Annotated in this window: 43 protein-coding genes; 16 read left to right on the top strand and 27 right to left on the bottom strand. The window is 73.4% G+C overall.

From position 1 onward, the window contains the following. On the bottom strand, positions 1-747 hold a 747-nt coding region (locus ABD419_RS19500), incomplete at its 3' end, for a 1-phosphofructokinase family hexose kinase (RefSeq protein WP_344489855.1). 87 nt (positions 748-834) lie between these two features. On the opposite strand from ABD419_RS19500, the gene ABD419_RS19495 reads away from it, so the two are divergent. After that, positions 835-1,341 carry an O-acetyl-ADP-ribose deacetylase gene (locus tag ABD419_RS19495; RefSeq protein ID WP_344489852.1) on the top strand — a complete coding sequence of 169 codons (507 nt, stop codon included), beginning with the start codon at positions 835-837 and terminating at the stop codon, positions 1,339-1,341. 66 nt (positions 1,342-1,407) lie between these two features. Next, positions 1,408-2,286, top strand: a complete 879-nt coding sequence (locus tag ABD419_RS19490; protein WP_344489849.1) for a hypothetical protein — start codon at positions 1,408-1,410, stop codon at positions 2,284-2,286. Positions 2,287-2,325: 39 nt separating this feature from the next. Here ABD419_RS19490 and ABD419_RS19485 read toward each other — a convergent pair whose 3' ends face one another. The 4 genes from ABD419_RS19485 to ABD419_RS19470 form a co-directional block, all read right to left on the bottom strand. Further along, positions 2,326-2,964 (bottom strand): class I SAM-dependent methyltransferase, encoded by a 639-nt coding sequence (locus tag ABD419_RS19485; RefSeq protein WP_344489846.1) that lies wholly within the window; start codon positions 2,962-2,964, stop codon positions 2,326-2,328. Between the two features lie 2 nt (positions 2,965-2,966). After that, complete coding sequence (locus ABD419_RS19480) at positions 2,967-3,155, bottom strand: hypothetical protein (RefSeq protein ID WP_344489843.1); 189 nt, start codon at positions 3,153-3,155, stop codon at positions 2,967-2,969. A 70-nt stretch (positions 3,156-3,225) separates the two neighbouring features. After that, positions 3,226-5,223 (bottom strand): hypothetical protein, encoded by a 1,998-nt coding sequence (locus ABD419_RS19475; RefSeq protein ID WP_344489840.1) that lies wholly within the window; start codon positions 5,221-5,223, stop codon positions 3,226-3,228. Between the two features lie 170 nt (positions 5,224-5,393). Then, a complete protein-coding gene (locus ABD419_RS19470) occupies positions 5,394-6,335 on the bottom strand; it encodes a sulfite exporter TauE/SafE family protein (protein WP_344489837.1) in 942 nt (313 codons plus the stop codon). 255 nt (positions 6,336-6,590) lie between these two features. Between ABD419_RS19470 and ABD419_RS19465 the strand changes: the two genes are divergently transcribed. Further along, positions 6,591-7,094, top strand: coding sequence for a DUF1269 domain-containing protein (locus ABD419_RS19465; RefSeq protein WP_344489834.1), 504 nt, complete (start codon positions 6,591-6,593; stop codon positions 7,092-7,094). Positions 7,095-7,191: 97 nt separating this feature from the next. After that, positions 7,192-8,361: a PP2C family protein-serine/threonine phosphatase gene (locus ABD419_RS19460; protein WP_344489831.1), complete on the top strand. Its 1,170-nt coding sequence runs from the start codon at positions 7,192-7,194 to the stop codon at positions 8,359-8,361. 56 nt (positions 8,362-8,417) lie between these two features. Here the strand turns inward: ABD419_RS19460 and ABD419_RS19455 are convergent, their stop codons facing one another. Together ABD419_RS19455 and ABD419_RS19450 are read right to left on the bottom strand one after the other, a co-directional pair. Beyond that, positions 8,418-9,149: a copper chaperone PCu(A)C domain-containing protein gene (locus tag ABD419_RS19455; protein ID WP_344489829.1), complete on the bottom strand. Its 732-nt coding sequence runs from the start codon at positions 9,147-9,149 to the stop codon at positions 8,418-8,420. 143 nt (positions 9,150-9,292) lie between these two features. After that, on the bottom strand, positions 9,293-10,879 hold the full coding sequence (locus ABD419_RS19450; protein ID WP_344489826.1) for a cation:proton antiporter: 1,587 nt from the start codon (positions 10,877-10,879) through the stop codon (positions 9,293-9,295). A gap of 95 nt (positions 10,880-10,974) precedes the next feature. Between ABD419_RS19450 and ABD419_RS19445 the strand changes: the two genes are divergently transcribed. Continuing rightward, positions 10,975-13,056, top strand: coding sequence for an MDR family MFS transporter (locus tag ABD419_RS19445; protein WP_344489822.1), 2,082 nt, complete (start codon positions 10,975-10,977; stop codon positions 13,054-13,056). A gap of 150 nt (positions 13,057-13,206) precedes the next feature. On the opposite strand, the gene ABD419_RS19440 is transcribed toward ABD419_RS19445, so the two are convergent. Then, the gene (locus ABD419_RS19440) at positions 13,207-14,223 is read right to left on the bottom strand and encodes an erythromycin esterase family protein (protein ID WP_344489819.1); all 1,017 of its coding nucleotides are present in this window, start codon (positions 14,221-14,223) and stop codon (positions 13,207-13,209) included. A gap of 51 nt (positions 14,224-14,274) precedes the next feature. On the opposite strand from ABD419_RS19440, the gene ABD419_RS19435 reads away from it, so the two are divergent. Continuing rightward, the gene (locus ABD419_RS19435) at positions 14,275-15,009 is read left to right on the top strand and encodes a TioE family transcriptional regulator (RefSeq protein ID WP_344489816.1); all 735 of its coding nucleotides are present in this window, start codon (positions 14,275-14,277) and stop codon (positions 15,007-15,009) included. Positions 15,010-15,077: 68 nt separating this feature from the next. Next, positions 15,078-15,764 carry a GntR family transcriptional regulator gene (locus ABD419_RS19430; protein WP_344489813.1) on the top strand — a complete coding sequence of 229 codons (687 nt, stop codon included), beginning with the start codon at positions 15,078-15,080 and terminating at the stop codon, positions 15,762-15,764. Positions 15,765-16,000: 236 nt separating this feature from the next. Here the strand turns inward: ABD419_RS19430 and ABD419_RS19425 are convergent, their stop codons facing one another. The 6 genes from ABD419_RS19425 to ABD419_RS19400 form a co-directional block, all read right to left on the bottom strand. Beyond that, positions 16,001-16,165: a hypothetical protein gene (locus ABD419_RS19425; protein ID WP_344489861.1), complete on the bottom strand. Its 165-nt coding sequence runs from the start codon at positions 16,163-16,165 to the stop codon at positions 16,001-16,003. A 156-nt stretch (positions 16,166-16,321) separates the two neighbouring features. Beyond that, positions 16,322-16,966: an HAD family hydrolase gene (locus ABD419_RS19420; protein WP_344489810.1), complete on the bottom strand. Its 645-nt coding sequence runs from the start codon at positions 16,964-16,966 to the stop codon at positions 16,322-16,324. 39 nt (positions 16,967-17,005) lie between these two features. Further along, complete coding sequence (locus ABD419_RS19415; RefSeq protein ID WP_344489807.1) at positions 17,006-18,832, bottom strand: glycoside hydrolase family 15 protein; 1,827 nt, start codon at positions 18,830-18,832, stop codon at positions 17,006-17,008. Positions 18,833-19,224: 392 nt separating this feature from the next. Further along, entirely contained in the window at positions 19,225-20,313 is a 1,089-nt protein-coding gene (locus tag ABD419_RS19410) for an NADH:flavin oxidoreductase/NADH oxidase (RefSeq protein WP_344489804.1), read from the bottom strand. 74 nt (positions 20,314-20,387) lie between these two features. Then, positions 20,388-21,083 (bottom strand): type 1 glutamine amidotransferase domain-containing protein, encoded by a 696-nt coding sequence (locus ABD419_RS19405; protein WP_344489802.1) that lies wholly within the window; start codon positions 21,081-21,083, stop codon positions 20,388-20,390. A gap of 27 nt (positions 21,084-21,110) precedes the next feature. Continuing rightward, positions 21,111-21,986, bottom strand: coding sequence for an NAD(P)-dependent oxidoreductase (locus tag ABD419_RS19400; RefSeq protein WP_344489799.1), 876 nt, complete (start codon positions 21,984-21,986; stop codon positions 21,111-21,113). A gap of 153 nt (positions 21,987-22,139) precedes the next feature. Between ABD419_RS19400 and ABD419_RS19395 the strand changes: the two genes are divergently transcribed. Next, a complete protein-coding gene (locus tag ABD419_RS19395) occupies positions 22,140-22,592 on the top strand; it encodes a MarR family winged helix-turn-helix transcriptional regulator (protein WP_425556131.1) in 453 nt (150 codons plus the stop codon). A gap of 154 nt (positions 22,593-22,746) precedes the next feature. On the opposite strand, the gene ABD419_RS19390 is transcribed toward ABD419_RS19395, so the two are convergent. Together ABD419_RS19390 and ABD419_RS19385 are read right to left on the bottom strand one after the other, a co-directional pair. Further along, positions 22,747-23,256: a TetR/AcrR family transcriptional regulator gene (locus tag ABD419_RS19390; RefSeq protein ID WP_344489796.1), complete on the bottom strand. Its 510-nt coding sequence runs from the start codon at positions 23,254-23,256 to the stop codon at positions 22,747-22,749. 189 nt (positions 23,257-23,445) lie between these two features. Then, positions 23,446-23,745, bottom strand: a complete 300-nt coding sequence (locus ABD419_RS19385; protein WP_344489794.1) for a hypothetical protein — start codon at positions 23,743-23,745, stop codon at positions 23,446-23,448. 229 nt (positions 23,746-23,974) lie between these two features. On the opposite strand from ABD419_RS19385, the gene ABD419_RS19380 reads away from it, so the two are divergent. Beyond that, positions 23,975-24,229 (top strand): SCO4848 family membrane protein, encoded by a 255-nt coding sequence (locus ABD419_RS19380; protein WP_344489791.1) that lies wholly within the window; start codon positions 23,975-23,977, stop codon positions 24,227-24,229. Positions 24,230-24,358: 129 nt separating this feature from the next. Here the strand turns inward: ABD419_RS19380 and ABD419_RS19375 are convergent, their stop codons facing one another. Next, positions 24,359-25,273 (bottom strand): aminoglycoside phosphotransferase family protein, encoded by a 915-nt coding sequence (locus tag ABD419_RS19375; RefSeq protein WP_344489789.1) that lies wholly within the window; start codon positions 25,271-25,273, stop codon positions 24,359-24,361. 94 nt (positions 25,274-25,367) lie between these two features. Next, positions 25,368-26,048, bottom strand: a complete 681-nt coding sequence (locus ABD419_RS19370) for an NAD(P)H-binding protein (protein ID WP_344489787.1) — start codon at positions 26,046-26,048, stop codon at positions 25,368-25,370. A 141-nt stretch (positions 26,049-26,189) separates the two neighbouring features. On the opposite strand from ABD419_RS19370, the gene ABD419_RS19365 reads away from it, so the two are divergent. Both ABD419_RS19365 and ABD419_RS19360 read left to right on the top strand, forming a co-directional pair. Continuing rightward, positions 26,190-26,972, top strand: coding sequence for a class I SAM-dependent methyltransferase (locus ABD419_RS19365; RefSeq protein WP_344489784.1), 783 nt, complete (start codon positions 26,190-26,192; stop codon positions 26,970-26,972). Positions 26,973-27,061: 89 nt separating this feature from the next. Continuing rightward, positions 27,062-27,631 (top strand): AAA family ATPase, encoded by a 570-nt coding sequence (locus tag ABD419_RS19360; RefSeq protein WP_344489781.1) that lies wholly within the window; start codon positions 27,062-27,064, stop codon positions 27,629-27,631. 108 nt (positions 27,632-27,739) lie between these two features. Here ABD419_RS19360 and ABD419_RS19355 read toward each other — a convergent pair whose 3' ends face one another. The 5 genes from ABD419_RS19355 to ABD419_RS19335 all read right to left on the bottom strand — a co-directional run bounded on the left by ABD419_RS19355 (position 27,740) and on the right by ABD419_RS19335 (position 32,131). Further along, positions 27,740-28,549: an HAD family hydrolase gene (locus tag ABD419_RS19355; protein WP_344489778.1), complete on the bottom strand. Its 810-nt coding sequence runs from the start codon at positions 28,547-28,549 to the stop codon at positions 27,740-27,742. A 93-nt stretch (positions 28,550-28,642) separates the two neighbouring features. Beyond that, a complete protein-coding gene (locus tag ABD419_RS19350; RefSeq protein WP_344489775.1) occupies positions 28,643-29,224 on the bottom strand; it encodes a hypothetical protein in 582 nt (193 codons plus the stop codon). Positions 29,225-29,363: 139 nt separating this feature from the next. Continuing rightward, positions 29,364-29,603, bottom strand: a complete 240-nt coding sequence (locus ABD419_RS19345; RefSeq protein ID WP_344489773.1) for a LapA family protein — start codon at positions 29,601-29,603, stop codon at positions 29,364-29,366. Positions 29,604-29,809: 206 nt separating this feature from the next. Beyond that, the gene (locus ABD419_RS19340; protein ID WP_344489770.1) at positions 29,810-31,141 is read right to left on the bottom strand and encodes a M14 family zinc carboxypeptidase; all 1,332 of its coding nucleotides are present in this window, start codon (positions 31,139-31,141) and stop codon (positions 29,810-29,812) included. 171 nt (positions 31,142-31,312) lie between these two features. Beyond that, positions 31,313-32,131 carry an HAD family hydrolase gene (locus ABD419_RS19335; RefSeq protein WP_344489767.1) on the bottom strand — a complete coding sequence of 273 codons (819 nt, stop codon included), beginning with the start codon at positions 32,129-32,131 and terminating at the stop codon, positions 31,313-31,315. A gap of 170 nt (positions 32,132-32,301) precedes the next feature. On the opposite strand from ABD419_RS19335, the gene ABD419_RS19330 reads away from it, so the two are divergent. From ABD419_RS19330 to ABD419_RS19320, 3 genes are all read left to right on the top strand, one after another. Then, positions 32,302-32,877, top strand: coding sequence for a TetR/AcrR family transcriptional regulator (locus ABD419_RS19330; RefSeq protein ID WP_344489764.1), 576 nt, complete (start codon positions 32,302-32,304; stop codon positions 32,875-32,877). A 90-nt stretch (positions 32,878-32,967) separates the two neighbouring features. Further along, positions 32,968-33,756, top strand: coding sequence for an SDR family oxidoreductase (locus ABD419_RS19325; protein WP_344489762.1), 789 nt, complete (start codon positions 32,968-32,970; stop codon positions 33,754-33,756). 201 nt (positions 33,757-33,957) lie between these two features. Then, the gene (locus ABD419_RS19320) at positions 33,958-34,536 is read left to right on the top strand and encodes a hypothetical protein (RefSeq protein ID WP_344489760.1); all 579 of its coding nucleotides are present in this window, start codon (positions 33,958-33,960) and stop codon (positions 34,534-34,536) included. 60 nt (positions 34,537-34,596) lie between these two features. On the opposite strand, the gene ABD419_RS19315 is transcribed toward ABD419_RS19320, so the two are convergent. From ABD419_RS19315 to def, 3 genes are all read right to left on the bottom strand, one after another. Then, positions 34,597-35,763 carry an NUDIX hydrolase gene (locus ABD419_RS19315; RefSeq protein ID WP_344489757.1) on the bottom strand — a complete coding sequence of 389 codons (1,167 nt, stop codon included), beginning with the start codon at positions 35,761-35,763 and terminating at the stop codon, positions 34,597-34,599. A gap of 43 nt (positions 35,764-35,806) precedes the next feature. Beyond that, on the bottom strand, positions 35,807-36,343 hold the full coding sequence (locus tag ABD419_RS19310; protein ID WP_344489754.1) for a tetratricopeptide repeat protein: 537 nt from the start codon (positions 36,341-36,343) through the stop codon (positions 35,807-35,809). A gap of 144 nt (positions 36,344-36,487) precedes the next feature. Further along, on the bottom strand, positions 36,488-37,036 hold the full coding sequence (gene def / locus ABD419_RS19305; RefSeq protein WP_344489751.1) for a peptide deformylase: 549 nt from the start codon (positions 37,034-37,036) through the stop codon (positions 36,488-36,490). Between the two features lie 193 nt (positions 37,037-37,229). Between def and ABD419_RS19300 the strand changes: the two genes are divergently transcribed. Together ABD419_RS19300 and ABD419_RS19295 are read left to right on the top strand one after the other, a co-directional pair. Beyond that, entirely contained in the window at positions 37,230-38,183 is a 954-nt protein-coding gene (locus ABD419_RS19300) for a DUF4349 domain-containing protein (protein ID WP_344489749.1), read from the top strand. 155 nt (positions 38,184-38,338) lie between these two features. After that, the gene (locus tag ABD419_RS19295) at positions 38,339-39,541 is read left to right on the top strand and encodes a sulfotransferase family protein (RefSeq protein ID WP_344489746.1); all 1,203 of its coding nucleotides are present in this window, start codon (positions 38,339-38,341) and stop codon (positions 39,539-39,541) included. 12 nt (positions 39,542-39,553) lie between these two features. Here the strand turns inward: ABD419_RS19295 and ABD419_RS19290 are convergent. Beyond that, positions 39,554-40,379 (bottom strand): ROK family protein (locus tag ABD419_RS19290; RefSeq protein WP_344489743.1); only part of this gene is annotated, 826 nt, incomplete at its 5' end.

The raw sequence follows: 40,379 nt of genomic DNA, 5'->3' as shown, positions 1-40,379 counted from the left end.
GTGGTGCGCGCCGGCGGCGTCGACGAGGATCGCGTCGGCGGCGCCGAGGGTCGCGAGGATCGCGCGGGCGCCCCGGGCGCGGAGGGCCGCGGCGGCGGCGAGGGCGTCGCCGAGCGTCGCGACGGCGGTCCCGGCGGCTTCGGCGAGCTCCTCGCGGTTGGGGGCGACGAGGTCGGGGCGGGCGTGGAGGCTCTCGGCGAGGGCCGGGCCGGAGGTGTCGACGGCGACGAGGCTGCCGGCGTCGCGGGTGCGCCGCACCAGGGTCGCGTAGAAGTCCGCGCCGACGCCGGGCGGGAGGCTGCCGCACCCGGCGATCCAGGCGGCGCTCCGGCTGATCTCGCGGGACGGGGCCTCGCCGTCGTAGATCGGGCCGGCCGCGATCGCGGCGACGAGGAGCTCCTCGACCTCCTCGGGTCGGAGCACGGGCCCGGACTCGTTGAGCTTGGTGACCGTACCGTCCGCTTCGGCGATGGTGAGGTTCGAGCGGATGTCCAGGGAGACGGGCACCTCCTCGACGGGGACGCCGGCCTCCGCGAGGAGGTCGAGCAGCTCCGATCCGGCGTGGCCGCCGGTCGTGAGGACCGCGCGGGTGGCGTGGCCGTTGGCGACGAGCGCGCGGGAGACGTTGACGCCCTTGCCTCCCGGGTCGACCCGGTCGGAGGCCGCCCGGTGGACCTCGCCGCGGCGGAGCAGGTCGACCGCGATGGTGCGGTCGAGGCTCGGGTTGGCGGTCACGGTGACGATCACCCGGTCACCTCCGTTTCGCTCGCCCGTAACGCTACCGACCGGCGGCGGCCCCGGTCGCGGAACGGCCGCGCGTGCTTGAATGCGGGCATGGGCATCACGATCCTCAAAGGGGACATCACCGGCCAGCGCGTCGACGCGATCGTCAACGCCGCGAACTCGTCGCTCCTGGGCGGCGGCGGCGTCGACGGCGCGATCCACCGGGCGGGCGGGCCCGCGATCCTCGCCGAGTGCCGGGAGCTGCGGGCGTCGCGGTACGAGCGGGGGCTGCCGACGGGGCAGGCGGTCGCCACGACCGCGGGACGGCTGGAGGCGCGGTGGGTGATCCACACGGTCGGGCCGGTCTACTCGGCGGACGAGGACCGGAGCGCCCTGCTGGCGTCGTGCTACCGGGAGTCGCTGCGGGTCGCCGGGGAGCTGGGGGCGGGATCGGTGGCGTTTCCGGCCGTGTCGGCCGGGGTATACGGCTGGCCTGCCGGGTCGGCCGCGCAGATCGCGGTGGACGCGGTCCGCGCGTCGGCGACCGATGTGGACGACCTGCGGTTCGTGCTGTTCAACGACGAGGTCTACGCGGCCTTCGCGCGGGCGCTGGGCTGAGGCCGGGGCGGACTGTCGGACCCCGCCGGTAGCCTCGGACGCCCGCGACGGACGAAGGGTGCACGGATGAAGACGCTCGACGAGGCGGCGTTCGCCGCCGCGGAACGGTACATGGAGCTCCACGCGAGGCTCGTGGACCGGCTCAGGTTCGCGCACGAGTTCCTGGGCGCGCCCGGTGAGCTGGTGCGGAACGCGGTCGCCGCCTACCAGAACCTCGACGGCGGGTTCGGGCACGCGCTGGAGCCGGACCTGCGCGGGTCGGGCGGGCAGCCACAGGGCGTGGAGATCGCACTGTGGATGGTCGACGGGATCGCGGGCGCGGAGGAGCCGATGCTGCTGCGCGCGTGCGACTGGCTGGAGGCGCACTCCACCGAGGACGGCGGCGTGCCGTGGGTGCTGCCGAGCGTCCTCGACGACGAGCGGGGGCCGTGGTGGCAGCCGCAGGGCGAGAAGCCGCCGGCCGCGCTCAACCCGACGGCGCCGATCGCGGGGCTGCTGCACGCCTCCGGCGTCGACCACGCGTGGCTGGGCCCGGCGACCGAGTTCTGCTGGCGGGCGATCGGGGAGGTCGAGGAGGTCGGGGCGTACGACGCGCTGTGCATCCTGCACTTCCTGGAGCGCGTGCCCGACCGGGAGCGGGCGGAGGCGCAGTTCGAGCGGCTGCGGGCGTCGCTGCGCGGCGCGGCCGCGCTCGACCCCGACGCGCCCGGGCACGTCCACTCCCCCGTCGACCTCGCGCCGGCGCCGGACGCCATGGGGCGCCGCCTGTTCAGCGACGACGAGATCGACCTGCACCTCGACCGGGTGGTGGAGGGCCAGGGCGGTGACGGCGGGTGGGCGCCGAACTTCGAGATGTGGACGCCCGTGGTCGCGCACGAGTGGGGCGGGTACCTCACGCTCGCGCGGCTGCGGACGCTGAAAGCGTACGGGCGCATCGGGAGGTGAGGCGGCCCCGCCGCAGGGGCGGGGCCGGTCGGCTCGGGGTCACGCGGGCTTGCGGGCCTCGCCGGCGAGGTGGGGGCTGACCTTGAGGGGGTAGGGCAGGTACGGGAGCCGGCGGGCGTCGAGCCCGTCGGTGTCGAACCCGGCGGCGGTGAGGGCGGCGCCGGTGTCGCGCGAGGTGTGGCAGCCGCCCATGACGTGCGACCAGAGCACGACGTCGAAGAGGTACTCGAAGGCGCGCACGTTGCGGTTGGCGGAGCCGACGTGCTCCAAGAGGACGAGGCGCCCGCCGGGTTTGAGGACGCGGTGGATCTCCGCGAGCGTGAGCGCCTGGTCCTCGACCGAGCACAGCACCAGGGTGGCGACGACGGCGTCGAAGGAGTCGTTCTCGAAGGCGAGCTGCTCGGCCTGTCCGTCGAGGACGGTGGCCTTGAGGCCGAGCTCCTCGGCGTGCTCGCGGGCGAGGTCGCGCATCCGCTCTTCGGGTTCGACCGCGACCAGTTCGGTCACGGCCCCGGGGTAGTGGGTGAAGTTGGCGCCGTGGCCGCTACCGACCTCCAGCACGCGTCCGCTCAGTCCTGCCAGGAGCCGCGCCCGCTGCTCGCCGAGGCCGCGGTCCTCGATGGACGCGGCGGCCTTGGGGTACCAGCGGGCGAAGAGGCGGTGGCTCCTTCGTGCCATGATCACTCCTCGTGGTTCTGCGACCGGGCCAGGAGGACGACGGCCACCACCATGGCCAGCAGCAGGATCACGGCCACGAGGAAGGTGTCGACCGCGAACAGGGCGTTGAGGCCCCATGCGAGGAACGGGGCCATGACCAGCAGGATCGCCAGCAGGGCGATCCACCGCGCGTTGCGGCTCATGAAGTCCATCGGCGCTCCTCCCGGGTTCTCCCCGAGCCTACGGGAGCGGCGCCCGCGGCGGGGTCGCCGGGCCGGACCGTCAGTTGGTGCGGGTGTTCGGGAGGTGGTCGCCGAGGTATCCGATCCAGACCTTGCCGGTGGCGCCGCCGGCGTCGTCGAGGAAGTGCATGCGGGGCGCGGGCGAGCCGACGGCCTGGAGCTTGATGTGCGCGGGCATGTAGACGCGCCCTGACGGGTCGATCTCGGCGGGCACGCGGAAGAGGCGGGCCCGGTAGTACTTGGGGTTCCCCGACACCGAGTCGGACTCCTTCATGGACACCATGGTGGGGACGATGTGGGGTTCGCCGGGGAGCGGCCGGGAGCACCAGTCGTAGAAGCCGCCGGTGAAGCGGGCCTCGGCGCGGGCGGCGGCGTACGCGTCGAGGGCGCGGAGCGCGTCCCAGGCCTTACCGGTCCAGCGGCGGCGCTGGCGCGGGTAGGTGACGTCGAGCCGGGAGACCTCGGTGTCGAGGCCGTCGGGCAGTTCGAGGCGGCGCAGCTGCTTGCGGGCGCGCTGGACGACGTCCATGAGGCTCTCGGCGTCGAGGACGCCTTCGGGGTCGTCGTCCTGGACGCCGTAGACGGGGTCGGCGTGCTCGGCGAGGCGGGCCTCGAGCCAGCGGATGCGGTCCTGCGCCTTGCGTTCGTGCTCCTGCAGTTCGACGTAGTCGAGTTCGAGCCGGTCGTGCTCGCGGCGGAGGCGTTCGAGGTCGTCGCCGCGGCCGCGGCGGCCGAGGAGGCCGGTGGCCTCGACGGCGCGGGTGAGCGCCTCGAGGTGCGCGGACATGGTCCTGATGAGCGCGGTCGTCTCGGAGTCGCCTCCGCGGGCCATGTCGACCAGTGCTTCGAGGACGGCGTCGTCGAGGTGGCCGGCGAGCCGTTCGGCGATCTCGGCGGCGAGGCGGCCGGTCCCGTCGTCGGCGGCCAGGTCCGCCGGGAGGGAGGCCGGTCCGGCCGCCGGCGGGGCGGTCGACTCCGGTGGGGCGGCGGCGGCCGGTGGTCCGGCGGCCGGTTCGGCCCGTGTCGCCGCGGCGGCCGGTTGCGCTGCTGGCGCCGGTGTGGCCGGGACCGGTGGCGCGGGGGCCGGTCCGGTGGCGGGCGGCAGGGTCTCGGCCAGGGGCGCGCCGGGCTGCCGCGGGGCCCTGGGGGGCCGGGGCGCGGCGATCGCGGCGGGGCTCGGCGGGGCGGCGTGGAGGTCGGCCGGGTCGAGGGTGCCCGCGAGGACGCGGTCGACGCGCTGCGCGGTCTGGCGGACGTCGGCGGGGACCTGGCGGTGCGCGGAGAGCTCGACGACGCCGGTGATGACGACGTCGAGGGCGCGCGTCCCGTGCTCGCGGATGGCGCTGCCGCCGCGCGGCTGGTGGCGCATCGCGTAGGACTCCTCGCCGGGGCGCACGCCCGGCAGGTAGGTGCGCAGGCCGCCGCCGAAGACGCTGAGGTCGGCGCCGAGCCACGTGTTCAGGTCCTCCTGCGTCCTGGTGTCGTAGAGGCGGACCACGGCGGCGATGCCCGCGAGGGCCTCGGCGAGGTGGTCGGCGCAGGCGGCGGCCACGGCCGGGTCGGAGCGGTCGACGGTGAGGACGACGACCGGGACGGCCCGGGACGGGTGCGCGAGCCGCCGGGTGAGGTCCTTGACCTCCTCGGGGCCGACGACCTGCGCGCCGGCCTCCACCGGGACGGCGCCGTCGGTGGCGCGGCCGGTCGCGAGGTACGCGGCCACGAACCCGGGGGCGCGGACGGCCGCGGCGGTCTCGGACAGGTCGCCCTCGACGGTGACGGTGACCCAGCTGCGGTCGGGCCTGCGGCCCTCGGCCCAGGTCGCGGTGGTGCGCAGGCGGCCGCGGCCGGTGGGCTCGTCGAGGGTGTAGCGGCCGCAGACGGCGGTGTCGGCGAGGGTGACGCGGGTGCGGCCGCGGGAGCGTTCGATGAGCGGCGCGCCGTCGTCGTCGACAGCGGCCCACGCGGCGAAGCCGCGCCGCAGCCGCGGGCCGAGCCGCTGCCCTGAGTCGCGAAGTACTGCCTGGTAGAACAGGGTCACAGTGCCTCCAGTGGTGCCTCGGCGGCCACATAGAGGGAACATGCTACTTCAGACCGCCCCGCAGGTCGTCCCCCAAATCCAATAGGGACGGTCGCGGGGTCGGGGGGACGCGGAGCGGGCCCGCACCCGGGCGGGTGCGGGCCCGTCGCGGCGTGACGGCGGCCAGTGGGTCAGGCGCTCTCGGCGGCCGGCTCGTCCCGGTCGGCGGCCGGGTTGTTGGCCTTGTCGAGGACCGGGCCGCCCACGTCGCGCTCGGCGAGGTGGCGGCGCACCGAGTAGGCGACGGCCGCGATCCACACGACGGCGATGGCGATGTAGGCGGTGATCTGGACGGTGTTCGAGGCGCCGACCCAGTCCGAGCGCAGGAGCGTGCGGACGTTGGTGAGGATGATGACGCCGCCGACGGCCGAGCCGAGGACGCGCGGCGGGATGTGGCGCACCAGCCAGGCGGCGATCGGCGCGGCGATCAGGCCGCCCGCGAGCAGCACGCCGACCCACGCGAAGTCGATGCCCTGGCTGCCGAGCGCGAACAGGAAGCCGAGCGAGGCGGCCAGCGCGACCAGGAACTCGGAGGTGTCGATCGAGCCGATGACCTTGCGGGGCTCGATGCGGCCGCTGGCGAGGAGCGCGGGCGTGCCGACGGGGCCCCAGCCCCCGCCGCCGGTGGCGTCGAGGAAGCCGCCGACGAGGCCGAGCGGGGTGAGGAACCGCTTGCGCAGGGGCTTGCCGAGGTTGCGGCTGTCGAGGCCGCGGAGGGTGAAGCGGATGAGGAGGTAGAGGCCGAGGCCGAGCAGGATGATCGACATGACCGGGGCGGCGATCTCGGTGGAGAGCCAGGACAGGAAGGTGGCGCCGGCGAAGGCGCCGACGGCGCCGGGGATGCCGATCTTGAGGACGACCTTCCAGTCGACGTTGCCGAAGCGCCAGTGGGAGGCGCCGGAGGCGAGGGTGGTGCCGATCTCGGCGAGGTGGACGGTGGCGGAGGCGGCGGCGGGGTTGGTGCCGATCGCGAGGAGCAGGGTGGTCGACGTGACGCCGTAGGCCATGCCGAGGCTGCCGTCGACGAGCTGGGCGACCAGGCCGACGATGCCGAGGAGCACGAGGGTTTTCACGGGGTTTGCCTTCCGAGACGTGACCGGGCAAATATCTCTACCAAATCTATGGGAAATATAGACAGGTTGCGGGTGAACGTCAACCGCCGGTCCCGATCCGCGGGATCAAGCGCCGGATGCCGGGATCGGTGCGGCCGCAGTGGCGGCGGGGGTCACCTGATCCGGGATTTCCGTGCGATCGCCGGACACGGCATCCCGCGGGGACCAGAATCGGCGCGAGAGGCCGCCGCCGGCGGCCGAGCAGGAAGGAAGCCCATGAGCCAACTCATCGCCGTGGCCTACCCGGACGTCCCCACCGCCCAGACGGTCCTGGGCAGGCTCGCCGACATGCAGAAGCGCGAGCTCATCAAGCTCGCCGACGCCGTGGTGGTCGAGCGCCGCGACGACGGCAAGGTCAAGCTCCACCAGTCGACGTCGCTGGTCGGCGTCTCCGCCGCGGGCGGCGCCCTCTGGGGCGGCCTCATCGGACTGCTGTTCTTCGCCCCGCTGCTGGGCATGGCGGTCGGCGCGGCCGCGGGGGCCGCGGGCGGCGCGCTCACCGACGTGGGCGTGGACGACTCGTTCATGAAGGAGCTCGGCGCCGAGCTCGCGCCGGGTTCGGCGGCGCTGGTCCTCCTGGTCGTCTCGGCCACCGAGGACAAGGTCGTCGAGGAGCTCGGCGGCCAGTACCAGGGGCGTCTGCTCCAGACGAACCTGTCCTCGGAGGAGGAGCAGCGGCTGCGCGACGCCATCGACGCAGTGCAGGCGAACGCCTCCTGAGAGCACGAGTGGACGGCGGCGGCGGCTCCCAGCGCCGCCGCCGTCCGTTTTCCCTGTTGGGAACTCCCCCGGCGTCCGTTCTGGCTACGCTCTCGGCATGCCGCGGGGACCGAAGAGCACGCAGATACAGGACTACATCCGGTCCTATGTCGCGCCCGAGACCCCGTGGGACCGGATCGCCTCGGGGCACCCCGTCTCGGCCCTGACGCTGCGGCTGCTGCCGCTGATCCTGGTGGCGGCGACGCTGCCGCTGGTCTACTTCGTGCCGGAGATGGACAAGTTCGCGGAGTTCGCGCTGGTGTTCCTGCCCGCGTTCACGGCGATGGTGAACGGGCCGCTCGCCACGATGGCGGCGACGATGTGCGTCATGGCGGTCATCAGCGCCGGCGACGAGGCGGCGGGCCTGCTCCCCTACCCGCAGTCGACCTGGTCGGACCTGCCGCCGGTGGTCGCGGTGGGGGTGCTGTGCACGATCCTGGCGTGGGTGCGGACCCGGACGATCATCCGGCTGGTGCGGATGACGGCGGTGGCCGAGACGGTGCAGCGGGCGATCCTCCCGGAGCTGCCCGAGCGCATCGGCGGCGTGAACATCGCCGTGGCGTACCGGACGCACGACGGCAGTCCGGGGCTGGTCGGCGGGGACTTCTACGACGTGCAGGAGACGGACGCGGGGATCAGGGCGGTCGTGGGCGACGTCCAGGGGCACGGCCTGAACACGGTGCACCTGATGGAGGCGCTGCTGGGGACGTTCCGGGAGCGGGCGCTGGACGATCCGGACCTGTCGACGCTGTCGGCGCGCCTGGAGCGGCGGGTGCGGCTGCACAACCGGGGCAGGAACGAGTGGGAGCAGTCGTTCGCGACGGCGGCGCTCCTGGAGATCACGCCGCTGCACGACACGATCCGGGTGGTGCTGTGCGGGCATCCGGCGCCGCTGCTGGTCCGCGGGTCGGCGGAGCCGATCGCGGCCCGGCCGAGCCCGCCGCTGGGCCTGACCGACTTCGGACTGCAGCAGCCGGTGATCCGCGAGGCGGCGCTCATGCCCGGCGACGTGGTCATCGCGTTCACCGACGGGCTCGTGGAGGGCCGCAACGAGGACGGGCAGTCGTTCCCGCTGGTCTCGATGGTGAACGCGCACATCGCGTCGGGGGTGCGGGACCCGGGCCGGCTGCACCGCAAGCTGAAGTCGGACTTCGAGAGCGGCGGGTACCACCGCGACGACGACCTCACGATCCTGATCATCCAGGTGCCGGGGTCGAAGGCGCGGTGAGCGCGGACGGCGGCCCCGCGTGAGCGGAGCCGCCGTGGTCTCGGTGTCGGTGCGCGCTATTCGGCGGCGGGCTCGTGCGGGTCGCCGAAGTAGGTCCGCTCGCCGGCGGTCGGGGGGTCGCCCACGGGGACGTCGACGGTGACGGTGTCGCCGCCGGCGAACGTGAAGACGAGCTCGACGCTCGAGCCCATGGTGACGTCCTCGCGGAGTCCTTCGAGGAGCAGGAACGACCCGGTCGAGGGGGCGAGGCGCACGTAGTCGCGGGCCGGGATCTCGATGGTGAAGTCGGACTCGCCCACGATCTCGGCCGTCTCGCCGCCGGCGGGCTCCTCGGAGGCGTCCGGGGAGGCGGACGCGTCGCCGCTCGGCGACGCGGAGGCGTCCTCACTCGCGGAGGCGTCCTCACTCGGCGAGGCCGAGGTCGGGCTCGCGTCGTCCGCGGCGGGGCTCTCGGGGTCCGCGATGATCTCGGCGGCGAGGGTGACGGCCTCGGCGTCGGGGCTCGTCACCGACTCCAGGACCGCGGCGGTCTCGCCCTGGTTGCCGATCCAGACCCGCAGGGGCGCCTGGCCGCCCTCCGGGTAGGCGCCGTTGACGCCGAAGTCGATCTGGAGGTCGCGCAGGACCACGTCCCCCACCTCCGCGTTCACTCCGGAAATGGCCGGCTGCATCCTGCTGGTCTCGGCGTGCTGCCCGGCGCCGCACCCGGTCAGGGCCAGCGCCAGGGCCGCGGCCCCGGCCAGTCCGGCCGCCGCCCGGCGGCCCGCTCCCGCGTCTCGTCTCTCCACAAGCGCCACCTTAAGCGCGGGCGGGCCCCGCGCCCGGCTACGACATACCGGACGCGCCGCATTGTCGTACCCCCGCGGCAGGGTGGAACCCGGGGGCCCGCAGGTCGGGTAGTACGTGATATGTCACATGGCATACGGCGTGTTCAGGCGCTGCGGCGGCGGCCGACGGCGCGGTGGTCGAGCGCGGCGAGGACCTGGTCGATGAGGGCCGGGTCGTTGCCGGGCGAGGACCGCATCTGGAGCAGCCGCGCGGTGGAGGCGGTGAGCATCTCGCTCTCGATGCGCTGCATGGCGTCGAAGCGCTCGACCATCCGCTCGGTCTCGGGGTCCTCGCGGTCCTCCACGAGGGACGCGACCTGCGCGGCCCGGCGGTCGTACCACTGCTCCATCCGGGCGGCGACCTCGTCGTCGATCTCGCCCTCGGCGCGCAGCTCGCGCAGCCGCCGCGTGGCGGCCTTCCCCGACTCGATCATGATGGCGCGCAGCGCCTCGGTCTCCTTCGCGGTGTCGGCCTTGACGCCGAGGAGCGCGATGAGCCCCGGCAGCGTCAGCCCCTGGGCGAGGAGCGTCGCGATGACCACGACCACCGACAGGAACTGGATCTGCTCGCGGCCGGGGAACGGCGACCCGTCGGCGATGGTCTGGGGAATGGCGAGCGCGGTGACGATGGTGACGACGCCGCGCATCCCCGCCCAGGCGGTGACGACCGCGAGCCGCGGGTGCTCCCCCAGCTGCTTCCAGCCGATGCCCGTGCGTCCCAGGATGATCGCGAGCCCGAGCCACAGGGCCCGGACCGCGATCACGGCGCCGGCCACCGCGAGGGCCTTCCACAGCAGGTCCGCGACGCCGTCGCCGACGGCCTGGATGATGTCGACGAGCTCCATGCCGACGAGCGCGAACGTGAGGGCGTTCAGCGCGGTCTCCAGGACCTCCCACACCGAGCCCTGCACGAGCCGGCCCTCGTAGTCGTCGGGGTCGTTCGAGCGGGCGACGAGGTAGAACGCGGCGCAGATGACGGCGAGGACGCCGGAGGCCTTGACGCCGTCGGCGAGCAGGTACGCGATGTAGGGGCCGGTGAGCCCCAGGGCGGTGACGACGCGGCTGTCGTCCACGAGGGACCCGAGCTTGACGAGAACCCAGCCGACGCCGAGGCCGATCGCGACCGCGGCGACAGCGGAGTACGCGAACAGGCCGGCCGACCAGAGCCCGGAGACCGAGCCGGTGACGACGCCGATGATCGCGACGTTGTAGAGGGTCAGGGCGGTGACGTCGTTGAACAGGCCCTCGCCTTCGAGGATGGTGACGAGGCGGCGGGGCAGGCCGAGCCGGTCGGCGATGGCGCTGACGGCGGCGGCGTCGGGCGGGGCGCAGATCGCGCCGAGGACGACGGCGGCCGCCAGCGGCAGGACCGGGCTGATCGTGGCCGCCAGGAGGGCGACCGCGGCGGCGGTGACGAAGACGAGGACGACCGCGAGGAAGATGATGGGCCGCCAGTTCGCGGCGAAGTGGCGCCACGAGTACTTGCGGGCCGCGGCCCACAGCAGGGGCGGCAGGAGGACCGGCAGCAGGTGCTCGGGGTCGAGGTCGAGCGCGGGCATCCCGGGGACGAGGCCGAGCGCGAGCCCGTAGAGGCAGATGAGGACGGGCGCGGGGATGCGCATCCACTCGGCGGCGGCGGTGAGCAGGAGTCCGCCCACGGTGAGGGCGAACAGGATCGCCACCAGTTCCATCCGGCCTCCAAGGGTTGTGCCTGGAGCGATCTTAGGCGCCCGGGCCCGCGACGGAACCGCAGATTATGGGATGAATTGCCGCTATCGTTCCGCGTATGAGCACTGTCGACACCGCTGAGCGCGCGGCCGGTGCGGAGCCCGCGCCGCCGGTCCTGAGCAAGTCCCGCCGGAACCTCGTGTTCGTGACAATCCTCCTCGGCATGCTCATGGCGGCGCTGGACCAGACGATCGTCTCGACGGCGCTGCCGACGATCGTCGCCGACCTCGGCGGCGCGGGACACATGGCGTGGGTCGTGACGTCCTATCTGCTCGCGGAGGCGATCGCGTCGGCGGTCGTCGGCAAGTTCGGCGACATGTTCGGGCGCAAGTCGATCTTCCAGATCAGCGCGGTCGTGTTCGTCGGCGGGTCGGCGCTGGCGGGGTTCAGCGACGACATGGTGTTCCTGATCGTGGCGCGCGCGGTCCAGGGCCTGGGCGCCGGCGGCCTCATGGTCACCGCGATGGCGCTCATCGCCGACGTCATCCCGCTGCGCGAGCGCGGCAAGTACCAGGGCGCCATGGGCGCGGTCTTCGGCGTCACGACCGTGCTCGGCCCGACCCTCGGGGGCCTGTTCACCGACCACCTGTCGTGGCGGTGGTGCTTCTACGTGAACGTGCCGATCGCGGTGGTCATGATCGCGATGGCGGCGGCGACCGTGCCGCGGGTGCGGTCGGCCGTGCGGCCGATCATCGACTACTGGGGACTGATCTTCGTCGCGATCGGCACGTCGCTGCTGATCCTGGCGCTGGAGTGGGGCGGCGACGACTACGCGTGGGACTCCCCCACGATCCTCGGCATGTTCGCGGGGGCGGCCGCGGCGCTGGTCGTGTTCGTCCTGGTCGAGAACCGGGCCGCGGAGCCGATCCTGCCGATGTGGCTGTTCAGGAACCCGGTGTTCACGGTGTCGTCGATCCTGAGCTTCATCGTCGGGTTCGCGATGCTCGGGGCGATGACGTACCTGCCGACCTACCTCCAGTACGTCGACGGCGTCTCGGCGACGGTCTCGGGGTACCGGACCCTGCCGATGGTCGCCGGCATGCTCACGACCTCGATTCTGTCGGGGTCGGTGGTCAGCCGTACCGGCAGGTACAAGCTGTTCCCGATCGCCGGCACCGGCGTGATGGCGGTCGGCCTCTATTTGATGTCCACCATGGACAGGGCGACGAGCGTGTGGCTGGAGTCGCTCTACATGCTCGTCTTCGGCCTGGGGCTGGGACTGGCCATGCAGGTGCTCACGATCGCCGTCCAGAACACGGTGCCGTACGCGCAGATGGGCGCGGCGACCTCGGGCGTGACGTTCTTCCGCACCGTCGGCTCGACGTTCGGCACGGCGATCTTCGGGACCCTGTTCGTGAACCACTCGACGCCGCTGCTGGCGGCCGCGTACGCCGAGGCGGGCGTGGACCCGGCCGCGGTGGCGAGCCCCGCGGCCCTGCACGAGCTGCCCGAGGACGTCATCGCGCCGATCGTCGCCGCCTACAGCGACTCGATCAACTTCGTGTTCTTCTGGACCGTCCCGATCGCGATCCTCGGGTTCCTGGTCGCGTGGTTCCTCCAGGAGCGGCCGCTGCACGACGCGGCCCGCGGCCGCGCCGGCGATATGGGCGAGGGCTTCGCGGCCCCCGACCCGTCGCCGTCGGAGGAGCGCCTCGCGCGCATGGTCGCCGATCTCATGCAGCGCGAGCGGCGCACCGTCTACACCGAGGTGTACGAGTCGGCGGCGGGCGCGAGCGCGCTCGACCGGGCCGGGTCGTGGGCGCTGCGGCAGGTCTACATGCGGCAGGTGGCCGGGGTCGACGCGACGCTGCCGCGGATCGCCGCGGCCCACCGGCTGCCGCCGCAGGTGCTGCAACCGGTGTTCGTGCAGGCGGTCCGCGACGGCTACCTCACCGTGGACGGCGGGCGGCTGGCCCTGACGCCGCGCGGTCGGGCCGAGTTCGAGCTGTTCGTGGCGGCCTGGAAGCGCTGGCTCGACCGGCACCTGGACGACTGGGACCTGGCCGACCCGCAGGACCGGGCGGTCTTCAACCGGTCGGTCACCCACCTGGCGCGCGACATCGCCTCGCAGGAGTCCTTCGACGAGGCCGACCGGCGCGACGCGAAGGCGGACGAGAACGGGGGCTCGGGCGCTTCGTAGCGGAGACGTCGTCGCGAAGGACGCGATGCCGCCGGCGAGAGCGCCTGCATCGACGGGCGGAATACGTTGCAGCGGAGGCATTGGGCGGGAACGGCCGGAGCCGTTCCCGCCCTGCCCGTGCCGGCGCTTTCCGGGTGCGCCGGGGTGCGGTCAGTCCCGGCGGGGCTCGGCCTCCGGCGCCGGTTCCAGGCGCGGTTCGCCTTCGCCCGCATGGAGGACCGCGTCGGCGCCGCCGAGGTCGGCCCGGTCGGCGGGGCCGAGGCTCCCGGCGATGAAGGCGTACTTGGGGCCGAGGAGGACCGCGACGATCGCGCCGGTGCCGGACCAGGTGAGGTTCATGCCCGCCATCTCCATCCGGGTCTCGTGGCGCCGCAGGTGGGCGTTGTGGGCGAGGACCGCGGTCGGGCCTCGGCCGGCCTCGGCGGCGCGGACGTCGAGGAGGTTGCGGGCCATGAGGGCGTCGCGGACGCCCGAGAGGCGGCTCCACCGCTCGGACTCGTCGAGGCGCTGCGCGGCCTGGCGGTGGTAGCGGAGCAGGCCGAGCGCGGTCTCGGCGTGGAGGCGGGCGCGGTCCCAGGCGGCGCGGGAGGTCGCGGCTACGAGGCGGGGCGCCTCGGCGTACAGCGCGGTCAGGAGGTCGTCGGCGATCGTGCGGAGGCGCCGGGCCTCGTCGCCGTCGCCGGGTGAGGCGGCCGGGTCGAGGACGGCCTCCATGCGGCTCCAGCGTTCGTCGTCGCCGGTCAGGGCCGCCACGTCGACGTCGGCGCCGAGGTGGTCGCGGGCGTGTTCGAGGTACGGGCGGGGGCTGGCGGCGGTGAACTCGAACGGGCCGTCGATCCCGTGGAAGGACAGCCGGTCGCGCGGGGCGCGGTCCTCGTTGTGCGCGCGCATCCAGGCGAGCAGGCGCCGGTTGGCGTCGAACGCGCCGAAGCCGTGCGTGAGGCCTTCAGCCAGCGCGGTGTCGAGGGAGTCGGTGCGGCCCTGGACGTAGTCGTCAGCGGCGAGGCCGGCGACGCGGTCGGATTCGAAGGCGATCGAGCGCACGCCGTCGTCGACCAGGCGGGTGAGCAGGTCGAGGCGGGCGTCGGCGAGGGCGGTGTCGCCGTGGGCGGGCTCGCCGAGGCCGATGACCTCGTGGGCGGCGCCGATGTGCGGTCCTGGTTCCATGGGTGCAAACGTATCGTTGAAAGACCGGTTGAGACTTCTACCGGTGCTGGCATGGAAGGAGGTGGGGTGAAGCCTCAAACAGTGGTGCGTCTGCGGCCGTCGGATCTGGCGCGTGAGCACGGGCTGACGGCCCAGGCGGTCCGCAACTACGAGCGCGACGGGTTCCTGCCGCCGGCCGAGCGGACGGCGAGCGGGTACCGGGTCTACACGGAGGTGCACGCGGCGGCGCTGCGCGCGTTCCTGGCGCTGGTGCGGGCGTACGGGCACGCGGTGGCGGGCGAGGTGATGCACGCGGTGCGGGACGGGAGCGTGGACGACGTCCTGATGGTGGTGGACCGGGGGCACGAGCAGCTGCTGCGGGACCGGGCGACGCTGGACTCGGTCCGGGTGTCGGTGGCACGCCTGGCCAGTGCGCCGGAGCCGTCGAAGCCGCTGGCGCCGTTCACGGTCGGCGAGCTCGCGTACCGGTTGCGGGTCACGCCGGCGACGCTGCGGAACTGGGAGGCGGTCGGCATCCTCGCGCCGGGTCGCGACCGGGCCACGGGGTACCGGCGGTTCGACGCGGCGGACGTGCGCGATGCGGAGCTCGCGCATCTGCTCCGGCGCGGCGGGTATCCGCTGGCGCACATCGCGGAGGTCGTCGGGCAGGTGCGGACGGCGGGCGGCGCGGAGGCGCTCGCGGCGTCGCTTGAGGACTGGCGGCTGCGGCTGCGGGGCCGGGGTCTGGCGATGCTGGAGGCGGCAGCGCAGCTCAGCCGCTATCTGGAGGTCGTGGGCGAGGTGTGACGGTCGGGGCGTCGGGGCGGGGCCTCATACTGGGTGACCGCCATGTCACATAGCACTGAGGAGCCACGATGCCCGCCCGAGTCGCCCGGCCGGACACGCCGATGACCCTGCCCGAGCTGGACGGCCGCCGCGCCAGCTACCGCGAGCGCGTCGGCGAGGCGCTGCGCGCCGCGATCATCGCCGGCCAGTTGAGCCCGGGCCGGGTGTACTCGGTGCCGGCGCTCGCCGAGCAGTTCGGCGTGTCGGCGACGCCGGTGCGCGAGGCCATGCTCGACCTGGTCAAGGAGGAGCTGCTGGAACCGGTGCCCAACAAGGGGTTCCGGGTCACCTCGGTCTCGGAGGAGCGGCTCGACGAGTACACGCGGCTGCGCGAGCTGATCGAGATCCCCACGGTGGTGGCGCTGGCGTCGACGGCGAGCGCGGTCGAGGTGGAGGCGCTGCGGCCGCTGGCGCAGGCGATCGTCGACGCGGCCGCGGAGGAGGACCTGCTCGCGTACGTGGAGGCGGACATGCGGTTCCATCTGGCGCTGCTGTCGTTGTCGGGCAACGGGACGCTGGTGGAGACGGTGCGGAACCTGCGGCTGCGCTCGCGACTGTACGGTCTGACGGCGCTGCTGGAGCTGGGCGAGCTGGAGGAGTCGGCGGTCGAGCACCTGGAGCTGGTGGCGTGCCTGCTGGCGCGTGACCCGGAGGCGACGCGGCGCGTCATGGAGCTGCATCTGAGCCATGTGCGGGGGAAGTGGGCGCAGCCCTGAACCGCGGTGGCATGTGACATGGCACCGGCCGATCAGGCGGTGGCGCGTCGCATTCCGCCTCGCGGGCGCGCGTGAGACGCGTTGGGGGCGAACGGGTCGGCGTCGCCGAAGGACGCGGTCCGGGTTGGATTTGCGGGGAACATGTGACATGGCACCGGCCGCACGGGCGGTGAAGCGTCACGTATGACGAAGCGGCCGCGAGTGGTGCGCTCGCGGCCGCCGTGCGGTGCGTCGGGTCAGTTCTTCCCGCCGCCGTCGCACTCGTCGACGTGGTCGCCGTGGACGCGGTGCCGGTGCCCGTCGTGCAGGTAGTCGGTGTGGTCCCCGTGCGGGACCGCGGTGTGTCCGCAGTCCTTGCCGTGCCGGTGCGCGTGTCCGGCGTGTTCCTTGTGCGCGGCCATGTCGCCGCCCTCCTCAGTCTTGCCCCGTACGAGCCGGCGTTCGAGCGCGGCTCGCCTGCCACCGTATCGGCCGCCGGGGTGCGGTTCGCGGGCTTCGCGGATCCGGGTGAGACGGGTTCACGACAGTGCGGCGAGGCGGGGGGCGCCGGTCGGGTGTCAGGCGTTCGCGGCGTGGTCGATGGCCTCGGTGACCGTGTCGGCGGTGTGGGTGGGCCGGTAGTCGGCGGGGGCCCATTCGCGGCCGAGGCGGAGCCAGACGCTGGGGACGCCGAGGCGGTGGGCGCCGAGGATGTCGGCGTCGTCGCGGTCGCCGATCATCCACGCGTCGTCGAGGGTGCCGTCGACGGCGGCCGCGGCGGCGTGGAAGATCGCCGGGTCGGGCTTGTCGGCGCCGACGGTCTCGCTGACGACGACGGCGTCGACGAGCCGGTCGAGCCCGGCGTTGCGGATCTTGCCGGTCTGGCCGGCGACGGGCCCGTTGGTGACGATGACGACGCGGTGGCCGCCGGCGCGGGCCCGGGCGATGGCGGCGGCGGTCGCGGGGGCGAGGTGGGCGTTGTCGCGGGAGGCGCGGAGCAGGGCGGTGATGAGCTCGTCCTCGGTGAGGCCCAGGTCTAGCCGGTCGAGGATCGCGCGGGCGACGACCGGCCGGGGTGCGTAGCCGCGGTCGTCGACGGGCATGATCCAGTCGGCGTGGTCGGCGGGGAGGCCGTGCTCGGCGAGGAGCGCGATGAGGCCCGTGCGGAAGCCGGCGTCGCGGTCGATGAGGGTGTTGTCGAGGTCGATCATCAGCAGCGTCACGGTTGTGAGGGTAGCGGGGGCCGGGCGCGGCGTCGAGGGTCAGCGGGCGTCGCGGATGGCGATGGCGGCGTTGAGGAGTCCGATGTGGCTGAACGCCTGCGGGAAGTTCCCGAGCATCGCGCCGGTGGCGGTGTCGATCTCCTCGGAGAGGAGGCCGAGGTCGTTGGCGCAGGTGGCGGCGAGGTCGAAGGCCGCGGCGGCGCGGTCGGGGCGGCCGGTGAGGGCGAGGGCCTGGGCGAGCCAGAACGTGCACATGACGAAGGAGCCCTCGGCGCCGTCGAGGCCGTCGCTGCCGGTCTCGTAGCGGCGCACCAGGCCGCGTTCGTCGCGCAGCCGCCGGTCGATCGCGTCGACGGTGGCGACCATTCGGGGGTCGTCGCCGGGGAGGAACCCGGAGGCGGGCATGGCGAGGACGGCGGCGTCGAGGTCGTCGTGGCCGAACGCGGCGCCGAACGCGCCGATGCGGGGGTTCCAGCCGCGGGTCTCGATGGCCTCGCGGACCCGGTCGCGGGCGGCGGCCCAGTCGGCGGCGCGGTCGGCGGCATCGAGCCTGTGGGCGAACTTCACGGCCCGGTCGAGGGCGACCCAGCACATGAGTTTGGAGTAGACGTAGTGGCGCGGTTCGCCGCGGGACTCCCAGATGCCCTGGTCGGGCTGCTCCCACTGGTCGGCGGCGGCGTCGGCGATCCCGGCGAGGAAGCGCCGGGCGGGCTGGTCGAGCTCTTGGAGGTGGCCGCGCAGATGCCATGCGGCGTCGAGGAGTTCGCCGTAGACGTCGAGCTGCGGCTGGAGCCAGGCGGCGTTGCCGACGCGGACGGGGCGCGAGCCGCGCCAGCCCGCGAGGTGCCCGAGCTCACGCTCGGAGAGGTCGTGCTCGCCGCCGATGCCGAACATGATCTGGAGCGGCTGCTCGGGCCGGTAGTGGGCGGCGGCGCGGGTCATGAACTCGAAGAACTCGACGGCCTCGCCGTGGCAGCCGGCGGCGGCGAGGGCCTGGACGGTGAAGCTGGCGTCGCGGACCCACGCGTACCGGTAGTCCCAGTTGCGTCCGGCCCCGACCGCTTCGGGGAGGGAGGTGGTCGGGGCGGCGACGATCGCGCCGGTGGGCTGGTAGCGGAGGGCTTCGAGGACGAGGACGGAGCGCTCGACGAGGGCCGCGTGCGGACCGGTCCAGGACGGGTGGGCGTCGTGCCAGTCCTGCCAGGCGAGCACGGTCTCGTCGAGGGCGGCCTGGACGGCGTCGGGCGTCCACGCCTGCGGCGGGTCCTGGGCGAGGTCGGCGGTCTGCACCGCGAAGTGGAGCTGCTGTCCCTCGTGGAGGGTGAGGCGGGCGGTGGCGCCGGCCTCGCCGCAGTCGAGCGGCACGGGGCTGGTGAGGACGAAGCGGGCGGGCCCGCCGGTGGCGAGGACGCCGCCCGGGACGGGGGTGAAGATGGGGCTGACCAGCCCGTACTCGGGGCGGGGACGGAACGCGAAGTCGAGTTCGACCTCGCCTGCGGTGCACTCGACGACGCGGAGGGTGGCGATGGGGGCGCGGGCGCCGAGGCGGATGCGCCCGCGGTCGGTGGCGGGGCCGAGCGCGAGGGCGTCGGTGAGCGCGGCGGTGCCGGTGTCGGTGGTGAACTCGGTGCGCAGGACGAAGGTGTCGCCGACGTAGGCGCGCTCGGACCGGTAGGACGCGGTCGGGGTGATCGACCAGTGGCCGGCGTCGGAGTCGAGGAGGCGGCCGAGGACGGCGGGGCTGTCGAAGCGGGGGCGGCAGAGCCAGTCGATGGAGCCGTCGGTCGCGACGAGGGCGGCCGTGTGCCGGTCGGAGAGCAGCGCGTAGTCCTCGATCGGGCGGCTCGCGGCCGGGCTCGGGTCCATGCGGCTCCTCTCCTCTGCGCGACAGCGTAGCCGCTTGAGGGCGGGGAGGCGGCGAGTCGAATCCGATCGGTCCCGGGCGGTGGCCGGGAGCGGGTACGGTGCTCGGCGCGAGCGATCCGGCCGCTGACGTGGAGTGGTCCTCGATGTGGAAGGGCTGGTCCTGAAAACTGACGGTGCGGTGCCGTCGGGGAACCGGCGGGTCGCAGCCGGCGACGCTGCGGTGCCGATCCGGTCCGCCGAAGGTGGCGACGGGGACGGATCGGGCATCCTGCGACGTCACGGGCGCGGGCGGGAATCGGATCCTGCGGCAGGGCTTCGGGGACGGTCCGGCCCCTGGCCGCGGACACGGTTCGGCCCCGGCGCCGGTGCGGCGCCGGGGCCGAAGGGTCGGATCAGGACCGCCGGTAGGGCGCCGGGACGGCCGGGACCGGGGAGTCCTCGCCGAGCTCGCGGGCGGCCTGGCGGGGCCAGTACGGGTTGCGCAGCAGCTCGCGGCCGATGAAGATCGCGTCGGCCTCGCCGTCGGCGAGGATCTTCTCGGCCTGGCGCGGCTCGGTGATGAGCCCGACCGCGCCGGTCGGCAGCCCGGTCTCGCGGCGCACACGCGCGGCGAACGGCACCTGGTAGCCGGGCGAGCTCGGGATGTCGGCCTTCGGGACGCTGCCGCCGCTGGACACGTCGAGCAGGTCGATGCCGTGCTCGCGCAGGAGCGCGGCGAGGCGGACGGTCTCGTCGGCGGTCCAGCCCTCGGGCTCGATCCAGTCGGTCGCCGAGACGCGGAACATCACCGGGACCTGGTCGCCCACCTCGGCGCGGACCGCGTCGGTGATCTCGACGGCGATGCGGGTGCGGTTCTCGAAGGAGCCGCCGTACCGGTCCTCGCGCCGGTTCGAGACCGGGGACAGGAACTCGTGGAGGAGGTAACCGTGGGCGCCGTGGATCTCGACGACCTCGTAGCCGGCGTCGAGGGCGCGGCGGGCCGCGGCGGCGAACGCGTCGACCACGCCCTGGATCTCCTCCACCGTGAGCGCGTGCGGCACGGGCCGGGCGTCGCTGAAGGCGACGGCGCTGGGGGCGACGGGCACCCAGCCGCCCTCGCTCGGGTCGAGCGCGCGGCCGCCGAGGAACTCCAGGTCGGAGGTGGCCTTGCGGCCGGCGTGGGCGAGCTGGATCCCGGGGACGGACCCGTGCGCGCGCATGAGGTCGGTCAGGCGGCGGTGGCCCTCGACCTGGGCGTCGTTCCAAATGCCGAGGTCGCCGATGCTGATACGGCCCTCGGCGGTGACCGCGGTGGCCTCGACCAGGACGAGCCCGGCGCCGCCGACGGCCCGGGAGCCGTAGTGCTGGACGTGCCAGTCGTTGGGGGCCCCGGTGCCGGGTCCGGAGGTGTCGGCGCTGTACTGGCACATCGGGGCCATCCAGGCGCGGTTGGGGATCTCGGTGCCTCGGATGGTGAGCGGCGAGAACAGGTTGCTGGTCACGTGCGGGTCCTTCTGGGTGGGCGGTCCTGGAGACGCGGCGGGGCCGCCGCGTCCCGGCGGCCCCAAGGGTACGTCTATCCGATGAGTTTCAGCAGCTCGGCGGCTGCGGTGTGGGACGACTGCGGGTTCTGGCCGGTCACCAGGGCCCGGTCGACCACGACGTGCGAGGCGAACGGCTCCCCGGCCTCGAAGCGGAGTCCTGCCTGCTCGAGGCGGGTCTGGAGCAGCCACGGGGCCTTGTCGGCGAAGGCGCCGAGGCGCTCCTCGCGGTCGGTGAACCCGGTGACGCGGCGGCCCGCGAAGGCGTTCGCGCCGTCGGGCCCGGTCGCGGGCAGGAGCGCGGCCAGGCCGTGGCAGACGAGCCCGACCGGCGTGCCCGCCGCCAGCGCGTCGGCGAGGATCGCTCCGGCGCGGTCGTCGACGGCGAGGTCCTCCATGGGGCCGTGGCCGCCGGGGACGTACACGGCGTCGTAGTCGGCGAGGTCGGCGGCCGCGAGGTCGACGGGCGCGGCGAGTTCGGGCGCGGTGGCGACGGCGTCGCGGTAATGGTCAGCGGCGTCGGCGCCGCCGGCGAGGTCGGGCTGGAGGCTGACCGGGTCGACGGGCGGGACGACGCCGCCGGGGGTGGCGACGGTGACCCGGTGGCCGGCGGCCTTGAAGGCGTCGAGCGGGACGACGGCCTCTTCGGCCCAGTAGCCGGTGGTGTGCGCGGTGCCGTCGGCGAGCGTCCATGCGTTCGTGCCGGTCATGATGAACAGGATGTGCGCCATGTGGTGGTCCCCCTAGGTGTCGTGCGGTTACTCGTCGAAGCTCGCGAAGTAGCTCGCGGCCATGTCCTCGTCGCCGTGTCCCTGTTCGGAGGCGCGGCGGAAGCGTTCGGCGCCGGCTTCGGCGAGGTCGAGGCGGACGCCGTGGGCGCGGGCGGCGTCGACGATGAGGGTGGCGTCCTTGAGGGCGGTGTCGAGGCCGAAGCTGGTGGTGGCGGTGGCGCGGTCGAGGATGAGGCCGCCTTTGGCGTGGGCGTAGCCGGCGTCGAGGGGGCCGCCGGCGATGAGGTCGAAGAAGCCCTGGGGGTCGACGCCGAGGCCTTCGGCGAGGGCGAGGACTTCGCCGATGCCGTGGGTGAGGACGAGGACCCAGCTGTTGGCGACGAGTTTGAGGCGGGAGGCGCTGGCGTCGGCGCCGGTGGCGCCCGTCCAGACGGTCTTCGCGCCGACGGCGTCGAAGACGGCGTTCGCGACGGGGTCGTCGTCGGGTCCGGCGGCGAGGACGGTGAGCTGTCCGGCCTCGGCGGGGGCGCGGGTGCCGAGGACGGGTGCGTCGAAGTACACGAGGGCGTGCCGGTCGGCGAGGGCGGCGAGGTCGGCAGCGCCGTCGAGGCCGGCGGTGGTGGACTGGATCCAGCGGGTGCCGGGGGTGAGGGCGGGGGCGGCCTGTTCGATGACGGTGCGGGCGGCGGGGCCGTCGTGGAGCATGGTGAGGACCGCGTCGGCGCCGGTGACGGCGTCGGCGGGGGTGTCGGCGATGCGGACGCCGTCGGCGGCGAGGGGTTCGGCCTTGTCGCGGCTGCGGTTCCAGGCGGTGACGCGGTGGCCGGCGCGGGCGAGGTTGCGGGCCATGGCGGCGCCCATGATGCCGGTGCCGAGCACTGCCACGTGGAGCTGGTCGCTCATCGGTTCTCCTTCGGTTCGGGTCGCGGGTTCTCGGTGTCGGCGCCCACGATACTTGCAAGCGCGGGTTAATTGCAAGCGATGGTATTCTGCATGTTGCATATATCGCCGTACGCTAGGATAGGCGGGATCGACCGAGCCCGAGGGAGGATCACCGTGACCGCGGCCCCGGAGACCATGACCGCCCTGGCGCAGCACTGGTGCGCCCTGTCGGCGCTGCACGAGCGGATCGCCGACCGGATCGGGCGCCGGCTCGAGGCCGCGCACGATCTGAGCGTGCGCGAGTTCTCGCTGCTCACCGTCCTCGACCGCCAGTACGAGGGGAAGGGCGGGCACCTCCAGATGCGGGAGGTCGCCGAGGCGATCGTCTTGAGCCAGAGCGCGACCACGCGGCTGGTGACCCGGATGGAGGACCGGGGGCTGCTGGCCCGGACCATCTGCAAGGACGACCGGCGCGGAATCTACACGAACGTCACCGAGGAGGGGCGGCGGCTCCTCGCGGCCGCCCGGCCGACCCATGACGGGGCGCTGGCCGAGGCGCTCGACGAGGCCCGCGCGAACCCGGACTTCACGCCGCTGGTCGAGGCCCTGGAGCGCATCGGGGAGTGACGGTTCGATCGCGGCTTGCGTCACCGTGTCGGCCGCCGCCGCGATGGTCCTCGGCGCCGCCTCGCGCAGGCGCCGCACTGCACTCGCTGCCGGCCGCGATATGTGACATGGCACTGGGTGTCCGGTCGCGCCCGAGGCGGGCGGCGGGCGAGCGTCAAGCGTTGGGGCCCTTGACCGACGCCCAGATCCGGTCGGGCAGGTACTTGAACGCCTCCGCGATGTCGTCGGCGCCGGGCATGCCGATGAGCCAGCGCGTCACCGCTTCGGTCACGGGACCGATGAGGAGGCAGCCGAGGAGACTGTCGGGGACGTCCACGATGCGTCCGGCCGCCGTGTGCGGGGCGACCCACGCGAGGATGCGACCGAGCTGGGGCGCGGTCTCGGCGAGCATCGCCTCGGTCGGGGTGATGAGGTGCGCCTGGTAGGGCATGGCGAGGAGGAAGTGGGCCTTGGACCGGTGCTCGGTGCACCAGGTGAGGTAGGCGGTGACGCAGGCCTGGACGCCGGTCCGGGCGGTGCGGCGCGGTTCGACGGCCGCGACGAGTCGTCCGAGGAGTTCCGCGGACAGGCGCGTGTACAGGGCCGCGGTGAGGCCGTTGAACGATCCGAAGTGGTGGTAGAGGCTGCCGACGGAGACGCCGCTGGCGTTGATGACGCCGGTCATGGTGTAGCCCTCGGGCCCGGAGCGGTCGTAGAGGTCGAGGGCGGCGTAGCAGTCGTTCGACGGTCTCCCGTCCCCGCGCCTGCTTGGCCGCCATGGTCGCCCCCCAGTGATCGCGTGCCGCAGGGCCACCACTCTAATCCGGTGCCTCTACAAGGGTCAACGGGCGGCGGGTCGGATGTGGCGGCGGGGTCAGGACTTCCAGAACTTGGCGGCGAGGCGGGCCAGCGAGTCGCGCTGGGGCCGGCTGAGCGTGGTCTCGTACTTGTGGTTGAGGTAGAGGCCGGGCGGTTCGGAGTCGATGCGGAAGACGTTGCCGATCCAGAGGACGGGCCGGCCGCGGTCGAGCTCCCACAGCTGCACGATGCGCTCGCCGGGAGTGATCGTCATTCTGATGTGGAGTTCAAGGAACTCGATCTCTTCGATGCGGAGCCAGCCGACGACCTCGGGGTCGGGGTACCCGCTCGGAAGCGGGGTCTCAGGTCCGTTCATACGGGCCAGCCATTCCATGCATTGATGACAATCCGGTCTCCATCATCGCAGACCACGGTATGCACGCAACTGCCGCACAGAGTGACACCGGGTCTCCAATGACCAGGATAGTAGGCGCATCCGGCGAGCCGGTCCATCCCCCTTGCGCGGACGGGGCCGGAACGTGACCGGGGTCCGGTCGGGTGCGCCCGGAATGTCCGGGCGGCGGGCGGGGCCGGATACTGGGCGCATGAAGCTCAGTCGCGGCGTCTCGGTGTTCCTGCTCGCCTTCGGCGTGTGGTCGTGGTTCATCTGGATCACGTTCGTCAAGAACCTGTTCCAGGACGTCAGCGGCTTGGCGTTCGACGGATCGGGCGATCCGACGGGCTATTTCTGGGTGCACCTGACGCTCGCGGTGGCGTCGTTCGGACTGGGGACGGCGGTCGGGGCGATCGGTCTGCGCGGGTTCCTGGCGAGCCGCCGAACGGGCCGCGAAGCCTCCTGAAAGGACCGCACGACTCATTGTCGACTCGCCTCGGAGTCGGAAATCCGACGCGGATCTTTTTCACCCGTTCGGGATGGAAAGCGCTTGATTCGATCGGCGGACCGCCGGGACGTTCATCCGGCGGCCCCCTCAGGCGTCTTCGAGCTCCCGCATGGCCTTCGACGCGGACTCGAGTTCGCGCTCGTCGGCCGTCTCCGCGAGGTGGTCGGTGAAGCGGAGCAGGGCCCAGGCGCGGACGCGGTCGGTGTCGGCGCCGAGTCCCTCGGCGACGGCCCGGAGCAGCTCGGCCCCGCTGTGGGGGCCGTGGAGCTGCTGCTTGAACAGGAAGTAGCCGCCGTCGAAGGCGCGCTCCGCGAGGTAGGGCTTGGGGTCGATGACCAGCCAGGACTCGCGTTCGGCGGAGACGATGTTGCTCAGGTGGGTGTCGCGGTTGCCGATGCCGAGTTCGAGCGGGTCGGCGAGGGCGTCGCAGAGGGCGAGCGCGTCGCGGAGCCGCTCGTCGCCGACCCGGTGAAGGATCTCGGGTGAGGCGTCGCCGTACTCCTCGCGCCAGGCGTCGAGCATCCCGGTGGCGGCGGGCAGGTCGGGGTAGCCGGCCTCGGGTTCGTAAGGGCGCCAGAGGCGCCGGTAGAGGCCGGTGGCGATCCCGATGCGGCGCCAGGCGGCCGCGGGGGTCTTGTGCCCGAAGAAGCGGGTCGACTTGAGCCGGTTGCCGGGGACGGCCCGCTCCATGAGCATCGCGCCGGTCTCGGCGTCGTAGTCGAAGAGGCGGACGGCGCCGTCGCCGTCGTACTGGCGCAGCGCGGTGGGCTCGGCGCGGTTCTCCTCGTCGCGGTAGATCACCTTGAGGACGGCGGGGGCGCCGTCGTCGAGGAGGACCGGGACCACGTACGAGTGCGATCCGCCGTCGTAAGGCGGTCCGTCGATCCTGAGGGACCACGCGCGCTTGAGGCTCCAGACCGTCTTGGGGAGCTCGTCGAGCCAAGCCTGGCCGGCGCCGCCGTGCCAGTTGAGGACGTCGCGGCGGACAGAGGAAGGAACCACACCAAATCGCATCGGTACAGTATCGAGCACTCCGTTTCGGCGACGCAATCCGCATATGCGTTTGCGGCGGGCAGTCAGACCACTGCGGACGGTGTCAGGAATCCGGTGCGAACGCGGCCACCGCGTCGGCGACCGGGTCGTCCCCGCCGCGCAGCTCCAGGACCTTCCGGGAGACCGCGGGCGAGCACAGGAGCTCGGCGAGCACGGCGGCGACGTCGGCGCGCGCGACCTCGCCGCGGCCGACGGGCGGCTCCCCGAGCTGCACGGTCCCGGCGGGCGGGTCGTCGGTCAGCGCGCCGGGCCGCAGCACGACCCAGTCGAGGTCCCTGGCGCGCAGGTCGTCCTCGGCGGCGGTCTTCGCCACCAGGTAGGCGGCCCAGACCTCGTCGCGGGACGGGGCGGCGACGGTGCCGGCGCCCATGGTGGAGATCTGGAGGAAGCGGCGCACGCCGGCGCGCTCGGCGGCGTCGGCGAGGAGCACGGAGGCGGCCCGGTCGACGGTGTCCTTCCGAGCGGCCCCGCTGCCGGGGCCGGCGCCCGCGGCGAACACGACGGCGTCGACGGCGCCCCCGGTCTCGGAGGCGAGGAGCCCGGCGAGGTGCTCGGTGTCGGCCTGTTCGAGGTCGATGACGATGGGGCGCCCGCCGATCGCGGCGATGTCCTCGGACTGCTCCGGCCTTCTGATGAGCCCGGTGACGGAATGTCCTGCTGCGGCCAGGATCTCTGTCAGGAGCAGCGCGATCTGTCCGTGCCCTCCGGCGATGACGACATGCATACGGCCCACCCTAGCCCGGTCGGCGGCCCGGCGGGGCGGAGTGCGGCGCGAGGGGCGCGGACACGGCAGCCGGTTGCCCCCGTGCGGGCGCGGGGGTAGGGTGGGCGGCTCCGCGCTCGCCGACTCGCGAAGGGGCACCGCATGGCAGTCGAGGTCGATCAGGTCATGGCGAACTACCGCGACTCGGGGAACCTGAAGCGCCGCATCGGGATCTACGACTTCCGCGAGCCGCGGTTCGATCCGGTGGACTACGCGGCGGCGCTGCTGGACGGTCTCGACGGGCGGCTGGTCCTCGACGTGGGGGCCGGGTTCGGCCGGTACACCCGGCGCCTGCGCGCCGACTTCCCGACCGCGACCGTGGTCGCGATCGACAAGGGGCCGGGGATGCTGGCCGAGGTCGAGGCGCCCGCGACGGTCGCCGACGCCCGCGCGATCCCCTACCCCGACGACGCGGTGGACGCCGTCCTGGCGATGCACATGCTCTACCACGTGCCCGATCCCGCGGACGCGGTCGCGGAGTTCCGCCGGGTGCTCAAGCCGGGCGGGACGCTGCTCGCCTCGACCAACGCCCGCGGCGACATGGCGGCGATGGCCGAGCTGTGGCACCGGGCCGCCGCTCCGGTTCTGGGCTCCGGCGGCTACTCGTGGGACGGCGCGATCCGCGGCTTCGACTCGGCCAGCGCGCCGGCGCTGCTGGAGGCGCGGTTCGACTCGGTGGAGGCGTTCGAGGCGGCCGGGGTCGTCGCGGTGCCCGAGCCCGCGCCGATCCTGCGCTTCCTGGCCTCGATCCAGTCGTTCGCCGGTTGCGACGACGCCGAGATGGCGGCGATCCTCCTTGCGGCCGAACGGGAGCTGGAGGCGCACTTCGCGTCGCACGCGACGTTCGACTTCACCAAGACGCTGGTGTTCTACCGCTGCAGGTGATCCGGGTGTCCGGACCGCCCAGGGCGGTCCGGGTCGGGTGGCAAGCGGGAGGGCGCACCGCTCGCGGGGCGGTTCCGTAGCATCGGTCCGTGCCCCGATTGATCCTGCTCAACGGCGCTCCGGCGGTCGGGAAGTCGACGCTCGCGCGGCGGTACGCCGAGGACCGTCCGCTGGCGCTCGTGCTCGACCTGGACGTGCTGCGCCGCATGCTCGGGCGGTGGCGTGAGGACCCGTCCGGGGCCGGGCTGCGCATCCGCTCGGTCGCGGCGGCCGCGGCGCGCGAGCATCTGGAGGCCGGATACGACGTGGTGGTGCCGCAGCTGGTGGGGCGGGTCGAGTTCATCGAGCGGCTGGGATCGGTGGCCGCCGAGGCGGGGGCGCGGTTCGACGAGGTAGTCGTCCTCGACGGCGAGGAGAGCCTCGTGAGCCGTTTCGCCGAGCGCACTCGGGCCGCCGCCGAGCCCGAGCATGTGGAGGCGCACGAGCTGCTGGCCGGCGGCGAGTCGGCGCTGCGGGACTGGCACGGCCTCGTCTCGCGGCTCGCCCGCGAACGGCCGCAGGCGGTCACGGTCGCGTGCGTGCCCGGGGACGTCGAGGCGACCTACCGGGCACTGCTCGCGGCGATCGGGATCGACCCGGTGCGGCGCGTCCGGCCGTGAGCGGGCGGCGCGGAGGACGCTGTCGAGTCGGCGGGGTTCGGTGTTGTTGAGCCGGTTCGGGAGCGTCGACCGGAGCGGTGCCGGGCGTCGCGGCCTCGACCAGTTCGGTCAGGCGAGGTCGAGGAGCGCTTCGACGATCTGGGCGACGCCGCCGTCGGAGGCGGAGCCGGTGCGGTCGGTGGCGGCCGCGACGGCGTCGGGGTGGGCGTCGGCCATGGCGTACGAGCGGCCGGCCCAGGCGAGCATCGGCACGTCGTTCGGCATGTCGCCGAAGGCGACCACGTCGGCGGCGTCGATGCCGCGTTCGGCGCACCAGGCCGCGAGGGCGGCGCCCTTGCTGGCCTCGACCGCGGTGCACTCGATCTCGGGGAAGCTCCCCCAGTGCCAGAGGCGGACGCCGGGGAGCTCGATGTGGCGGGCGGCCTCGTACATGGCCTCGCCGGTGGAGCCGGGGACGCGGACGACGAGCTGGGCGACGGCGTCGGCCGCGCCGACGAGGTCGTCGCCGGGCTCGAGGAAGACCCAGGGGTCGTTGAGGTGGACGCCCTCCTGGAGGAAGGTCGACTGGGTGAGCTGCCGTTCACCGGTCTCGACGGCGAAGAGCGCGCCGGGCAGGGCGTCGAACAGGCGCTCGTGGAGTTCGCGGGCGGCGGCGAGCGGCACGGGGTGGCGGAGTTCGGTGCGCTGGGTGGCGGTGTCGTAGAGGGCCGCGCCGTTGCAGCAGACGGCGGCGTCGAGGACGGGCGCGAGTTCGGGGATGCGGTAGACGGCGCGGGGCGCGCGGGCCGTGACGGCGACGGTGAGGACGCCGTGTTCGCGGGCGGCCTGGAGCGCCTTCTGGTTCCGGGGCGGGAGCCGGCCGTCGCGGCCGAGCAGGGTTCCGTCGAGGTCGGTGGCGATCACCTTGGGGGCTGGCACGGTACGAGTATCGGGGCCGGAGCGCGATGCGGGCAAGCGGGTAAGTGCCATGTCACATGGCACCGGGGTGCGGTCCGGGCGGGTCGCGGTGGTTCACGCCCCGCGCTCGGCGACCGCGTCGCGCGCGGTCCGCCGCGCGGCGGCGAGCTCCATGCCGTACTGCGCGACCGTGGTGACGAACCCGAGGGCGAGGAGGGCCAGGGACAGGGTGAGGAACGCCGACTCGTTCGGGCCCTGCACGGCCGCCGCGCTGAACGATGCCCAGCCCAGGGTCAGGACCGCGTGAGCGGCGCGGGCGGGCCGCTCGATCCAGGTCCCGAGACCGCTCGCCGCGGCCATGGCCGCGGTGCCCACGATGAGCGGGGCCCACGAGGAGAAGACCAGGTCGGCGCTGAGCGCCAGGCCTGCGAACTGGCCGATGCAGAGCACCCAGGCCGTCACCGTCATGCCGGCCCGGGCCACGAACGACTCCGCGCCTCGCAGCCGCCAGGCCGCCAGCGCGTACACGGCGGCGCACACCGGGACCCAGTAGATGGTGTAGACCGTGACGCGCCAATGGAAGTAGGAGTACTCGTCGACCGCGAGGGCGAGAGAGAACAGCGCCGGGGGCAGGGCGAGGAGCAGCAGGAAGCGCACGAGGCGCATGGCGGGAGCGGGGTTCCGGTTTTCACTCATGGTCACAGTGTGCGCACGGCCGCAACGGGTGTCGGCTCGGATGCGGGTGGATTCCGTAGGGGTTCCACATATCCGTGCCCGCGATGTCCCGGTTCGGGGACTGGATTTTCTCGGAATCGTCCAACCGCGCGGCGGCGGGTCAGGCCCGCTTCCGGGCGGAGCGGCGGCGGAGGAGGGCGCCGACGGCCCAGCCGGCGATGAAGACCACGGTGATCATGATCCACATGGGCATCTCGACCTTGACGAACCAGAGCTTGACGCCCGCTTCCTCGGTGTTGGCGAGGACGAACCACACCGCGAGGGCGATGATCACCAGCGCTGTGATGAGTCGGCGCAGGCCCCTGCCGCTCTTGCCATCGACTGCGTCTCCAGTGGACATCGTCGGCTCCTCCCGCTCGTTCACCGTCCGGCCAGTATGGGCGGGTCGGCCGCGAGCGGGGACGATTCGGAGAAATCGGGATTGCGGCAGGCGGTGGCGATCGGGAGGATCTCGCCGGCGGCGCCGGTCGTCGGGTGCCCGTGGCGGGGCGGCCGGAGACCGGACCGGGCGGGTCCCGGCAGGGTTCGCCTGCCGGGACCGGCGGGTCAGGCCGCGTACGGGGCCGCCGCGGCCTGGGCCGCGGTCATGAGGGCGCCCTGGTTCTCGGGCCAGAGGGTGTCCTCGACGCACGAGAAGGCGGGGAAGAACCCGCCGCAGGCGCCGAAGTCGGGGCCGACCTCGAAGGTGAAGCTCGCGACGCCGAGTTCGCCGTAGGCCATGTCGTCGGTGGTGCCGCTGGTGCTGTAGCCGACGGTGTCGTCGTTGGTGCCGACGAAGTACCCGTTGGACTGCGACATCGCCTCGCCGAGGGCGCGCAGCGCCCCGTCGTTGGGCGCGGCGTCGGAGGTGTAGCCCCAGGGCACGATGATGTACTCGCCGTAGGAGTGCAGGGTCACGAAGACGTCGCGCGCGTCGTCGGGCGCCGGGTCGTCCTGGGCCTCGCCGCGCTGGTCGGGGTGGAGGGCGCGGAGCCAGTCCTCGACGGCCCGCGTCTCGGGTTCGGACGCGGCCGAGGCGCCTTGGAAGGTCTCCGAGCACGGGTTGGTGGAGTCGTCGCCCCACGCGTAGGAGGAGTTGCGGTTGAGGTCAATGCCGAGGGCGTCGCCGCAGTTCCCGGCGGAGTCGTTCGCGTTCTTGCGCTGGAGGACGGGGTCGTCGCCGCCGGAGGCGACGATGTCGACGCCGTCGGGGTTGACGACGGGCACGACCCACACCTCGGTGGTGTCGAGGAGGTCGGTGACCTCGGCGTCGGTGCCGTAGCCGGCGACGAGCGAGTCGATCCAGCGGAGTGCGATCTCACCGGTGGCGATCTCGCGGGCGTGGATCTGGGCGATCAGGGAGAAGCGGGGCTTCGCCGAGTCGGGGTCCTGCTCGCAGTCGCCGGCGGCGATGGCGGTGACGCAGACCGCGAGCACGTCGTGGCCGCCCTCGCCCTGGGTCTTGCGCCAGGAGTCGCCGATGTCGTACAGGCGGGTGAGGCCGGGGTTGGCGTCGGCGACGTCCTGGAGGTGGCCCTCGATGGCGTCGACGGTGCGGTAGCCGCCGTAGTAGGTGCCCTCCTGCTGGACGGCGGTGTCGGGGACGTCCTTGTAGACGGTGTCGAAGAACGCCGGGTCGTGGCCGAGGGCGCGGAGCTCGTCGGCGACGGCCTCGTCGCCGATGATCTGGGCCTCGCCGCCATGGCCGTGGGCGACGTCGAAGAGCTGCTCGAGCTCGGCCACCTCGGTCTCGGTGAGCCCGTCGACGGTCCAGGTGACGGGTGCGGAGTGGGACGGGTCGGCCGGGTCGGCCTGCGCGGTGAGGGCGACCGCGCCGGTGGTCGCGGCGGCGACTCCGAACGCGGCGCCGGCGGCGGCGAGCCTTCGCTTCATATGCATGTGTCCGTTCCGTTCTCGGCCCGCCGAGGGTGACGGCGCACCGAAGGGGCGGTCAAAGGGAGTCTCATCATACAATTTAATGACAAGTCCCGATACTTCCGACAAATTCGGACACAGTGGATGTAGTTGTGAAGTCCTCTTCGGACCGGGGCCGGAACCCCAGTTCAGAGCCTATGCAGCGGCGGCCGTGTCGTCCGAGAGGAGGGCCTCGATGATCTGCGCGACGCCGTCCTCGGCGTTGGTCGCGGTGCGGTCGGTGGCGGCGGCGACGGCCTCGGGGTGGGCGTCGGCCATCGCGTACGAGCGGCCGGCCCAGGCGAGCATGGGCACGTCGTTGGGCATGTCGCCGAAGGCGATCACCTCGTCGGGCCCGACCCGGCGGTCCTTGCACCAGGAGGCGAGGCCGAAGGCCTTGTCGGCGCCGCGGGCGTTGAAGTCGAGCATCCCGAAGTCGCCCCAGTGGCACATCGACAGCCCGCCGAGGTCGGCGTCCTCGACGGCGGCGGCCATCTCCTCGCCGGTGCGCGCGGCGCAGTAGACCTTGATCTTCACCGCGCGCTTGGCGCGCTTGAAGACCGCGTCGACGTTCGGCACGAAATCCCAGTTCGAGGAGCCCACGAGCGGCCGGTAGGCCTCTTCGCCGACGATGCCGGTGCCGGTCTCGACCGCGAACACGGCGTCGGGCAGGCGCGCGGCGATGGCGGCGGCGACGCGGCGGCCGGGGCCGATGCGGATCGAGCGGAGCACGCGCACGCGCCCGGTCTCGGGGACGTAGTCGATGGCCCCGTTGGCGCAGATCGCGCCGTCGAGGAGCGGCACGAGGTCGGGGAGCATGTCGACGCCGTAGGGGGTGCGGGCGGTGACGGCGACGACCGAGACGCCCTCGGCGCGGGCGGCGGTGAGGGCCTCGCGGGTCCGCTCGGAGAGCGTGCCGCCCGGGGAGAGCAGCGTGCCGTCGAGATCGGAGGCGATCACTAGGGGTTTGAGCACCGCTCAAGTATCGCCCGGCCCGGCAAGTGCGACAACCGCCGCGACGGCTAGCCGACACCGTCCGTTCAGCGGAGATCGGACCGGTTCCGCCCCAATGGGTTCGGGGACCGAGGTGATCGACGGCACGATGTTCTTGACCTTCAGGTCGAGAACGGGGTAGGGTTCCGGGCATGGGCAGGCCGAAGGAATTCGAACCGGACACCGTCGTCGAGCAGGCGATGGAGGCGTTCTGGACCGGCGGGTACGCGGGGACCTCCCCCGCCGACCTCGCCGAGGCCACCGGCGTGGGCAAGGGCAGCCTCTACCACGCCTTCGGCTCGAAGCGCGAGCTGTTCGGCAAGGCCCTCGACATGTACGGCGCGGCCGGCTCCGAGCTGACCGAGGCGTACCTGAACGAGCCGGGGACGGCCAAGGAACGCATCCGGGCCTACCTGGAGTTCCTCGTCGACACCGACCTCGACGCGCCCGTGCGGCGCGGCTGCCTCGCGGCCAACACCGCCCTCGAACTGGGCGGGCGCGACCCCGAGGCGACCGACGCGGTGCGGCGCATGACCGACCGCACCATCGAGCTACTGGCCGAGCGGCTGCGCCGCGGCCGGCGCGACGGCGACGTCCCGCCGGAGATCGACCCCGAAGCGCAGGCCCACCTGCTGATGAACACGATCGTCGGCCTGCGCGTCATGGCCCGGACCTACGACGGCCCGGTCCTGCACCGGATCATCGACACCGCCCTGGCCGGCCTCTAAGACCACTGCGCCCTCGTCCGAGGGCGTTTTTCTCACCCTGATTCTTGACCTCAAGTTCAAGAATTGATACACCCGAAGAAGGGCACCACCATGGAACTGGGAATCACCGGCAAGACCGCGCTCGTCACCGGCGCGAGCCGCGGCATCGGCCTCGCGATCGCCGAGGCCCTCGCGGCCGAGGGCGTACGGGTCGTCGGCGCCGCCCGCACCGTCACCCCCGAACTGGAGAAGGTCGCGGCCGCGACGGTGGCGGCGGACCTGTCGACCCGCGAGGGCGCGGTGCGGATCGTGGACGAGGCCGTCGCGGCCGTCGGCGGGATCGACTTCCTCGTCAACAACGTCGGCGGCGGCGACGCCGACCGCATGGTCGTCGGCGGGTTCCTCGACGTCCCCGACCACCAGTGGGACCAGGTCTTCGACCTGAACCTGTTCAGCGCGGTCTGGACGACGCGCGCGGCGCTGCCGGGCATCGTGGAAAGGCGCGGGGCGATCGTGAACGTCTCGTCGGTGAACGCCCGCGTGCCCTCGGGCGCGCCGGTCGGGTACGCCGAGGCCAAGGCCGCGCTGACGATGTTCGGCAAGCGGCTGAGCGAGGAGGTCGCGCCGCTCGGCGTGCGGGTGAACACCGTGTCCCCGGGCGTCATCGGGTCCCCGCTGTGGCGCGACGAGCGGCGGTTCGGCGGCAAGGTCGCCGAGGCGTTCGGCGTGGCCCACGCGGACCTGCTCGAGGGCATGCCCGGCCAGTTCGGGATCGCCTCGGGCCGCATCGGCGAGCCCGAGGAGGTCGCGGACCTGGTGGCGTTCCTGCTCTCGGAGCGGGCGTCCAACATCCACGGCGCCGACCACGTCATCGACGGCGGGACGCTCAAGGCCGCATAGCGGATGGGCGGGCGCGGCACCGCCGCGCCCGCCGGCGGCAGGGGCTCCGGAGCGGGTGTGCGAACACCGGGCCGTCGGACCGCCGTGTCACGGTTGCATCACGAGTGCAACCGGTTCACTCGGGTGCTCGTCAGAGTCCTGGTGCCGGTTCGCACCGTCGTCCTACCTTGGACGAACAACACCCGTCGAAGGAGCCCCGTCATGACCTACAACCCGCCCCCGCACTACAGTTTCGGCGACTCCGGCGAGCCCCAGCAGCCCCAGAGCGCCCCGCCGGCCTTCGGTCAGCCGCAGAGCGCCCCGCCCGCCTACAGCCCGCTGCCGCAGAGCGCGCCGCCGGCGTACTCCCCCGGGACGTCCGCCACCCCCGGCGGATACGTCCCGACGCAGCCGGCCGCGCCCATGCCGACCCAGCCGCTCCTCGCGGCCGGCCCGCCCGCCCAGCGGCGGTCCCCGATGGTGCCGGTCCTCGCCGTCGTCGCGGTGGTCGGGTTCGCGGGCGCCGCCCTGTCGCTGGCGCTGTGGCTGCGCGAGAGCGGCGACCTCGACGACGCGAACGCCCAGCTGGACGACCGCGACTCGGAGATCGCGCAGCTCCAGGAGGACCTGAACGCGGCCGAGACCCAGGTCAGCGAGTTGGAAGTGCAGGCGGCCGACTCGGAGTCGATGCGCGCCTGCCTCGACGACCTCGCCTGGTACTACGCCACCGAGGCGGGCTCGGAGGAGGAGACGCAGGCGGAACTGGCACTCCAGGACAGCTGCGCGACCTGGCTCTGGTAGCCGGTCCGGCGGACGCGGTGCGCCCTTCGCTCCTTCGGCGCGGGCGCCCCGGCCACCGGGTCAGCGCTCGCCGCGGTGGCGGGCGAACAGCGCCGGGATGCGCAGCCCGTGACCCCGGAACAGGTCCAGGTCCTCGGCCTCCTCGCGGGTGATCCAGCGGGCGTCCGAGGCCTCCAGTTCGGCCAGGCGCAGCGGCTGCCCCGGGTCGAGGGCCCGGGCGGTGAAGCTCATGATCATCGGCATCCGGTCGTCGCCGAGCTTGGTGTCGCGCTTGTCGAACGCCCACGACAGGCCGGTCAGCTCGACGTCGAGCCCGGTCTCCTCGAACGCCTCCCGCACGGCGGCCAGGCCCACCGGCTCGCCGACCTCGGCGGCGCCGCCGGGCACGGCCCACTGGCCGGTGTCGGTGCGGCGGATGACGAGCAGCCGCCCGGCCTCGTCGAAGACCCCGGCGTCGGCGCCGGTGGACACGCAGTCGGCGGTCAGGTCGCCGCAGTCGATCCGCGGATACGCCAGGTCGGCCTTGACCGCGTCCTCGCACAGCGCCGCGACCCGGTGCTGCCGTTCGCGCTCATAGGGGTTCACGACCTCGGCGAGCGACTCCTTCGCCAGCGCGGCGATCGCGTCGAGGAGCTGCGCGACGACCGGCGTCACCGGGAGGGGGCCGCGGTCGGGCAGGAGCGCGGTGGCCGAGGGGTTCAGGCCCGGCACGTCGCCTTCCAGGTCGGGCTCGGTCGGTTCCAGGAGCGCCGCTGCGGCCGCTGCGTCGAGGTGGGTCGTGAACTCGTAGACGAGCAGGAACGTGTGGGGGCACGGGAGTCCGGCGAGGTCGGTGTCGGCGATGGCGACGGGTTCAGCGGGGACGCGGGTGCGGAGGGCGGCGGCGACGGTCTCCAGGCGCTGGCCGAGGGTGCCGGAGGTGCGGCTGAGTCGGCGGCGGCGCACGAGCCGGGTGCCGTCGGCGCAGTCGATGCGCAGTTCGGTGCCGGGCATGGGGGTGCGCAGGCCGGTGTCGGCCTCGTAGGCGGCGAGGATGATCTCGTAGGGGCGGTGGTCGACCTGGGCGAGGAGCGCGGCGGCGAGTTCGCGGAGGCGGCGCAGCCGGGCCTCCTCGTCGGGTCCGGCGCCCCAGAAGAGGCCGTTGGCGGCTTCGGCGCGGAGGATGCCGGAGAGGCGGGCGAGGCCGCGGGCGGCCTGCCCGTCGGGGTCGGCGGGGTCGACGGCCATGGTGCTCCTTCGCTTGGGTCGCTTCGGGTCGGAAACGGCGCGGTCAGATCGTACGCTGCCCCGCGGCGGCGCGGGCGGCGCTCAGCGCGTCCTGTGTCGAGGCGATCAGGGCGGGGTCGCCGAGGCGTTCGCGGATCTCGAGGACCTCGGTGAGGACGTCGACGGCGAGGTGGGGGCGGCGGGCGTCGACGAGGTGCTTGCCGTAGTGCTGGAGGGTGTAGTGGACGAGTTCGGGGCAGTGGGTGCGGGCGAGTTCGATGGCCTGGCGGTAGACGGGTTCGGCGGCGTCGAGGCGGCCGGGGTAGCGGTGGGCGTCGCCGAGGTTGACGAGGGCGGCGACCTTCTGGTTGGGGGTCTCGGCGCGTTCGACGGCGGTGGCGAGGACGCGCTGGGCGGCGGTGTAGTCGCCGAGGGCGATGAGGCCGACACCGGCCTGGCGCAGTTCGGGCTGCGGGAGGCGGGGTTCGCGTGCGAGTTCGAAGTGCACGAGGCGGCGGAGCTTGTCCGGTTCGGTGGCGTACATGCGGCCGTCCTTGCCGGTCGCGATGAGTTCGGCGATCTGGTGGCGCTCTGCTGACAACGCGCGTCCCCCTTCCGGGCCGTGGCGCCGCGGCGAGGCGGCCTGTGGCGAGGATAGAGCCGGATCGGCGCGGTGACCAGGGCCCGTCCTGTGGGTCAGGACGGTCGGCAACGGGAGTCGTTGGGGCTCACCGGGTGCGGCGGGTCAGCGGAGGCCGGCTTCGGCGAGCATCTTCTTGCGGGTCTTGGCGGGGAGGCGGTCGACGTAGACGGTGCCGTCGAGGTGGTCGGTCTCGTGCTGGAGGCAGCGGGCGAGGGTGCCGGTGCCCTCGATGCGGACGGGGTGCCCGTCGGGGTCGAGGCCTTCGACGACGGCGGTCGCGGCGCGGGGCGTGTCGGTGAACACGCCGGGGACGGAGAGGCAGCCCTCGTCGCCGACCATGAGCTCGCGCGGGGGCGGGGGGAGGATGAGCACGGGGTTGACGACGGCGGCGACGGTGCGGGCGCCGTCGGCGTCCTCGCAGTCGAGGACGAAGACGCGGGCGTCGACGCCGATCTGGTTGGCGGCGAGGCCGACGCCGTTCGCGGCGTACATGCTCGCGAACATGTCCTCGACGAGGGCGGCGAGCGCGGCGTCGAAGGCGGTGACGGGCGTGCACGGGGTGTGGAGCACGGGCTCGCCGTAGTGGACGATGGGGCGGGCGGTGCCGGTGTCCCCCGGGTTCGGTCCGGCGGCGGTGCGGTCGGTCGGCAACGGATCTCCTCGGTTCCTCGCGGCCCGATGCGGTGCCGCTTATTGCAAGTCTATGGCAACAGTATCCGAGCCGGTGCCGGATCCCTCCCGATCGATAGCGGTTCGTCTCCGGTCCGTTACGCGGCGTCGGGATCATTGGAGGCGGCGGCGGATCCCTGGCCGCCACCCCTCTCTCCCCCTTGCGAGGCAGCACATGCGCATCCTCAGATCCTCCATTGTGGCCGCCACGGCGGCGCTGCTGCTGGTCGGGTGCGCCGGCGCCGGCGACGACTCCTCCGGCGGATCGGTCGCCGAACCCGAGGCCGCCGACGTCGACGAGGGCGCCGACGGCGGGCAGACCGGCGCTCCGGCCGATCCGCAGGTCGACGCCGGGAACCGCGACGTGATCTACGAGTCGGCCCTGGAGGTGGCCGACCCCGACCCCGACCGGGTCGCCGAGGAGGCGTGGGACCTCGCCGAGTCCCTCGGCGGGTTCGTCAGCGCCGACGAGCGCGACCTCACGACCGTTGACGACGCGGTCGAGGGGAGCGCGCACCTGGTGGTGCGCGTGCCCTCCGACCGGTTCCAGGAGGCGATGGACGGGCTCACCGGCCTTGCCGAGTCCGAGGTCCGCCGGTCGGTGACCACCGAGGACGTCACCGAGGCCGTGGTCGACATCGAGTCGTACATCGCGACCAAGACCGCCAGCGTCGCCCGCGTCCGCGAGCTGCTCGCCGAGGCCGACTCGGTGACGGCGATCCTGGAGCTCGAGTCGGAGCTGGCCGAGCGCGAGGGCGAGCTCGCCTCGCTCCAGCAGCAGCTCGCCGACCTGGAGGACCGGATCGCCCTCTCCACGATCGACTTCACCGTCACCGCACCGCAGGTCGCGGCGGCCGATCCGGGGTACACCGGGCCTGACAGCTTCTGGGACGGCCTCGTGGCCGGCTCCCGCGGGGCGGTGGGCTTCCTCGTCGGGATCTCGGTCGTGATCGGGATGCTCCTGCCGTTCGTCCCGATCGTCGCGCTCGTGGCCGCCGCCGTGGTCCTCCCGCTCCGGTGGCGCGCGAAGCGGCGGGCGGCGCCGCCGGTGTCGCCGACGCCGGTGTCGACGCCGCCGCAGCCGACGCCCCTGCCGCAGGCGCCGCCGGTCCGCAGCGACCGCTCCTGAGACCGGGACGGCCGGTGGCATGTCACATGTGACGCGCCACCGGCCGCGGGCGCGTCCGGGCCGCGGACCCGCGACCACCGACCGACACCGCCCGTCCTGACGCGACTGTGAGAGACTGGCCCGCGTTCGTTCCACCCCTAGGAGAGGACGCCCCGATGCGCCGCATCGCCAGCTGGGTCAAGCCCCTGAACGCCGCCATGGCCCCCTCGCTCACCCGCGCCGTGCGGGACCCGGACGCGGCCTTCGAGCAGGCCCTGGGGAAGGCGGAGGCCGGAGCCGGGATCGGCGCCGACATCGACCGCGACTTCGTAGAGGACTACCGGGCGCTCATGCACCGGTTCGCGAAGGTCCGCGACATCTCCTTCCTGGGGTGGACGGCCACGTCCTCGGAGCTCCAGATGCGCATGGAGAACCGGCTGCGGATCAGGCGGCTCCACGCCGAGGACCCGCGGATCGCGTCGGAGCCGATCGACCGCCCGATCGTGGTGGTCGGCCTCCCCCGCACCGCGACCACGCTGGCCCACAAGGTGATCGCCGAACCCGAGGGCAACCGCGCGCCGCTGATGTGGGAGTTCCACCACGCCGACCGCTTCGACGTCGACCCGAAGCTGCGCGAGCGGCGCCTCGCGAAGGCCCGGAAGATCTCCTCCGCGGTCGGCATGATCACCCCGATCTGGGAGACCATCCACCCCAGCACCGCCGAGACCCCCGAGGAGTGCGTGCTCGCCCTCCCCCACGGCCTCCAGTGGGGCACCCGCTTCAAGCTCCCCGGCTACCGGGACTGGCTGGCGCAGCACGACTTCGTCCCGGACTACCAGTACCTCAAGGAGTTCCTCCAGGTGCTCCAGTCCGGCGACCGGCCCCGGCGCTGGGTCCTGAAGTCGCCGTTCCACCTGTACAACCTCGACGCGCTCCTCAAGGTCTTCCCCGACGCCCACATCCTGTGGACCCACCGCGACCCGCAGACCGTCATGGGCTCGTGGTGCTCCCTCGTGGAGACCGGGACGGCGCTGTGCAACCGCCGCTACGACACCCACGAGATCGGGCGCGAGTGGCTCGAGTCGCTGTCGTGGATGGTCGAGCAGGGCCGCCTCATGCGGCTGGGCATCCCGCCCGAGCGCATGGTCGACGTGTCGTACCACCAGCTGACGGCCGACCCGTACGGGCAGCTCCCGCGCATCTTCGAGCAGCTGGGCCTCAAGTGGAGCCACCGCGAGGAGGGGAACCTGGAGAACGTCCTCGCCCGGCCCGGCATGCGCCGCAACCACGAGTACACGCTCAGCCGGTACGGCCTCGACCCCGACAAGGTCGACCGGGCGTTCGGCGACTACACCAAGCTGGTCGCCGCGATCCGCTAGGGCTGCAACGGGTCAGGGCCGCAGTGGGTCCAGGTCCATCGCGCCGGCGCGGACCACTTCGAGGGCGCGCGCGACGGCGCCGAGGCTGACGACCCCGCCGCCGAGCGTCGAGGCCACCAGCTCCGGCGCGGGCGGGTGGGTCAGCTCGTCGAGGCGCTGCGCCGCCCGCTTGAGGACCAGGTCGAGGGAGTCGGCCACCGCGCCCGCGAGGACGATCCGCTCCACGTCGAGCAGGCCGCCGAGGACCGCGCAGATCCGCGCGAGGCGCTCGGCCATGCGCTCGGCCAGCGCGAGCGCGGCCCCGTCGCCGGCCTCGGCGGCGCGCAGGACGAGTTCGGCGCCGAGCCGGTCGGCGGGCTCGGTCATGAGCGGGCTGGCGGGGTCGGCGGCGCCTTCGGCGCGGACTTCGAGCGCCCAGTGGCGCAGCAGGTTCCCGATGCCGTGGGTGGAGCCGACGCCTTCGACGAGGGTGAGCAGGCGCAGTTCGCCCGCGGCGCCGCGGCGGCCGCGCACGAGGTGGCCGTCGACGACGTAGCCGGCGCCGAAGCGCTCGCCGGAGACCAGCGCGATGTACGAGGAGGCCCCGGCGCCCGCGCCGAAAGCGCCTTCGGCGAGGGCCGCGAGGTTGGCGTCGTTCTCGACCTCGGTGAGCCAGCCGCGGGCGCGGTAGTGCGCGGCGTAGCCGGGGTTCATGCGCTCCCAGAAGTGCTGCTCGCCTTCGGGTGAGGCGCCGTCGAGGTCGGTGGGGGCGGGGACGCCGAGGGTGATGCAGAGGACGGCCTCGGGGCGGGCGCCGGCGCGGTCGAGGGCGGTCGCGACGGCGTCGTCGGCGGCGGCG

Source organism: Glycomyces endophyticus (genome assembly GCF_039531525.1).
Taxonomy (GTDB): Bacteria; Actinomycetota; Actinomycetes; order Mycobacteriales; family Micromonosporaceae; genus Glycomyces; species Glycomyces endophyticus.
The sequence above is the reverse complement of the archived record's forward strand: the minus strand, read 5'-3'. Positions and strand labels throughout refer to the sequence as shown.

Bases quoted from the DNA above. Each gene is read 5' to 3' on its own strand.
- ABD419_RS19495 (WP_344489852.1), top strand. From the start codon at position 835: ATGGGCATCACGATCCTCAAAGGGGACATCACCGGCCAGCGCGTCGAC.
- ABD419_RS19490 (WP_344489849.1), top strand. From the start codon at position 1,408: ATGAAGACGCTCGACGAGGCGGCGTTCGCCGCCGCGGAACGGTACATG.
- ABD419_RS19485 (WP_344489846.1), bottom strand. From the start codon at position 2,964: ATGGCACGAAGGAGCCACCGCCTCTTCGCCCGCTGGTACCCCAAGGCC.
- ABD419_RS19480 (WP_344489843.1), bottom strand. From the start codon at position 3,155: ATGGACTTCATGAGCCGCAACGCGCGGTGGATCGCCCTGCTGGCGATC.
- ABD419_RS19465 (WP_344489834.1), top strand. From the start codon at position 6,591: ATGAGCCAACTCATCGCCGTGGCCTACCCGGACGTCCCCACCGCCCAG.
- ABD419_RS19460 (WP_344489831.1), top strand. From the start codon at position 7,192: ATGCCGCGGGGACCGAAGAGCACGCAGATACAGGACTACATCCGGTCC.
- ABD419_RS19450 (WP_344489826.1), bottom strand. From the start codon at position 10,879: ATGGAACTGGTGGCGATCCTGTTCGCCCTCACCGTGGGCGGACTCCTG.
- ABD419_RS19445 (WP_344489822.1), top strand. From the start codon at position 10,975: ATGAGCACTGTCGACACCGCTGAGCGCGCGGCCGGTGCGGAGCCCGCG.
- ABD419_RS19440 (WP_344489819.1), bottom strand. From the start codon at position 14,223: ATGGAACCAGGACCGCACATCGGCGCCGCCCACGAGGTCATCGGCCTC.
- ABD419_RS19435 (WP_344489816.1), top strand. From the start codon at position 14,275: ATGGAAGGAGGTGGGGTGAAGCCTCAAACAGTGGTGCGTCTGCGGCCG.
- ABD419_RS19430 (WP_344489813.1), top strand. From the start codon at position 15,078: ATGCCCGCCCGAGTCGCCCGGCCGGACACGCCGATGACCCTGCCCGAG.
- ABD419_RS19425 (WP_344489861.1), bottom strand. From the start codon at position 16,165: ATGGCCGCGCACAAGGAACACGCCGGACACGCGCACCGGCACGGCAAG.
- ABD419_RS19415 (WP_344489807.1), bottom strand. From the start codon at position 18,832: ATGGACCCGAGCCCGGCCGCGAGCCGCCCGATCGAGGACTACGCGCTG.
- ABD419_RS19405 (WP_344489802.1), bottom strand. From the start codon at position 21,083: ATGGCGCACATCCTGTTCATCATGACCGGCACGAACGCATGGACGCTC.
- ABD419_RS19400 (WP_344489799.1), bottom strand. From the start codon at position 21,986: ATGAGCGACCAGCTCCACGTGGCAGTGCTCGGCACCGGCATCATGGGC.
- ABD419_RS19390 (WP_344489796.1), bottom strand. From the start codon at position 23,256: ATGACCGGCGTCATCAACGCCAGCGGCGTCTCCGTCGGCAGCCTCTAC.
- ABD419_RS19385 (WP_344489794.1), bottom strand. From the start codon at position 23,745: ATGAACGGACCTGAGACCCCGCTTCCGAGCGGGTACCCCGACCCCGAG.
- ABD419_RS19380 (WP_344489791.1), top strand. From the start codon at position 23,975: ATGAAGCTCAGTCGCGGCGTCTCGGTGTTCCTGCTCGCCTTCGGCGTG.
- ABD419_RS19370 (WP_344489787.1), bottom strand. From the start codon at position 26,048: ATGCATGTCGTCATCGCCGGAGGGCACGGACAGATCGCGCTGCTCCTG.
- ABD419_RS19365 (WP_344489784.1), top strand. From the start codon at position 26,190: ATGGCAGTCGAGGTCGATCAGGTCATGGCGAACTACCGCGACTCGGGG.
- ABD419_RS19350 (WP_344489775.1), bottom strand. From the start codon at position 29,224: ATGAGTGAAAACCGGAACCCCGCTCCCGCCATGCGCCTCGTGCGCTTC.
- ABD419_RS19345 (WP_344489773.1), bottom strand. From the start codon at position 29,603: ATGTCCACTGGAGACGCAGTCGATGGCAAGAGCGGCAGGGGCCTGCGC.
- ABD419_RS19340 (WP_344489770.1), bottom strand. From the start codon at position 31,141: ATGCATATGAAGCGAAGGCTCGCCGCCGCCGGCGCCGCGTTCGGAGTC.
- ABD419_RS19330 (WP_344489764.1), top strand. From the start codon at position 32,302: ATGGGCAGGCCGAAGGAATTCGAACCGGACACCGTCGTCGAGCAGGCG.
- ABD419_RS19325 (WP_344489762.1), top strand. From the start codon at position 32,968: ATGGAACTGGGAATCACCGGCAAGACCGCGCTCGTCACCGGCGCGAGC.
- ABD419_RS19320 (WP_344489760.1), top strand. From the start codon at position 33,958: ATGACCTACAACCCGCCCCCGCACTACAGTTTCGGCGACTCCGGCGAG.
- ABD419_RS19315 (WP_344489757.1), bottom strand. From the start codon at position 35,763: ATGGCCGTCGACCCCGCCGACCCCGACGGGCAGGCCGCCCGCGGCCTC.
- ABD419_RS19300 (WP_344489749.1), top strand. From the start codon at position 37,230: ATGCGCATCCTCAGATCCTCCATTGTGGCCGCCACGGCGGCGCTGCTG.
- ABD419_RS19295 (WP_344489746.1), top strand. From the start codon at position 38,339: ATGCGCCGCATCGCCAGCTGGGTCAAGCCCCTGAACGCCGCCATGGCC.